The sequence below is a fragment of the Shewanella sp. DNRA4 genome (genome assembly GCF_012843185.1).
GTDB classification, from domain to species: Bacteria; Pseudomonadota; Gammaproteobacteria; order Enterobacterales; family Shewanellaceae; genus Shewanella; species Shewanella xiamenensis.
Genome location: NZ_JABAIP010000015.1, coordinates 57672 through 115342 on the forward strand (window position 1 = coordinate 57672; position 57671 = coordinate 115342).

The 57671-nt window shown below is 47.7% G+C and carries 51 protein-coding genes, 1 tRNA gene and 1 riboswitch (2 of these 53 cut by a window edge); of the genes, 25 read left to right on the forward strand and 27 right to left on the reverse strand.

The window, feature by feature from the left end:
• Positions 1–2035: the 5' portion of a S9 family peptidase gene (locus HG547_RS16510; protein WP_169548435.1), read on the reverse strand. Its footprint begins 101 nt before the window's first position; only the first 2035 of its 2136 coding nucleotides appear in the window; its start codon is at positions 2033–2035; its stop codon lies off the left edge, out of view.
• Positions 2036–2275: 240 nt separating this feature from the next.
• Positions 2276–2507: riboswitch (FMN riboswitch) on the forward strand.
• Between the two features lie 194 nt (positions 2508–2701).
• Between HG547_RS16510 and ribB the strand changes: the two genes are divergently transcribed.
• Together ribB and HG547_RS16520 are read left to right on the forward strand one after the other, a co-directional pair.
• Entirely contained in the window at positions 2702–3355 is a 654-nt protein-coding gene (gene ribB, locus HG547_RS16515) for a 3,4-dihydroxy-2-butanone-4-phosphate synthase (RefSeq protein ID WP_055647604.1), read from the forward strand.
• 355 nt (positions 3356–3710) lie between these two features.
• Entirely contained in the window at positions 3711–6944 is a 3234-nt protein-coding gene (locus tag HG547_RS16520) for an EAL domain-containing protein (RefSeq protein ID WP_169548436.1), read from the forward strand.
• Positions 6945–7020: 76 nt separating this feature from the next.
• Here HG547_RS16520 and ftnA read toward each other — a convergent pair whose 3' ends face one another.
• Positions 7021–7557, reverse strand: a complete 537-nt coding sequence (gene ftnA / locus HG547_RS16525) for a non-heme ferritin (protein WP_037416358.1) — start codon at positions 7555–7557, stop codon at positions 7021–7023.
• 328 nt (positions 7558–7885) lie between these two features.
• On the opposite strand from ftnA, the gene moeA reads away from it, so the two are divergent.
• From moeA to HG547_RS16545, 4 genes are read left to right on the forward strand one after another with little or no spacing between them, the layout of a single operon-like run.
• Complete coding sequence (moeA, locus tag HG547_RS16530) at positions 7886–9139, forward strand: molybdopterin molybdotransferase MoeA (protein WP_169548437.1); 1254 nt, start codon at positions 7886–7888, stop codon at positions 9137–9139.
• A gap of 9 nt (positions 9140–9148) precedes the next feature.
• Complete coding sequence (gene moeB / locus HG547_RS16535; RefSeq protein ID WP_169548438.1) at positions 9149–9910, forward strand: molybdopterin-synthase adenylyltransferase MoeB; 762 nt, start codon at positions 9149–9151, stop codon at positions 9908–9910.
• A 55-nt stretch (positions 9911–9965) separates the two neighbouring features.
• Positions 9966–10628 carry a Bax inhibitor-1 family protein gene (locus HG547_RS16540; RefSeq protein ID WP_037416350.1) on the forward strand — a complete coding sequence of 221 codons (663 nt, stop codon included), beginning with the start codon at positions 9966–9968 and terminating at the stop codon, positions 10626–10628.
• Between the two features lie 25 nt (positions 10629–10653).
• A complete protein-coding gene (locus HG547_RS16545; RefSeq protein WP_169548439.1) occupies positions 10654–10941 on the forward strand; it encodes a DUF333 domain-containing protein in 288 nt (95 codons plus the stop codon).
• A 39-nt stretch (positions 10942–10980) separates the two neighbouring features.
• Here HG547_RS16545 and rlmF read toward each other — a convergent pair whose 3' ends face one another.
• Both rlmF and HG547_RS16555 read right to left on the reverse strand, forming a co-directional pair.
• Positions 10981–12102: a 23S rRNA (adenine(1618)-N(6))-methyltransferase RlmF gene (gene rlmF, locus HG547_RS16550; protein ID WP_169548440.1), complete on the reverse strand. Its 1122-nt coding sequence runs from the start codon at positions 12100–12102 to the stop codon at positions 10981–10983.
• 59 nt (positions 12103–12161) lie between these two features.
• Positions 12162–12572, reverse strand: a complete 411-nt coding sequence (locus HG547_RS16555) for a flagellar basal body-associated protein FliL (RefSeq protein WP_037416344.1) — start codon at positions 12570–12572, stop codon at positions 12162–12164.
• Positions 12573–12673: 101 nt separating this feature from the next.
• On the opposite strand from HG547_RS16555, the gene HG547_RS16560 reads away from it, so the two are divergent.
• Positions 12674–13243 (forward strand): chorismate lyase, encoded by a 570-nt coding sequence (locus HG547_RS16560; RefSeq protein ID WP_169548441.1) that lies wholly within the window; start codon positions 12674–12676, stop codon positions 13241–13243.
• 64 nt (positions 13244–13307) lie between these two features.
• Here the strand turns inward: HG547_RS16560 and HG547_RS16565 are convergent, their stop codons facing one another.
• Together HG547_RS16565 and HG547_RS16570 are read right to left on the reverse strand one after the other, a co-directional pair.
• Positions 13308–16118 carry an immune inhibitor A domain-containing protein gene (locus HG547_RS16565; RefSeq protein ID WP_169548442.1) on the reverse strand — a complete coding sequence of 937 codons (2811 nt, stop codon included), beginning with the start codon at positions 16116–16118 and terminating at the stop codon, positions 13308–13310.
• 302 nt (positions 16119–16420) lie between these two features.
• Positions 16421–17014, reverse strand: coding sequence for a YhgN family NAAT transporter (locus tag HG547_RS16570; RefSeq protein ID WP_037416335.1), 594 nt, complete (start codon positions 17012–17014; stop codon positions 16421–16423).
• Between the two features lie 286 nt (positions 17015–17300).
• On the opposite strand from HG547_RS16570, the gene HG547_RS16575 reads away from it, so the two are divergent.
• The gene (locus HG547_RS16575) at positions 17301–18941 is read left to right on the forward strand and encodes a metal transporter (RefSeq protein WP_169548443.1); all 1641 of its coding nucleotides are present in this window, start codon (positions 17301–17303) and stop codon (positions 18939–18941) included.
• Positions 18942–19003: 62 nt separating this feature from the next.
• Positions 19004–19804, forward strand: a complete 801-nt coding sequence (locus HG547_RS16580; RefSeq protein WP_055647610.1) for an NRDE family protein — start codon at positions 19004–19006, stop codon at positions 19802–19804.
• A 4-nt stretch (positions 19805–19808) separates the two neighbouring features.
• Here the strand turns inward: HG547_RS16580 and HG547_RS16585 are convergent, their stop codons facing one another.
• Positions 19809–20258: a nuclear transport factor 2 family protein gene (locus HG547_RS16585; RefSeq protein WP_169548444.1), complete on the reverse strand. Its 450-nt coding sequence runs from the start codon at positions 20256–20258 to the stop codon at positions 19809–19811.
• Positions 20259–20387: 129 nt separating this feature from the next.
• Between HG547_RS16585 and HG547_RS16590 the strand changes: the two genes are divergently transcribed.
• Both HG547_RS16590 and HG547_RS16595 read left to right on the forward strand, forming a co-directional pair.
• The gene (locus HG547_RS16590; protein WP_144376179.1) at positions 20388–20948 is read left to right on the forward strand and encodes a lysophospholipid acyltransferase family protein; all 561 of its coding nucleotides are present in this window, start codon (positions 20388–20390) and stop codon (positions 20946–20948) included.
• A 26-nt stretch (positions 20949–20974) separates the two neighbouring features.
• Positions 20975–21598, forward strand: a complete 624-nt coding sequence (locus tag HG547_RS16595) for a LysE family translocator (RefSeq protein WP_169548445.1) — start codon at positions 20975–20977, stop codon at positions 21596–21598.
• Here the strand turns inward: HG547_RS16595 and HG547_RS16600 are convergent.
• Positions 21595–22863 carry a mechanosensitive ion channel domain-containing protein gene (locus HG547_RS16600; protein WP_037416320.1) on the reverse strand — a complete coding sequence of 423 codons (1269 nt, stop codon included), beginning with the start codon at positions 22861–22863 and terminating at the stop codon, positions 21595–21597. The two genes, HG547_RS16595 and HG547_RS16600, sit on opposite strands and share 4 nt — an antisense overlap.
• Positions 22864–23070: 207 nt before the next feature.
• Between HG547_RS16600 and HG547_RS16605 the strand changes: the two genes are divergently transcribed.
• A complete protein-coding gene (locus HG547_RS16605) occupies positions 23071–23649 on the forward strand; it encodes an outer membrane beta-barrel protein (RefSeq protein WP_047536485.1) in 579 nt (192 codons plus the stop codon).
• A gap of 17 nt (positions 23650–23666) precedes the next feature.
• Here HG547_RS16605 and HG547_RS16610 read toward each other — a convergent pair whose 3' ends face one another.
• A complete protein-coding gene (locus tag HG547_RS16610; RefSeq protein WP_169548446.1) occupies positions 23667–24059 on the reverse strand; it encodes a DUF1090 domain-containing protein in 393 nt (130 codons plus the stop codon).
• Between the two features lie 218 nt (positions 24060–24277).
• Between HG547_RS16610 and HG547_RS16615 the strand changes: the two genes are divergently transcribed.
• Positions 24278–24913: a DUF3157 family protein gene (locus HG547_RS16615; protein ID WP_169548447.1), complete on the forward strand. Its 636-nt coding sequence runs from the start codon at positions 24278–24280 to the stop codon at positions 24911–24913.
• A 137-nt stretch (positions 24914–25050) separates the two neighbouring features.
• A complete protein-coding gene (locus HG547_RS16620; protein ID WP_037416307.1) occupies positions 25051–26040 on the forward strand; it encodes a DUF481 domain-containing protein in 990 nt (329 codons plus the stop codon).
• On the opposite strand, the gene HG547_RS16625 is transcribed toward HG547_RS16620, so the two are convergent.
• The gene (locus tag HG547_RS16625) at positions 26041–26658 is read right to left on the reverse strand and encodes an MliC family protein (protein WP_169548448.1); all 618 of its coding nucleotides are present in this window, start codon (positions 26656–26658) and stop codon (positions 26041–26043) included.
• Between the two features lie 377 nt (positions 26659–27035).
• Between HG547_RS16625 and HG547_RS16630 the strand changes: the two genes are divergently transcribed.
• A complete protein-coding gene (locus HG547_RS16630; RefSeq protein ID WP_169548449.1) occupies positions 27036–27650 on the forward strand; it encodes a hypothetical protein in 615 nt (204 codons plus the stop codon).
• Positions 27651–27766: 116 nt separating this feature from the next.
• A complete protein-coding gene (locus tag HG547_RS16635) occupies positions 27767–29092 on the forward strand; it encodes a M48 family metallopeptidase (protein ID WP_169548450.1) in 1326 nt (441 codons plus the stop codon).
• Between the two features lie 65 nt (positions 29093–29157).
• On the opposite strand, the gene yedF is transcribed toward HG547_RS16635, so the two are convergent.
• From yedF to fdhD, 3 genes are all read right to left on the reverse strand, one after another.
• Positions 29158–29391 carry a sulfurtransferase-like selenium metabolism protein YedF gene (gene yedF, locus HG547_RS16640; protein WP_011070517.1) on the reverse strand — a complete coding sequence of 78 codons (234 nt, stop codon included), beginning with the start codon at positions 29389–29391 and terminating at the stop codon, positions 29158–29160.
• Positions 29391–30605 (reverse strand): selenium metabolism membrane protein YedE/FdhT, encoded by a 1215-nt coding sequence (gene yedE, locus HG547_RS16645; protein ID WP_047536473.1) that lies wholly within the window; start codon positions 30603–30605, stop codon positions 29391–29393. The genes yedF and yedE overlap by 1 nt, the downstream gene beginning before the upstream one ends.
• A 110-nt stretch (positions 30606–30715) precedes the next feature.
• Positions 30716–31552 (reverse strand): formate dehydrogenase accessory sulfurtransferase FdhD, encoded by an 837-nt coding sequence (gene fdhD, locus HG547_RS16650; protein WP_144376185.1) that lies wholly within the window; start codon positions 31550–31552, stop codon positions 30716–30718.
• 141 nt (positions 31553–31693) lie between these two features.
• On the opposite strand from fdhD, the gene HG547_RS16655 reads away from it, so the two are divergent.
• Both HG547_RS16655 and HG547_RS20860 read left to right on the forward strand, forming a co-directional pair.
• Positions 31694–31788, forward strand: a tRNA-Sec gene (locus HG547_RS16655).
• Between the two features lie 6 nt (positions 31789–31794).
• Positions 31795–32067 carry a hypothetical protein gene (locus tag HG547_RS20860; protein ID WP_248278758.1) on the forward strand — a complete coding sequence of 91 codons (273 nt, stop codon included), beginning with the start codon at positions 31795–31797 and terminating at the stop codon, positions 32065–32067.
• A gap of 1610 nt (positions 32068–33677) precedes the next feature.
• On the opposite strand, the gene selA is transcribed toward HG547_RS20860, so the two are convergent.
• The 8 genes from selA to hutC form a co-directional block, all read right to left on the reverse strand.
• Positions 33678–35099, reverse strand: coding sequence for an L-seryl-tRNA(Sec) selenium transferase (selA, locus tag HG547_RS16665; protein ID WP_169548451.1), 1422 nt, complete (start codon positions 35097–35099; stop codon positions 33678–33680).
• 57 nt (positions 35100–35156) lie between these two features.
• On the reverse strand, positions 35157–36065 hold the full coding sequence (gene fdhE / locus HG547_RS16670) for a formate dehydrogenase accessory protein FdhE (protein WP_169548452.1): 909 nt from the start codon (positions 36063–36065) through the stop codon (positions 35157–35159).
• Complete coding sequence (locus HG547_RS16675) at positions 36065–36706, reverse strand: formate dehydrogenase subunit gamma (protein ID WP_169548453.1); 642 nt, start codon at positions 36704–36706, stop codon at positions 36065–36067. The genes fdhE and HG547_RS16675 overlap by 1 nt, the downstream gene beginning before the upstream one ends.
• On the reverse strand, positions 36703–37617 hold the full coding sequence (gene fdxH, locus HG547_RS16680) for a formate dehydrogenase subunit beta (RefSeq protein WP_169548454.1): 915 nt from the start codon (positions 37615–37617) through the stop codon (positions 36703–36705). The genes HG547_RS16675 and fdxH overlap by 4 nt, the downstream gene beginning before the upstream one ends.
• A 2-nt stretch (positions 37618–37619) precedes the next feature.
• The gene (fdnG, locus tag HG547_RS16685) at positions 37620–40634 is read right to left on the reverse strand and encodes a formate dehydrogenase-N subunit alpha (protein ID WP_169548455.1); all 3015 of its coding nucleotides are present in this window, start codon (positions 40632–40634) and stop codon (positions 37620–37622) included.
• Positions 40635–41242: 608 nt separating this feature from the next.
• Positions 41243–42784, reverse strand: coding sequence for a histidine ammonia-lyase (gene hutH, locus HG547_RS16690; protein ID WP_169548456.1), 1542 nt, complete (start codon positions 42782–42784; stop codon positions 41243–41245).
• A 49-nt stretch (positions 42785–42833) separates the two neighbouring features.
• The gene (hutU, locus tag HG547_RS16695; RefSeq protein ID WP_169548457.1) at positions 42834–44504 is read right to left on the reverse strand and encodes a urocanate hydratase; all 1671 of its coding nucleotides are present in this window, start codon (positions 44502–44504) and stop codon (positions 42834–42836) included.
• Positions 44505–44626: 122 nt separating this feature from the next.
• Positions 44627–45334 (reverse strand): histidine utilization repressor, encoded by a 708-nt coding sequence (gene hutC / locus HG547_RS16700; protein WP_169548458.1) that lies wholly within the window; start codon positions 45332–45334, stop codon positions 44627–44629.
• Between the two features lie 178 nt (positions 45335–45512).
• Here hutC and hutI point away from each other — a divergent pair, with 178 nt between their 5' ends.
• From hutI to HG547_RS16720, 4 genes are all read left to right on the forward strand, one after another.
• Positions 45513–46739, forward strand: a complete 1227-nt coding sequence (gene hutI, locus HG547_RS16705) for an imidazolonepropionase (RefSeq protein ID WP_169548459.1) — start codon at positions 45513–45515, stop codon at positions 46737–46739.
• 324 nt (positions 46740–47063) lie between these two features.
• Positions 47064–48284 (forward strand): NupC/NupG family nucleoside CNT transporter, encoded by a 1221-nt coding sequence (locus tag HG547_RS16710; RefSeq protein ID WP_047540364.1) that lies wholly within the window; start codon positions 47064–47066, stop codon positions 48282–48284.
• A gap of 14 nt (positions 48285–48298) precedes the next feature.
• Positions 48299–49009 (forward strand): purine-nucleoside phosphorylase, encoded by a 711-nt coding sequence (gene deoD / locus HG547_RS16715; protein WP_047536455.1) that lies wholly within the window; start codon positions 48299–48301, stop codon positions 49007–49009.
• Between the two features lie 158 nt (positions 49010–49167).
• Positions 49168–49764 (forward strand): Crp/Fnr family transcriptional regulator, encoded by a 597-nt coding sequence (locus HG547_RS16720; protein ID WP_047536454.1) that lies wholly within the window; start codon positions 49168–49170, stop codon positions 49762–49764.
• 160 nt (positions 49765–49924) lie between these two features.
• Here the strand turns inward: HG547_RS16720 and HG547_RS16725 are convergent, their stop codons facing one another.
• Entirely contained in the window at positions 49925–50476 is a 552-nt protein-coding gene (locus HG547_RS16725; protein ID WP_169548460.1) for a protein tyrosine phosphatase family protein, read from the reverse strand.
• A gap of 571 nt (positions 50477–51047) precedes the next feature.
• Here HG547_RS16725 and HG547_RS16730 point away from each other — a divergent pair.
• Entirely contained in the window at positions 51048–52940 is a 1893-nt protein-coding gene (locus HG547_RS16730; RefSeq protein WP_248278759.1) for a DUF885 domain-containing protein, read from the forward strand.
• A gap of 90 nt (positions 52941–53030) precedes the next feature.
• Here HG547_RS16730 and HG547_RS16735 read toward each other — a convergent pair whose 3' ends face one another.
• The 4 genes from HG547_RS16735 to HG547_RS16750 form a co-directional block, all read right to left on the reverse strand.
• Entirely contained in the window at positions 53031–53762 is a 732-nt protein-coding gene (locus tag HG547_RS16735) for a hypothetical protein (RefSeq protein ID WP_169548462.1), read from the reverse strand.
• 126 nt (positions 53763–53888) lie between these two features.
• The gene (locus HG547_RS16740) at positions 53889–54098 is read right to left on the reverse strand and encodes a hypothetical protein (protein ID WP_037416240.1); all 210 of its coding nucleotides are present in this window, start codon (positions 54096–54098) and stop codon (positions 53889–53891) included.
• A gap of 26 nt (positions 54099–54124) precedes the next feature.
• A complete protein-coding gene (locus HG547_RS16745; RefSeq protein WP_169548463.1) occupies positions 54125–55138 on the reverse strand; it encodes a DUF3137 domain-containing protein in 1014 nt (337 codons plus the stop codon).
• An 82-nt stretch (positions 55139–55220) separates the two neighbouring features.
• A complete protein-coding gene (locus HG547_RS16750) occupies positions 55221–55643 on the reverse strand; it encodes a hypothetical protein (RefSeq protein WP_037416234.1) in 423 nt (140 codons plus the stop codon).
• A 372-nt stretch (positions 55644–56015) separates the two neighbouring features.
• Here HG547_RS16750 and mtnC point away from each other — a divergent pair, with 372 nt between their 5' ends.
• Positions 56016–56696 (forward strand): acireductone synthase, encoded by a 681-nt coding sequence (gene mtnC / locus HG547_RS16755; protein ID WP_169548464.1) that lies wholly within the window; start codon positions 56016–56018, stop codon positions 56694–56696.
• Between the two features lie 61 nt (positions 56697–56757).
• Here the strand turns inward: mtnC and HG547_RS16760 are convergent, their stop codons facing one another.
• The gene (locus HG547_RS16760; RefSeq protein ID WP_169548465.1) at positions 56758–57153 is read right to left on the reverse strand and encodes a GFA family protein; all 396 of its coding nucleotides are present in this window, start codon (positions 57151–57153) and stop codon (positions 56758–56760) included.
• 149 nt (positions 57154–57302) lie between these two features.
• Here HG547_RS16760 and HG547_RS16765 point away from each other — a divergent pair, with 149 nt between their 5' ends.
• Positions 57303–57671, forward strand: the 5' portion of a protein-coding gene (locus tag HG547_RS16765) for a thioesterase family protein (protein WP_169548491.1). Its footprint extends 60 nt past the window's final position; 369 of the gene's 429 nt are visible here — the first part of the coding sequence; its start codon is at positions 57303–57305; its stop codon lies beyond the right edge, outside the window.

Genomic DNA, 57671 nt, shown 5'->3' on the forward strand with positions numbered 1-57671 from the left:
TATCGACTTGGAATAACAATACCTTATCGTCGAGTTTGTACCATTTATTTTGCACTTCGCGCAGTTTTGCTACCCATTTAGCAGGCTCGAAATACTGCACCTGTGAATCATGCAAACCCGTGGTGACCAACAGGTGTGGGTACTCATGGTCGGCAACATTGTCATAGGGCGAGTAGCTGAGCATATAGTCGAAATAGGTCTTGTCGTTTGGATTACCCCATTCATCGTACTCGTTGGTAGTGAGCGGAATCGACTCATCGAGCATGGTCGTGACCACATCCACAAAGGGCACGTGTGCTGCAATGGCAAAGTACTTTTCAGGCGCCATATTGGCAATCGCGCCCATTAGCAGCCCACCAGCACTGCCGCCCGAGGCCACCACTTTATTTTTATCACCATAACCTTGCTCGGTTAAGGCCGTAGTGACATCAATAAAGTCATTAAAGGTATTCTTTTTATTCAGTAATTTGCCCGCATCGTACCAAGGGCGGCCTAACATTTCGCTGCCGCGCACATGGGCGATGGCATATACAAAGCCACGGTCGAGCAGACTAATAACCGACGACGAAAAGTCGGGCTCAACAGTGTAACCATAGGAACCATAACCATATTGGTACAGAGGGTTGGTGCCGTCTTTCTTGAACTTATCCTTACGATACACCAAGGACACTGGCACCTTAGCGCCATCGCGGGCGGTGACAAATAAACGTTCGGCGCGATATTGGCTGGCATCGAAGCCACCGAGTACTTGTTCCTGCTTAAGCAGATCGCGTCTATCGGGATTGCTTAAGTGGTACTCATAAATCGCCTCGGGCGTGGTCAGGCTCGAGTAGAAAACCCGTAACTTATCGCTATCTTGCTGGGCGTTAACATCTAAACCCAGCACATAAGCGGGTTCATCGAAACTCAGCTCAAAAGGCTTTTGGCCATTGAATGGCATCACTTTAATCCGTGTCAGGCCATTTTCACGGGTTTGAATAATCAGGTAATCCTTCAGCACCAGCTCATCTTCAAGCCGCGCATTGGGATTGTGAGCAACTACTTCCTGCCATTTGGATTTATCGGCGGCATCCTTAATCGCCACTTTCATTAAGCGAAAGTTTATCGCCTGCCAGTTGGTGAGGATGTAATAACTATCACCCAGCTTAGAGACACTGTATTCATGGCCTTCTTCCCGCGCAAGCACAGGTTTGAACAGGCTTAAAGGATCGTTTGCATCCAGCACTGACACTTCGCTAGTGGTGGTGCTCTCATGGAACAGCACGATTTGCGACTCATCTAAACTCTTGCCGAGGGAGATGTAATAAGCATCATCTTGCTCCTCATACACCAACACATCTCTCGATTGTGGTGTGCCGAGTTCGTGGCGATACACGCGGTAACCCAGCAGGGTTTGCAGATCTTTGGCGATATAAAACACATGGCGATTATCATTGCCCCAAACGATGCGTCCCTCTGTGTTTTCAAGCACATCGGTGATCATAGCGCCGGATTCGATATCTTTAAAATAGATGTTATATACGCGGCGGCTTAACACATCTTCACCGAAGGCCAACATGGTTTCATCTGGGCTGACGCTAACGCCGCCCAAACCATAAAACTCATGGCCCTTGGCGCGTTCATTCACGTCCAGCATCATTTGCTCAACCCCGTCACTGCCTTTGCGGGCGATCAGCGGATATTCGCTGCCCTCTTGGTAGCGGCGGTAATAACTATGCTGGTGCCATTGGTACGGCACACTCGACTCATCGGCCACTAAGCGCCCAGTCAGCTCGTTAAACAACCCGTCTTGCAATGACTTAAGCGGCTTAAAGTAAGCTTGGGTATAACGATTCTCAGCCTTAAGGTGCGCCAATACTTTGGGATCTTGGCGTTTATCGTCGCGCATCCAGTAGTAATCGTCGGTGCGTGTGACCCCGTGCAAGGTCATCACATGGGGAATTTTTTCCGCAACGGGCGCAGAGACTTGCCCTTTTGGAGTGGAGCAACCGGGTAATAACATAGCAAGACCTAAAGTAAGCAGCAGAGAGCGCATGTATACGTCCTTGTGACGTTCAAACACCATCGTGGGGCACGACGGCAAGCCAATAAGTAAATGTGCCGGATATGATATACCCAAGCTAGCTCAAGTTGCGAGTTTCCTAAAGATTGCGCTTGCTTAAGGATCCCAAAGCATTGTGCGCTTGCGCAAACATTGCCCAATTTCAGGCGCGATGTTGTTGCCATCACCAATAATTAGGCGCAACATAACCGCGTTTTTAGGCTAAAGCCTAACAACAATTCTCAGGGCGGGGTGAAACTCCCCACCGGCGGTAAATAGTGAGGTGAATAAAATTTCCCCACACTAAAGCCCGCGAGCGCCCGAACGCAATTCGGGGTCAGCAGATCTGGTGCCCTAGCTTGTCTCGCCATGGTTAATGCCTATCGAGCGCTACTATTCCAGAGCCGACGGTAATGGACTGTTTGCCGCAAGCAACAGTACTGAGTCCGGATGGAAGAGAATGTAAGACAACACTTGGATAATTGGCATTAACTTGAGCTAAGTATCCCTGCTGTTAGCCTCATATTTTGCAATCACGTTTTTAAGCCTGCGCTTAAAGCGGGTCGATTGCTACAGCTCAATCCCTTTGGGTAACGGCTGTATTTCTGCACGCCCTGATTCTGGATTATTCCCATGTCGTATTTTTGAAGGATATTAACCATGAATCAGTCTTTACTTGCTCCTTTTGGTACTGCTATCGAACGCGTTGAAGCGGGTCTTAATGCCCTGCGCCAAGGCCAAGGTGTGTTGGTGGTCGATGACGAAGATAGGGAAAACGAAGGCGACTTAATTTTTGCCGCCGAGTCACTAACCAATGCGCAAATGGCCATGCTCATTCGCGAATGCAGCGGTATCGTGTGTTTGTGTTTACCGGACGAAAAGGTCAAAGCCCTTGAACTGCCACCTATGGTCGAAAACAACTCGAGCCAATATGGCACCGCGTTTACCGTGAGTATCGAGGCCAAAGTGGGCGTCACTACAGGGGTTTCGGCCGCTGACCGTGTCACCACCATTAAAACCGCCATCGCCGACAATGCTAAGCCAAGCGATTTGGCTCGCCCAGGCCATGTGTATCCGCTGCGCGCTCAACCCGGCGGCGTGTTAACTCGTCGTGGCCACACCGAAGGCACGATTGATTTAATGCAACTGGCCGGACTCAAGCCCGCAGGCGTGTTATGTGAAGTCACTAACCCCGACGGTACTATGGCGCGTCTGCCTGAGATTATTGCCTTTGGTGCAGCGCATAAAATGCCTGTACTGACGATTGAAGATATCGTGGTTTACCGTAAGTCGTTATTAGCCAATGTAGGCTAAATTTGGCCCCATAAACAGGATGCAATTTAAAGGACGCGTGCGAAGGCCCGCGTCCTTTTTTATTTAACTTCGATAAAACACTTTGGTTAAGTATCAAATCACGCTAAATATCACAGACAGCAAAACAATTTATCTGCTAGGAGAAAATTTCATCAATAAAAATATAATCTTAGGTGTATATAATAAATAGCTGAATTTCGTGAGCTAGATTAGATATCCATAAACCAAGGGTCGCGAGCTACAGGCTTCTATGTTAAATATTCGCACCCAGTGCCTGACCTTCCGCTTTCACCCCATCAAGGAAATTCCTTGATTTTTTATGTCTCAAATCAGGCCAATTGAGGAGTAAGTTTGTATGCCATCCACGCTACAGCATCTCAGCTTGAAACAGAAACTGATTCTGTTTTCGCTGCTACCTTTGCTGATGATGAGTATTTTTGTGCTGTCGCGAATGTATGTACTTGTGAAAGAGTATCGCTTTGCCACTCAAAACCATTTGGCAATACAAACTACTTCAAAAATCAATGAATTACTCTATCAACTTCATAACGAATATGGATTAAGTACCCAATTACTCCCAGCCACTACGCCTCAAGATGAAACTCGTCTATTACAACAGCAACAACTGACCTCTGATGCACTAGAAGCACTGCTTAAAAGTCCGGCTTTGCTTGCGTTGAATACTGCGTTAAGTGGCCAACTGGCATCGACCCAGTTACAGGAAAAACTGACGAGTTTAACGCTGCTAAGTCATAAATTGGCATCGAGCCGCCAAGAAGCTCTCGATCAACACCCATCTGCATTTATCGATTTATATCAACAATTTAATTCTGAATTAATGCAGTTAATCCAACAACTGCAATTACTCACCAATGATATTAATCAATCAAGAGCCTACGCGGATTTACTGAATCTACTGATGGTGCAAGAGTTGGCGGTGAAAGAACGCAGCGCCATCAATCGTATGTTGTTGTCAGAAAGCCTCAGCATTAATGACTACAAAGCCATCAATACCATTATGTATGAATATGGCCAAGCCATCTCCCATGCCAGCAATGCCTCAATATCTGACAGACATTCCCTCATCCGCCAGATACAAGCCTCACCGGAAAGCTTGCGAATACTTAAAATCAGTCAACAAATAGAGCAACAGATCCATATCAGCACGTTAGTACAAAGCATCAACGCCAATCTGGGTTACGATGGGTTAATCGATAGTTTTCAAGATTACTTATTAACGGGTAGCCTGATATCGCTTGAGAAGTTCAATCAATCCTTAGCCACGATTCAGCAAAAACTCGCAGAACTCAACCGCGAAACAATCAACCTGCCTTCACTTGCACCTGCAGTACAGATTATCGAAGAGAGTATCAACCAGTATCAATTCTGCATGTCCAAGATCTTACAATTAAAAGATCAAAAACTATCGCTCGCTGAAATCACCGCCCTTGCTCACATCAACAATACCGATCTCACTAGCGCCATTGATAAATTATTAATGCCTCCCCATCCAGTGAGCAGCAAACACTGGTGGACATTAACCACAGATAGAATCAATAAGCTGAACGCGCTCAGTAATGAAATCACGCGTACCATGGCTCGCCAGAGTAATGAACAACAACAGCATGCGCTAACCTTATTAGGTATTTATCTGCTCTCCGCCTTATTTACCGCCACCATCACCCTGTGGCTAGGGCGGAAAATCATTCGTAGCTTTATGGATAAAATCACCCAAATTGCTAATGATATGCAGCGAATGGCCGCCGACCCTGAGTTGAATATTCATATTGATGTGTCAGGCTCAGATGAACTTGCGCGGATGTCTCGGGCGATGAACCGTATGCTGAGCGAGCGCCAGAAAGCGAATCAAGCGCTTAATCGGGCCGCGGCGGTCTTTAACTATTCGGCCGAAGGCATTATGGTGACGGATGCCGATAACCATATCGAATTAGTTAACCCCGCCTTTAGCCAGATCACAGGCTATAGCTTAGAAGAGGTGAAAGGTCGAAGCCCTTCACTTTTAAGCTCAAAACGCCATACCAGCCATTTCTATACCGCGATGTGGGAAGCATTAGAAAAAAACAGCAAATGGGAAGGCGAAATCTGGAATAAGCGCAAAGATGGCCAAGTGTATCCAGAGTATCTTGCGATTACAGTGGTGCGTAATGAACGGGGTGAAATCATCCAACATATTGGTTTGTTTATGGATATCAGTAAACGTAAGCAATATGAACAGGATCTGTGGTATCAGGCACATTTCGATACGCTCACCGGATTACCGAATCGCAAACTCTTTAATGAGCGGCTGCAGCATGAAATCCAGCTCGCCCAACATGACTCCCGTAAACTGGCGATTCTGCTGATTGATTTAGACCAATTTAAATATATTAATGACGTACAAGGCCACGCCACAGGCGACTTATTATTACAAGATGTGGCCAAGCGACTGGAAAATATTGCTGGTAAAACCGACTTTGTCGCCCGCATCGGCGGGGACGAATTTGTGCTTATCCTTCCCCGTGTCACCAATGAATTTGCGATCGAGCATATGGCAAGCCATATCATCGAAACCCTGTCGACGCCTTTTAGCTTGAATGAACGGGAAATTCAAATTTCCGCCAGCTTTGGGATTGGAGTTTACCCAGAAGATGGGCTAGATGTCAGCTCGCTGACCCGCAACACCGAAATGGCCATGTATCAGGCAAAAGACGCCGGCCGCAATAACTTCAAATACTTCACCTCGGGAATGAACCAAGCCATGTTTGCCCGTATGGAGCTTGAACAGCGGCTACGCCGTGCCGTGGCACAGAATGAGTTTACGTTGCACTATCAACCGATTGTGGAGATGAAAACAGGTAAAGTCTGCAGTGTTGAAGCGCTGATCCGCTGGCAAGACCCCGATTTAGGCTTAATCCCTCCTGACCAGTTTATTCGCATCGCTGAAGAAACAGGACTTATCGAACCTATGGGGGAATGGGTACTCAACCAAGCGATGCACGACCTCAGACAATGGCAGCAACTTGGCTTACACCTCAACGTGGCTATCAATGTTTCAAGCCGCCAATGTGTGAATGCTCGAGGTTTAGGATTTGATCAAGTGCTGCAAGAATGCTTTAACCGCCACCATATCAACCCAAGAAACGTGCATATTGAGATCACCGAAAGCATGCTGATGGGCGATGCTAGCCACTGCTTAACCACCCTAGAATCCATCCGTCATTTAGGCTCGCAGATTTATATCGACGATTTTGGTACTGGCTATTCATCCTTGAGTTATTTGAAGAAATTCCCTATCTCTGTGATAAAAATCGATCGCAGCTTTGTGGAAAATGCCCTGAGCAATAGCTCAAATACTAATTTAGTGAAAGCCATCGTGATGATGGGACAAAGCCTTGAAATGGAACTCGTGGCCGAAGGGATTGAAACCGAAGCCCAATGGAATCTACTGCGCGATTTAGGTTGCCACTACGCCCAAGGCTATTTGATCTCTAAGCCCCTGCCATTTGCAGCCATTACGCCGCTGCTAAGCCAAACACTACCGGCATTATTACAGCAGCAAGAACCGCGCGAAAAGTGCGTAAATGCTTAATAGATTGACCCAAACCCTGATTTTTGCCCATAAAAAAACAGCCTAGGCTGCTTTTTTATGGGCAAAAATGTTGCGCTTAAGCCTGCGGTTGGCTTTGGGCATTCATAATACTTTCGCCGCCCTTTGAGGCTAATTTGGCAAGATCTTTATCAATAAAGAACAGCGCTTTGCCATCTTCACCCACTAAACGGATCTTATCGACAATCGACTTAAACAGCTTTTCTTCTTCATGCTGTTCAGCCACATACCATTGCAGAAAATTGAAGGTTGAATAATCTTGATTCGAAAATGCAGTGTGGGCTAACGCGTTAATCTGACGAGTAATTAACTGTTCATGCTCATAGGTCAGCTCGAATAACGCTAGCAGAGAATCGAACTGTGACTGAGGTGCTGCAATGGCGCCCAATAGAGGTAAACCACCGGTTTCACTCACATAGGTGAACAAACGGCGCATATGGCCCATTTCTTCATCTGCATGTTCGCGCATAAATTTTGCTGCGCCTTCAAAGCCTTGATCTTCACACCATGCACTCATTTGCAGGTATAAATTAGAGGAGAAAAACTCCATATTAATTTGTTCATTCAACTTTTCGATCATGGTTGCAGACAGCATAGTTAATCCTCTTGGGCATTCGCACTTAAATCATCGGCTCACATTGTCATGAAGGGCGGCAGCAAAAGCAACAAAATTTACCTTTATTGACTTCGCTAAGTTAATGATTCATTGATAAAAATGATTTTCATTTGTTCATAGAATCGCGTTTAGTACCGCACGAACGGTACTGCAAACTCAAGTATAAAAAGAGTAAACCTTAGGCAACACTTAAGGAAAACTACCTAACAAATCACATAAACTCCTATGCAGATCATAGCCAAGCAAGCGCAGCGTGGCATAATAGCCCCCATATTTGCTCCAACCCTTTGCCCATAAGGAAGACCCGATGTCCGTGAAAGCCGATCCTTGTTCGCAACCTAGCTTAATGCATCCAGATCAAGCCATTCCCCTTCTGCTTGAGCAGGTTAGCCCAGTGTCAGACACCGAAGTCGTTACACTTCCCCACGCGCTTGGCCGTGTGTTAGCAGAGGATTTGGCCTCGTGTATCGATTTACCCCCCTTTGATAACTCATCAATGGATGGCTACGCTTTTCGCTTTGCCGATTTAAATAGTCAAACCGAGCACACCACATTAACCCTGATTGGCAGTTCCTTCGCAGGCCATGGCTTTGAGGGTGAAATTACCCCTAACTCCTGTGTGCGCATTATGACGGGCGCGCCAGTGCCTGCGGGTTATGACACAGTGCAAATGCAAGAAGAGACCCAAGCACAGGGCAATCAAATCCAAATCAATCACCCTAAGGCTAAGGGCGCCAATGTGCGTTGCCGCGGTGAAGAGCTGTTGCAAGGCACCAAAGTGCTGAAAGCGGGCATCGAAATTAAAGCCGCCGAGCTCGGCGTATTAGCCACCATTGGCGTGAGTCAGGTGCGGGTTTACCGCCAACTCAAGGTCGCGTTTTTCTCCACAGGGGATGAGCTGCGCCCCGTGGGCAGCGACTTAGCGCCAGGGCAAATTTACGACTCCAACCGTTATTCAATCCAAGGGTTACTCAGCCGTGCCAATGTGGAATGGCTGGATTTAGGGGTTGTCGCTGACGATCCAGAGGCGATTCGCCATGCATTTCGCCATGCTGCGAGCCAAGCGGATATGGTATTAACCTCGGGCGGCGTATCCGTCGGTGAGGCAGATTTTACTAAGCAGATCCTTGATGAAGAAGGCAAAATCACCTTCTGGAAACTCGCCATCAAACCAGGTAAACCCTTCGCCATGGGACGCATAGGCAAAGCAGTATTCTGTGGTTTACCGGGTAATCCTGTGTCCTCTATGGTGACATTCTATAAGCTGGTGTGGCCAATTCTAAACAAGATGCAGGGCTTAACCCCAAAAGCGCCACTGATGTTATCGGCTACCCTGACGACACCAGTGCGTAAACAGCCCGGCCGCGTTGAGTATCAGCGCGGTATTTTATCCCGCAATGCACAGGGCGAGCTGGAAGTCGCCATTACAGGCAGTCAAGGGTCGGGTATGTTGACCTCTATGAGTCTGGCTAACTGCTTTGTGTTGTTAGAACAGTTCCAAGGTGACTCGCCAGCGGGCACAAAAGTCACGGTTGAACCCTTTAACAGCGTGCTTTGCTAAGGTCTTTTTATGAATCAACAAGTAGACATCCTTAGCGATAGCGAACTCACCCGCTACAGCCGCCAAATCTCGATCAAGGCGATGGATATCGATGGCCAAGAACGCTTAAAACTCGCCAAAGTGTTGATGATTGGCGCCGGCGGTTTAGGCTGCGCGGCGGGGCAATATTTGACCGTTGCGGGTATTGGCGAGATGACCTTAGTCGATTTCGATACGGTTGAGCTCTCTAACCTACAGCGCCAAGTGCTGCATCAGGATGCCACTATTGGCCAACCTAAAGTCGAGTCGGCCAAGCAGCGCCTTAATCAGCTCAATCCTCATGTTAAAATCAATACTATCAATGCGGTATTGGATGACCATGAGATCGATGCCTTAGTCGCCAACCACAGTATCGTGGTCGATTGCACTGATAATGTCAGCGTGCGTGAGCAATTAAATCAGAGCTGTTTTAAGCACAAGATCCCACTGATTTCTGCCGCCGCTATCCGCATGGAAGGCATGGTCACCGTATTTGACTATCAAGCGCAAACGCCTTGTTATCATTGCTTTAGTTCACTTTTTGGCGAGCAGCAACTCAGCTGTGTCGAATCCGGTATTCTTGCGCCCGTCGTCGGTATGGTCGGCTGCTTGCAGGCGGTTGAAGCAATCAAAGTCATCACGGGTATGGGCAAAACACTGGCAGGACGAATGCTGATGATCGATGCTATGACCATGGAATTTCGCGAGATGAAATTACCCAAGCACCCTCACTGCAAGATATGTGGTGAGTAGCACATTAACCTTTAATATTCAGCACGCTTTTTACAATTAAGGAATGACAAATCAAATGGATACTGAAAATAGCGTATTTGACCGCCGCACAACCGATGACCCCATTATAGGCGCGGGTGTCTATAACTTAGTGATTGGCTTAACCCTCGTCTGGGGTTTTGCCGTGAACTATATGATGGTCAGTTATATCGACCCCGAGGCGATTGCCAGCGTGAATCCGTGGGTGTTCTTTATCGGTTACTTTGCCTCCTGCTTCTTGGGGATTTATCTGTTCCAATCTTCAACTAATCCCCTCGTCAGCTTTATTGGCTATAACTTTGTAGTCGTGCCCTTTGGCCTGATTATTAATATGGTTGTCAGTCAGTACGATCCCGCATTAGTTACCGAAGCGATTAGAATAACTGGCCTAGTCACGATTGCCATGATGTGTTTGGGCACGCTGTTTCCAGCGTTTTTCCAAAAAATATCTGGGGTACTCACCATCGCATTACTATTGGTGATAGTGGTCGAACTAATTGAAATATTTATCTTTAATACCCATCATGGCATTTTAGATTGGATAGTTGTGCTGATCTTTTGTGGCTATATTGGCTACGATTGGGGCCGCGCGAACCAAATCCCGAAAACCGTCGATAACGCCGTCGACAGCGCCGCCGCTTTGTATATGGATATCATCAATCTATTTCTGCGTATTTTGCGGATTTTAGGACGAAAATAAGTCACTCAATGACAAGGAAAACAGCATGAAACTAACCTCACCACTGTTAATCGGCCTCATCATCGGCACCAGCTTAATCGGCTGCGGCGAGAAAACCGAGCCAGCAACAAACGTTCAGGCTGAAACAAAAACGGAAGCGAAAGCACAAATCGCCAACCCGGCATCAGAGTATTGCGCCTCCCTCGGTGGCATATCGGAAATCCAAAGAACCGCAGAGGGGGAACACGGTATGTGTACCTTGCCAAACGGTGAACAGATTGAAGAGTGGGCGCTATTTCGCCGCGACCATCCACAGGAAAAGCCCAGTAATTGAGGCTGAGTAAAAAAGCAGGCGCACTCGGCGCCTGTTGTTTTATGTCCCGCTGACGATCTGATTTCGCCACTGCAAACGTTTAGCCTGCGAATGGAAACTCCAGGCTAACACGCGGGTGATCTTATTGCCCTGCTGCATTTCAATGGTTTTAACGGTATCCACACCCAACTTTGCCAATGCTTGATAGCAAGGTTTAAGATTTTCCTGCTTTGACACTAAACTGGTAAACCACAGACACTGCTCGGCAAACGCTTGGCTCTCGCGGATCATTGTGGCTAAAAATTGCCTCTCTCCGCCTTGGCACCATAACTCCGCCGCTTGACCACCAAAGTTTAAGGTCGCGCTGGCCGCTTTAGGCTGTTCACCGCGATTAAGTTGCAGATTACGCACCTTGCGCAGCGAGCCTTCGCTAGCTTCTTTTAACGAGCCATGAAAGGGAGGATTGCACAGAGTTAACTCGAAGCGGTCAGATGCCTGAATGATCCCCTTAAAGACCGCCTTTTCATCCTGCTGTTGCCTTAAAGATAAGTGACCCTGCAAACTCGGGTTATTGTCGATAATCCGCTGCACATTAGTGAGCGACTGAGGATTGATATCCGAGGCGACAAACTGCCAGCCATACACTTGATGCCCTAGGATGGCATAAACGCCATTCGCCCCAGTGCCGATATCTAAAGCGCTAACTTGTCCAGCACGCTGGACGGGGGCGCCTTCGAACAACAGATCAGCCAAGTAGTGCAGATAATCAACTCGTCCGGGGATCGGTGGGCACAGCGCACCCTTAGGAATATCCCAAAAAGCCAGCCCATAATGATGTTTCAAGAGGGCCGCATTGAGGGTTTTCACCGCCAAGGGATCGGCAAAATCGATAGATAAGGCGCCGTATGGCGTTGGCCGAACAAAGGTTTTTAGCTTAGGGTAACTCGTCATCAACGCCGAAAAGTCATAGCCGTGAGCATGCAAATTACGCGGGTGTAAGGTCTTTCTCTCAACGCCCTGTTTTGGCTTGCTCGTCGCTTTAGCGGGGGCAATATTTGGTTTGGCTGGTTTTGCAGGTTTTGCTGATTTTGCCACAAGTGGCTTAGGCGAGCTTGGTTTGCTGCGTTTTCCTGTGGGTGACATCGCAGGCTTAGCGGCAATTTTAACGACGGGTTTAGACATAATGATGGTTCAACAAGAGCGGGCCAATCCAAAGATCGGCCCTTAGCCTATTGGCTGGATTAATCGTAAAGATAAGAGGTAAACAGTAGATTGACTACTATAGGTTTACCCGCTTCCTTGGTCAGCAGATTATTGACCATATCAAAGCATTCACGGCGGATTTCTTCACGGCCAGTAAGAGACTTAATTTTTTCTTCGGCTTGGTTACCCAGCACCTCAATAATGGCGGCACGCAACAGTGGATCATGGCGCTCAACGATCACTAAATCATCGGGACTCTTTACCATCAGCTCAACACTGATCTTTACAAACCCGAGCTTTTTGCGGTTTGAAATATAGTTAGTCACAATTTCGGGCTCAAACCCGTAATAGGCGAAATCCCCAGTAGGGGGTGGAGCTTTCTCGTCGGCTGCATATGCGCTAAACACAGCACTGAGCAAGATCAGGCAGGCTGATAATAATTTTTTCATCGCGGTTTACAGCTCCCTAAAAACAATAATGGTCAATGGAAGAAACTTCCCAATCTATCTGGTAGACTGCCGACGTTTGCTTATATTGTAACGAGTATTTAATGAATGTGACCAGCTTAAGCTTTCCCTATGGCGAATCTATTCAATGGTTTTGTGCCGATAATGCCAAAAATCTTCCCGCTTCTCCCCTTAAGGAATGGTTACTGGCGCCAGGAAGCCTGACGCAAAAACTCAAAACCTGCTGCGATAAGTTTGAAGTAAAAATCCTCGGTGAAGGCCAATGTGCCCCGCTCGAAGGGGAATATCCTAAGCAAAACACCGTTTGGGTGCGCGAAGTGTTACTCTGCCTCGATTCTGTACCTTGGGTATTTGCCAGAACCTTGATCCCTCAGTCTTTGTTATCGACACGCCAAGCCGATTTTTTAGGCCTAGGTACACGCCCGCTCGGCGAATTATTATTTAGCCAAGATAGCTTCATTCCTGGTCGCATTGAAATCGCCCGCTTTGACACCGATAGCCGCCTTGCCCAACTGGCACAGAGTTTAGCGCAAAACGTCGAGCATGAACTTTGGGGCCGACGCCGATATTTTCACCATGACGAAGAGGAAATGTTTGTCAGTGAAATGTTCCTTCCGGCCGCTGTACAAGCGATGGCGAGGCTACAACCCTAGCTCTCTTAAGCTAAAACAAAAATGCCTCTATATCAGAGGCATTTTTCGTTAGAACAATCCCTTCTTATTGGCGCTGGCGGCGCCATGCAAAACCACCGAGCAACATCAGGCTTAGCCAACCTAGACTGCCACCACCGCCACTACTTGGGGTTTCGCCTGGCGTCGTTGGCTCAGATACGGTAACACTTGAACTGCTGCTGGCAGTGGCATTTTGTGTATCTTTCACCGTCAGTGTCACTGTGTAAGTACCCGTCTGAGCATAAGTGTGGGAAGGCGATGCCGAAGTGCTTGAGGTGCCATCGCCAAAGTTCCATGTATAACTTAGGCTACCAACGCCCCCTGCCGAGGTATTGCTAAACTTCACCGTTAGCTGGTTGGCAATGACGCTAAAGCCAGCAGTTAAGGGCAAGCTCATCACCACCGTTTTCGTCGCGGTGGCAATTGCGCCTTTTGCATCGGTTACCGTTAAGGTCAGCGTATAAGTTCCAGCGCTCGCGTAGGTATAACTCGCCGACGATGAATTACTCGTCGCTCCGGCAACGCCAAAATCCCAAGCATAGGTGTAAGCACCCTCGCCACCATCAACCACTGCGGCCACGGTGGCGGTTAAGGCATTTTGGCTCAGATTTATTGCCGCAGTTAACGGAGCTAACGCTGGATCGGCATTCGCATTGGCTAAACGAATTACCGCGGTGCGGTTATCGCTGGCCTGAGAGACCACTTGCATCGTCAACCCAAGTTGTTGCAGTTGCATGCCAGACTGAGGTTGTAGTGGTGCGCTGTAATCCAAACTATCATCAAAAAGACTGACCGCATCGAGGTTATTGTCCCCAGAGTAAGCTGTTTGTTTTACCATGCTAAAAGCCGCATCACGGATTTGTTCATCGGTAGAAAGAGTGCCAATCATATTCTGGTCAGCATCAATCACACCTATCAAGCTACGGCCGGGATGATCCGATACATTGTTATCGCTGTAACTGGCATTCTCTAGCCATAGCAGTACACCAGGATCAAACCCTTTACTCTTTAAGCCCGCATCGACACCATTATGGCTACGTAATTGAATAAGGTAACGGGATGCGGCGCCAGGGCGAGTACTGGTAATGCGGCTGTAACCCACAAGAGCCGCTTTACCAGCCACCTCAGCATTATCGGCATACCGCTCAGTTACGCCCTGTTTAATGCTGATATTGTCGATAGTAATCCCCGACTCAATTGCCGCCTCATCGGTCACATAGGTAAATTCAATGGTGACACTCTTACCTGCATAGGCTGACAAATCATATTCCAAGGCAACCCAAGCATCGCTGCCCACTGCGGTAGAGATGTCTGATGACTTACCAGTGATAATATGTCGGGCATTGTTAATTGCGTTGATCGACTTAGTGTAATTACCCGCAATCGCCGTACCATTAACCTTAACTTGCATATAGTCATAGTCAGTCTCAATTGCCCAACTCGCCTGCAAAGAGAGTGTGAGTTTTTCGCTGGTGCTAGGCAAGGTTGTGGTAAAGCTCATACTGTTTGTCAGCATGTTACCTTGACCAGAGTAGTACTGGTAACTCCCTTGATAAGGTGCTTTAAAGGCAATTTGTGCCGCTGGAAGCGGTATCGATATTTGATTCACGGCATCTTGGTTTATCGCCTGATTAAGCGTGATTTCCATACCCGATTTAGGAATACTGTCTAAACTAATCTCGCGCTCGTTAAGCCACTTTCCTTTATATTTTGTCTGTAAATACGAACGTGCGTAGGGGCTAAAACCACTCGGCTGCGCACCAGGAATAGCCCCTGTCCAACTGCCTCCCGACATTAAAGACCAATAACCAACAGGTGAACCATCTTTGTTAGCGTTGTCTGTAGTGTCGTACTCATCGGGCAGCCCAAGATCATGACCAAATTCATGGGTACAGACCCCAGTCGCGGCATCGATCGGTTGGATAGTGTAACCAAAGAGTTTTTTGCTCGAGCCCGGTAAAGTGTAACCTTGAGTACCTTGATCCACGTAATAACGGTGCGACCAAATAGCATTTGCTCCTAACTTACCACCACCAGTTTCTTCCCCAATGCTGGAGTGGAAAATCATCACATGATCAATAATGCCATCGGCTTCATTTAAGTTACCGTTATCATTTAAATCATATGGGTCTTCAATATCATAGGTTGCAAGCTCTGCAGCTGACATATTCGCTACGGCTAGCGATACCGCTTCTTTAACCAGTTCAGTCACATTAACATCGTTGCCAGTGTCAGCATCATTAGCGCCATAGTAATCAGCATTTTGGCTAGCGGTATACCAACCTTTAACGTCACCACTAAAGAAGAAGGTTTTGCCCGAAACAGCTTGGTAATACTGATAGGCCGAATCTAAAGTTTGCCCCTGCGGGCCACTAAAACCAGCCGTAGAGAAGAGTAAATTCTTGTAATGGGAAGCAGGATAACTCGAGTAATACATGTCGGTATCACTCGCTGTTAAGCCGTTGTTATTATATTTTAAATCTGGAAAATCAATCAGTACGGTTAATACCTTAACCGTTTTAGTCACATCTGCATCCGCTAAAACACGCTGTGCGGGTGCACGCATCACCGCTGATGTTTTGGCTTTTTGCAGTCGTTCATGCTCAGCCTCTATCACCATTCTAGGCTCTTTAGGCTGTGCGAAACTTGCGCGAGCAATAAAGGCTTCAACGGCCGCTTGCTTAACGCTATCGCTGGCATCCTCTGAAACTTCACCCCGCTTAATCAACCAATAGAGGATCCGCTCTTTATTAATGACTCCTGCATCCGCTGGCGTGTGATTGGGCGCAGCAATACTCGCGCCACTCAGCAAGGCCAACATCAATCCAAACGCTGTGATACTCTTTGTACTTCGCATTACCGTCTTCCTTCCGTCACAATCTGCGCTGTTATAGCCAAGCTATTTTTTAAGGCTAGTGCCTATTTGCTCTATGGCAAGTTTGTTTATTGGTTGTCTTCCCTCATCGGAAAGCCAACTTCAATGGGATGTGAAAACATATCAGGACACCAAGAGTGTAACAACTTGATACAGATTGGAAGGTGATGGTTTTTATACTTTTGTCAGCGTTGGTTCAGCAAGCATCCTCAACAGCGATTTTTTGCCATAAAAAAACCGCATTAACGATGTAATGCGGTTTTTGATAACTTGGTGCAATACGCTTACCCAGCAGTTTTCATATAGTTTGATACTCCATCGAGGAACATTTGTACCGATATCATTACCAGCACCATCCCCATCAAACGTTCAACAGCCGTTAACCCCTTTTCACCCAACATACGGGTAAAGAGCTTATAAAACATTAAAATAACCGCACTCGCGCCCCAAGCTGATACGAGAGCAATAGTCCAATCCCCCATACGTGAGCTATCGGTATGCGCTAGTAAAATGAGCGCGGCAAGAATAGATGGTCCCGCCATTAATGGTATCGCCATCGGCACGATAAATGGCTCCTCCCCTGCTGCAAGGCCAACCACACCACCCGGCTGGGGGAAAATCATCCGAATCGCGATCAGAAACAAAATAATCCCACCGGCAATACTGACCGATTCAGATCGCAGATTTAAGAAACTTAAGATAGCTTCGCCGGCATACAAGAAGGCCAACATGATCACTAATGCAAAAATGAGTTCACGAATCAAAACCCTACGACGTTTTTTAGGATCAATATGCCGTAAAATCGACGCGAATATCGGTAAATTACCGAGGGGGTCCATGATGAGAAACAACATTACCGCAGCAGAAAATATATCCATTTAACTTTATCAACGTCTAAGCCAACATGAGCACATATTGTATAACTTTTTCGCGTTACAGATGTGAAAAATTATCTAGAAAATTCCTTAAGATGGATTATGAGTGCCGTTTCATGATCCTCTAGCGGTTTTTTACCTATCATCCATAAGCCATTGAGTCGTTGATTCATTTTTACTACAAGCCGCAGCACAACATCTCGCTTGAGTAAATTGCCTGTAAGTCGCTGCTCATTTAAATTACAACTGGTATACTACAGCGTTTTTTCAGCCAATTTTCGTGGAATCCATGCTCTATCTTCTTGCTAGTTGTCTCGCACTCTTAATCGGGCCACTGTTTTACCGCTACTTTGCATCAGGCAGCGGATTGCAGAAGGGACTTGATGGCTTTATTTTCGTCTCCTTAGGCGGATTAGTGCTGATCCATATTCTACCTGAACTTCTCGAGCATGGCGGCCTGCTGGCCATCGTCTTTGTAGTACTCGGCCTGTGGGGGCCCACAGCCAGTGAACGCTTGTTCCACCGCTACTCTGAAATTACGCATAATTTTGCCCTTTTTCTTGGCATTAGTGGCTTATTGCTGCACACCATCACAGATGGGAGCGCTATGGTATTAGCCCAAAATGAGGGCAACTCCATTTTGTTAGCCTTGGGCGTTATACTCCATCGTCTCCCTGTTGGTTTTGCTATTTGGTGGATACTAAAACCTCATCTTGGTGCCCGTTGGACGCTGGTTATTTTTGGCGCCATTATGCTATTCACGAGTATTGGCTATTTTGCTAGCGAACAGCTTTTATCACACATGAGCATAGATAAAACCGTTTATTTACAAGCTTTTGTGACAGGTTCGATTCTGCATGTAGTGTTACATCAGCCACATGGTCAACAGGAAACAGATAAACAAGGCCAATATGAATATCAGGCGGGTATCGGCAGTTTGCTCGGTATTGGTTTATTAATGATGCTGTTATTGATGGATTCTGGCGGCCACGAACATGCCCATCACGACCACAGTACAGAGCAGCTAACAACATGGCTAATAACCATAGCGCCAGTGCTATTACTCAGTTACGCCGTAGCAGCACTAAGGTTCCAGCTTGGTTTAACACCACAGGACAATAGCCTCGCCCGTCGTTGGTTCCAACGTTTAGCAGGCCCAGAAGCCCTCGTACTGACGGCACTATTGCTTGGCCCTTGGTTAGCGCTGTTTCAACTCGTAGTCGTCTTGATCATGAGTGCCTATTTAGCCTATGCGCGGGTCGATATTACCGATCCCCATACTAAATTACCAAGCCAAGCCCTGCGTTTTGGTTTCGCCCATTTGGTTGATCGCAGCGCACCTTGGGTGCTCCTCAGCTTAGTATTAGTTAACTTGATTGGTCACCCTTCGGTACCGTTAAGTAACCCTATATTACAGATTACCGTGCTATTGCTGGTATTTTTACCGATGCGCTTCTGCAATTTAGGTGCGGCCGTATTGTCAATCGCCTTAGCCTATAGCGGCTGGAGTCCGTTGGCCATCGTATTGCCTTTGATTGCCGCTCCGGTGTTGAATATCGCTCAACTTAAGCTTATGGGTTGGTCACAACGGGGGATTTTGCTGGCAATTATTGCCATAGCCCTCGTTGCTGCCCTTAAGTTGCCCATGTGGTTCTCGTTGTTCACTCTACCAGAGGCCATTAACCTCACGGCACTGCTGATCTTATCAGCCTTATTTGCAGCCAGCTTACTGCGCCTCGGGCCTCGTAAATTCTTGCGCCGCTTAATGATGTTAAAACCTGTGGCCCTCGGCCATAAACACCGCCATGATCATGCGCACGCGCATGCTAAAACAGCCGAAACATCACATGTGCACGGGCATGGCCACTCTCATTCACACGGTCAGAGTAGCGGCCACGGCCATCCCCATAGCGATAAGCACCAGCACTAACACTGTTCATTTGCCGACAGACAGGCTAAGTTAACCCCATCTTTGGATAAACTTAGCCTGTTATGTGCATACTTTTCGTCGCCCTTAATACTCATCCCCAGTATCCACTGATTATTTGTGCGAATCGGGATGAGTTTCACCACAGGCCTACTGCACCTGCACAGTTTTGGCCGCCTGAGCAGAATATGCTCGCGGGCAAAGATTTACAGGCGGGCGGCACTTGGTTTGGGGTGAATAAGCAGGGACAAATTGCCGGAGTCACTAACCTCAGGGTGGCTCAAAAATCCCAAGAGCCGATGCGTAGCCGTGGCGAACTTGTCATTCAGGCATTAAGTTCGGGCTCGCTGATCTGCCCTAACTGGCTTGTGGAACACGCTGAAAATTATCAACCCTTCAATCTCGTGTTTGGCCAAGGGACTCATCTCTACTGCTTTAACAGTCTTAAACGGGAAACAGTAAAATTAACCACAGGATTCCACGCGATTAGCAACGGCGCGCTCGATGATATTTGGCCGAAAATGGCTAAAGGCCAGCGCTCGCTCGAGGCTCTGATTCAACAATCGGGACCGCTTGAGCTAGAGTCACTTATACGGTTGATGCAGGATGATTCTCGGCCACAGGATAACGAGCTACCCGACACTGGCGTCGGGCTAGAGTGGGAACGCCGACTCGCGGCGATTTATATTTGCCACCCCGACTATGGCACTCGTTCCACCAGCATTTTGCTACAAAATGCCCAAGGGGAAGTTCAGTTCACTGAGGTGAGATACGATGGCAAGGGACGACGTTTGGGACAACAGGATTTTCACTTCACCCTACCGTCCCAATTACCGCAACAGCCCGACTGCTTAGCCGATTTTTAGTATTTCAGTCAGAGCTGTGATCCATAGTGATCACCCAACGGTCATCAATTTTTTCCACCAGCAAGGTAAATACGCCTGTCGGGCTATCCTTTTGCCGCTTTAAATCCCAGCGACCCACCACCATTGCGGCGTAGTTACTGAGCATTTTGATTTCTTTGATGGTGAACTTCAGCTCTCCTAGTGCCTCTTTATCGGGATAATTTTTCTTATAGGCTGCAAGCGTTTCTTCCCAGCCGTAACGAAACTTACCGTTTGAGACAAATCTAAGCTGCTCACTCTGCCAATAACCCTGCATGTAAACATCAAGATCACCGCGATTCCAAGCATCTTCCTGACCTTTTAACATTTGGGTAATCTCATCAGTTGGCACCGCACTTACCTGCCCAACAAATAGCAGCAAAAGCGCCGCGAGAGACTGCAAAATGGGTTTTCTTATCAATCCTTGTCGCAACATAGTACCGCTCCCTCACAATCAGGTTAGACTGTATTATCAGTATTTCGGCCCAGACTATCTTGTCTAAGTCGATTTATAATTAAAAAAAGCTAATGATATTATTCATTTTTCGACTCTGGGCACCACACTATGTTTACACATTTATGCCGCTGGCTACTCAAGATTGCAGGCTGGCAAATCCAAGGGGAACTCCCCAATCAAGCCAAATACATTGTCATTGTCGCACCACACACCAGTAACTGGGACTTTATTATTGGGGTACTCGCCCGCGGTGCATTGGCTACGCGCATCCACTTCCTTGGTAAACATCAATTATTTATTCCACCTTGGGGTTGGTTCTTCCGAGCGATTGGTGGTAGCCCAGTTGATAGGCGTAAAAACAATAACTTAGTCGATTCTGCGGTGCAACTGTTTGCCACCCAGTCCGAATACAAACTGGCACTCGCCCCCGAAGGAACGCGTAGCCCTGTTACCCGTTGGAAATGCGGCTTCTACCATATCGCGACCAAAGCGCAGGTCGCTATTGTCCCTGTAGGCTTAGATTTTGCGCGTAAAGCCGTGGTGATCCGTGCACCACTGCAACCCACGGTTATAGAGCAAGATATGGCTGAGATTTTATGCTTTTACCGCAGCATTAAGGGACGTCATCCCAAGGTCATCCCTGATTATTCACCCGATAACAAACGCTAATTCTCTCATCTAACACGGAGCAAAACATGCAGACCGAAACTTGGTTACTCTACCTTTTTGCGATTGTTTTGATTGGTATTTCTCCTGGGTCTATTGCAATGTTGTCTATGTCCCACGGTATTCATTTCGGTAAAAAACGCAGCATAGCCACAGGGCTTGGCAGTGTCAGCGCCGCACTGGTATTAATGGTGGCCTCGGCGGCAGGTTTAGGGGCACTGATCAGCGCCTCGGAATACGGCTTTACCATACTCAAGTGGTGTGGTGGCGCCTATCTGGTGTTTTTGGGTATCAAATTATTGCTCACAAAACAGCACGTTCAGCCATTGGAAGTGGCAAAAAAAGAAGGAAATGGTCAGCCTAAACAACTCTTTAAACAGGCATTTTTAGTAGGGATCAGCAATCCTAAAGACCTACTGTTTTTTGCGGCGTTATTTCCACAATTTATCGATTTAACCGCACCACAATTACCGCAATTGGCGATTCTTGCCCTCACTTGGGCGCTGGTCGACTTTAGCTTTGTAATGATCTACGCCTCGATGGCCAATGTGCTGGCACCTAGCCTTAAGGCCAGCAACAAATTGCATTGGTTTGACCGAACCAGCGGCGGCGTATTTCTTACCCTCGCCGCGATTCTCGTCAGTCGAGACTAACCCTCGACCTTCACCGATTTCAGACTGCGGATATCGTTACCCGTCGGCGCTTGGAAGGCCTGCAAACCAAACTCAGGCAACACGGCAAAGATATGGTCGAAGATATCCGCTTGTATCGCTTCATAAAAAGCCCAGCGGGTATCATTGGTAAAAATATAAACCTCAATCGGTAAGCCTTCGGTGGTCGGTGCCAATTGGCGCACCATAAGGGTCATATCCTTATGCACTTTATCGTGGCGTTGCAGGTATTCCTGCAAATAAGCGCGGAAAGTACCCACGTTGGTCAAATGGCGACCATTGACCATCATATCCAGATCCGACACTTTAGCATTCGACGCTTGGATCTCGCTGATCTTGGCGGGGAAATACTCTTTCAAACAATTGATTTTACTCAGGCGATTTCGATCTTCCTCAGTTAAAAACTTAATACTGTTGATATCGATATTAACCGCACGTTTGATACGTCGCCCGCCCGATTCGGACATACCACGCCAGTTACGGAACGCATCCGAGACTAACGCATAGGCGGGGATCATGGTGATGGTCTTATCCCAGTTACGTACTTTAACTGTGGTTAAGGACACTTCCTCCACCGCGCCATCAGCGCCGTACTTATCCATTTGGATCCAGTCGCCCTTGCTTACCATGCGGTTGGCTGCGAGCTGAATCCCAGCGACAAAGCCTAAAATCGTGTCGCGGAACACTAACATTACAAAACCCGTCGCTACACCTAAGCCGCTGAGGAAGTACACAGGAGACTGATCGGCGAGTACAGAAAGGGACACGATAAGGCCGACAAAGAATAGGAACAACTTAAACAACTGCACAAAGCTTTTAACCGGTAGACGGCGGCTGACCAGATTGATGTCAGAGATTTCATTAACCGCATCCAGCCCCGCGTAGATAGCGCGGATCATCAATACCACCAGCCAGATACTCAGTAGGCGATCAACTAAGCCGCTAAGTACCGGATGCTCTGTTAAGGTTATAGGCACCAGCAGATTGAGCACGATAGCGGGCACTAACATCGCCAGCTTTTCGAGCACTTTATAGCGCATAAACACATCGTCCCACGTCACTCTAGATCGCAGGATCACCATGTTGACCGCGCGGATCACCCCACGGCGCATAATAAAATAGGCAATGGCCGCGACTAACACGCAAGCAAGCAGCATAATGCTGGTTGATATTCCGTCGGATGGTTGACTGTCAATTCCCAAACCCGTTAACCATGCCGAAATTTCGAGCCTTATTTCCTGATCCACAATTCACTCCAATTTAGGCGCTAGCGCAACAAAGTCATACAAAGGAAACAACTTGGTTACCCTCAGTTAAATATCCCTTTAAAAACACTCACTATAAGATACAAAAATTTTACAACCAATTATTTTAAAAGAGATTTTAGCATTTTGAATTGACCACACACAAAAGGAAATGAACAATAATCCACCTGCTACCAAGGAAGCCATCCCATGTATCGTCATTTAGCTAAATTCGCCTATCTTAGCATTGGGCTACTGAGCCTATGCCAACCGCTACAGGCAACGGAATATAACACTTCAAATCATCTGATGATGCCAGATAAATCAGTTGAGAGAACCACCACTCCCTATGTAGCGCTCATGCTCGATTACGTTCCCGCAGAAGATAATCTCTATGGAATCACCCTTGCGCCCTATCATTTCGATGATGATTATCAGCGATGGGGTTATTACCTTGGTTATGCCCGCAGTCGTGAAACCGATATTGAGGTGCCAGAACCCGCACTATCACATCGACAAGAAAGCCTCTGGCGCTTAGGTTTAAGCTACAGTTTAACCAATGACTTTAGCATTTATGCGGGCGGCAGCCTCTATATCAGCACCACAGCTTATACCAACAATATTTCACCCCGCATTGTCGATGGCAAACCCTCGTGGGAAGAAGATAAATCCAAACATTGGGGTGCCGAAGCAGGACTAAGATATCGCCTAACAGAGCATGTCATGCTGAGTGCAGGTTATAACTCCAGCACTGAATCGACCATTTTGAGCATAGGGTATGCGGGTTAAACCGAAAGAGTCCGAAGTTATTGTGCGAGCTCTGCTCTCGCCTTAGCAAGCTCAGATTCAACTTCTGCAATCTTTTGGCGTTTTTTATTGATTTTATCCATAGGCTTACCATCGGCAATCGCTTCGGTAAGCTCATGCTGGCGCTCGGCTAATTTAGCCTCTAAGACCTCAATTTTAGCTAAACGCTCGGCAGTTAAGCTGTCATCGTCACAATGGTTTGCGACCTCACTATAGGCCTTTTCTAGCCCTGCCACTTTGTGCTGATGACCAGCAGCCTTAGCCTCAGTGAGTTCAGCACTTATAGCCGCTAATTTTGCAGCACAGCCCGTTTTAGGAGGCTCATCTGCCCAGGTTACAGCACTGAAAATCAAGCCGATAACGAGTCCATAAGTACAATGTTTACCTTGCATTTTACTCTCCTCTACAGACATTTATAGACAATCCGACTCTATGACAACGCCCTGATACTTTTTATCCCTAAGCGCATACCTTAAACTCAGCCTGCCCTCTCTTACGGCTAAATCCGCTTTATTCATCAAAACGCGACTTAGACAGTGACGAATATGCTGCAAATTGTTTATGTTAGGGCAGAATGTTGACTCAGATGGATACCGGAGCCAGAAAATCAATGCAAACCTTATTTCGCCTTAGCGCACTTAGTTCACTCTTATTGCTCTCATCCTCAGTGATGGCAGCCGATGTGGCCACCATTACCCTTGAGAATGGCGCTCAGGTCAGACTAAAAGACGACTTTACCTGGGAATATATCATCACAGAGACCAAAGCCGCTAAAGCGCCAGCTGTTGCTACAGTTGCGGCCCCAAGTTCTACTGTAACAACAGCCGCAGCGGCAGTAGCCAGCAGCACATCCGCCGTTGAAGCAACCAAACCTGTCACAACCCTGACCGCCAATGCCATCGCCAGACCCGAGATCTTAGGCTCTACTGCCAAAGACGGCATTAAAGTCACCTTCAGCGAGAGCCAATGGAAGCAGGATAAACTCGGCTTGAACTTTGAGCTTGCCAGCACCAGCGGCGAACACGTGACTTTAGTTGAGGTCGAAGCCAGCTTCTTTGCCGACGATGGCACCTTGCTCAAAACCGAAAAACTGGAAGTCTGGGAAGCGATTTTCCGCATGCCAGAAACCTACCTACGTAAGGGCGAGCAACGTAAGAGCCCTGTGATTTGGGTTGAAGGCGTTGACAAAAACCGTTGGCAGAAACAATTGCTCAATCTCAAAATCACCGAAATCAATTCTCGTTGATCCTTAAGCAAGATAGGGAATTGGGTGCTAACATCCAATTCCTGAAATCTTCGCCTATTGTTATTGCCTTACTCTGCGCCATATAGGCTAGAATGCCCAAATCTTCGACACTGTTTATTTTTTAGAGCCAGCCACTAATGCCAAATCACTTTTCTAGGTTATCTGTAGCCATATTACTGGCAGGCTTAAGTGGGCAAAGTCTGGCAGATACTGTGTTACTGAGAAATGGCGATAAAATCACTGGCGAAATTAAAAGCTTTGACGAAGCACACTTAGTTATCAAACCCAGTTATTCCCCCAAAATATCCATAGAGCGTAGCGCGATTAAAAGCTTTGAAACCACCCAAAATCAGCATTGGAGCATCAACCGTACGCTACAAGATGTGAGCATAAAATCCTCCGAACTCGATGGGTTTGTTCAGGTTAACAATAAACAAATTCCCATTAGTGAGCTGGTGTATTCAGACCGAAAAAGTGACTCAGAATGGCGCTATAGTGGCAGTGTTGAGGCCGCACTAGATGTCACCAGCCACAGCAAAAATACCCAAAAACTCCATGCAAAAAGCGATATCACAGCCGAAACCTTGCAATGGCGCCATAACCTGAAAAGTGAAGTGCGCTATGAAACCGAAGGTAACGCCACCAAACGTAATACGATTGAAGGCCACTACAGCCTTGACTACCTCATCAGTGAACATTGGTTATTGCGGCAAGAAGATTATTTTCAAGAAGATAGACTAGACTTCCCAATCAGCAACTATTACGCCGCGATTGGTCCGGGTTATCGGTTTTGGGGAATAGGACGAGATAAACTGGACTTTGTTGTTACATACAACCATTTTTGGTTGGATACCCAAATATTTACCTATCAACTCAACGCTTGGGCATCCACGCTCAACTATAAACAATATTGGTTTGATGGCGTATTGGAGACCTATGCCGATCTCCAAATCGCCTTTCCTGACACACCAACCATTGATTATATTTCGGACTCAACATTTGGGCTTAAGTATCTACTTACTCAGCAAATTTACCTCTCATTCAAATATGATATCAATGAGACTAAAACCTCGATACGCCATGTTCGTGATGTCAGTTATAACCTAGGGCTTGGTGTTAATTTTTAATCATTTAGCTGTTTTGACCGTACAGGTCATTTCTGGCGCTTCATATCCCCAGACAATTTTGGCTTCGCCATGGTGTTCCCACAAGCTCTCGTTTCTCCCCTGATACTTAGCGCCGCTGCCACTAGGCTGAATAAACATCAAGGAAGTTTGATCGCCATACTCTGCAATTAAGGTGGCGGGTTCAGTATTAAAGTAACTGACCACGACTTCATTGGCGGGGTTGCCATCGCAGGCATAAAATACTGGGCCAGTTATCTCAACGAGGCGATATTGCGCCTGTAACTCTGCAATCCGTGTTTGGTAACTCGATTCAATACACGCATGTTTATCATCGCTTTTCCAACATTCGTTGCGACCTTTTACCCAACCCCGTTGCAGCGCTTTTAACGTCGGAGGCTGTTCATTTTTAGCTTTTGCGGTGGCCTTAGCATAGACCTCGGCCAATTGTTTATCTAACTTAGTTAAGCCCGCATCCTTACACACCATATCTTCGATACTGTCCGGCTGTACTTTACTACAGTCAAAGGACGGCTTTTCAGCCGCAATAGCAGGCATACTCAAGGCGATGGCTAAAAACCCCGCTATTCCTGCGATTTGCATATTGATTATCTTACTCATACTCTTGAGCCCCTTATATCAACGACCAATACTATTAATTGCCATAGCTAACGCCATCTCAGCTTAACCTAAGCTGACTTAAGCAAAATACGCTTATCAAACTGGCAAAAATCAGCACTACTCCACAAATAACCACTCAATGCCAGTTCCGCAATCAAGCAGCGTTTAACAAACTCGACTAAGTGTAGTGCAGCCTGATGGGTTATCCCAAAAGTGTCCACTGAACGGACACATTGAGACTGAACGCGCGGACACATTTAGGCTCGCCAGGCGGACACTTTATACATGTAAATGATAAATAAAGAATATTTTATTGGCATGGACTCTGCTTATACAGATGAGTTAATCACAAACACTTATTCATACAAGGAAGCATTATGAACACACGCACTAAAGTATTTGGCGGCTTATTGATCCTCGCACTTATCCCCTGTGGAATTTGGGCTACACAGCAGACAAGCACTCAGTCATCGACCGAAACCAATATTTCAATCAATAGCAGTAATTATCCTGACTTTTCGTGGATTTATGTACGCCAAGGTGGTGAGCTCACGATAGGCGCGGGTGAAAGCCAAGATTGGAACACACTCAAACAACAAGGCAATGCTTACCAAACGGATTACCTGTGGGTTAAGACTGGCGGAAACCGCTATGTGATTACCGATCCAGCCCTTGTAAATCAAGTGAAAGAGGCCGTGCGCCCAATGCAGATCCAAGGCGAAAAAATGCAGCGTCTAGGCGAGCAAATGCAAGTAAAGGGTGATGCTATCAGTGCCGAAACCAACAACCTCTTAGTCAATCTCGACTCAGGTGAAAAAGATGCTGAGAGTAACGCGCAAATTGAAAGCCTAGGCGCATCGATGGAGGTGATGGGCAAAGAGATGGAGCAACTCGGCGATGAACACCAAAAGCTAGTTAATATAGCCGAAAAGCAGGTTTACGAACTGGCGCAAAACGCGATAAAAAATGGCACCGCCGTATTGGCACCTTAAGCCATTTTTAGCACTTAAAGGTAAATTATCGGTTATTCCAGTTATAGAGATTGAATTTCCTAGTGAAATTGACTATTTTCACGCCGCTTTGTTATTTCACTAGGAAAAGGATCAACATGGAACAAGTGGTTAGTGCAGGGAACGACAACCCTATTCAAATGACCGATACCGTCTATTCGAAGGAAAAGTCACTCTTTACAATTTTAGCGATTATTTCAGGACTTATTTGGCTTGTACTTATTTTAGCAACCAAAGGTATCGCCCTGATTTGTGTGCTGATGTTTTTTATTATCTACCTCTTCACCCACTCGGCGTTTATCAGCTACCTCAAAGGTACCGCGGTTGAGATAAGCCCTGAGCAGTTCCCAGACTTACATCAGCAATACCTTGCTTGCTGTGAGCGTTTAGAGATTAAAGAACCACCGCGCGCCTACCTGTTAGCCGCCGATGGTATGTTAAATGCCCTCGCGACCCGCTTTTTGCGCCGCAACTACATAGTGCTGTTTTCATCAATTGTGGATGCACTTGAGTCGGATAAAGACGCGATTAACTTTTATATCGGTCATGAGCTTGGCCATATTCGCCGTAACCATATTGGCAAAGAACCGCTGTTAGTGTTTGCCACTTGGCTGCCATTGATCGGCGCCGCCTATGCCCGTGCCTGTGAATATACCTGTGATTTACACGGCTTGCGCTGCTGCAATAGCTTACGTTCAGCCACCAATGCGGTCGCCGTACTCGCCGCCGGAGTTGAGCAGTGGAAACGGATGAATGTCGATCAATATATTCGTCAAACCCAAGAATCGAGCGGCTTTTGGATGTCTTTCCATGAGATCAATAGCAGCTATCCTTGGCTGACTAAACGCATGGCAAGAGTACAAGCAACCGCACAAGGCAAAGTGTATACGGCGCCTTCACGCAGTGTATTTGCCTATCTCTTTAGTTTGTTTATGCCACGTATGGGCACAGCAGGCGGCGGGATTATCATCCTTGCGGCGATTATCGGTGTGGCAGCAGCGGTCGCGATTCCCGCCTATAAGGAATACCAAGAAAAAATGGGCGCAGAGATAAGTTATGAGGCGCCAACTGATCAAACTCCGGCTTTAACTTTGACAGTTCCCGATACCGATGCTGCGGTTAAACATATAGATCAATTACATCAGTCATTAACGCCCATTACAGATACTTTAACGGCCTACTACCAAGCCCACAAAGCTTGGCCGACAGAATTGGAAGTCCTTGGACTCACGGATGCACAACTGGCCACCTTTAATCTCTACACCGATGGCATAGTCGGGTTTGTGGGCGGCGAACCCCTAGGGGATTATCAAGACTATGAGGTGTACCTATCGCCACAAGTCGACGAGCAGGATAATGTGACTTGGGTATGTAGCAGTAATGGTATTCCCGACGAGTATTTACCCGTTGATTGCCAAGGCTAAAAACCAAAAGCGCTGCTAATGCAGCGCTTTTCATTTGCCGTGATGGCCTTATTCTAATGGCTCAATTAACGCTGGATCAGATAACGAATCGTTGGTCCGTTCTGCTCAATTTCCAGCACTTTATAGCCATGATTCTTGGCATCGAGTGGAATATTATTGATTGACTGCGGGCAGTCACTAATCACTTCTAATATCTCCCCCGGTTTCAGTGTCGGCATGGCCTCAAGGGTGGCCACAGCAGGATAAGGGCAAGGCTCGCCCACCATATCGAGTTGATAATCTGGAATATATTGACTCATTACGCCGCCTCCGCGATCAATTGTTCATCCCGCTTCGCTTTGCGGGCAAAGAAACGTTTTTCCCACAGCAACATGGCCGCAAACGACAATGCCAGCAGCAGATAGGTCACTAATAAGCCCCCTTTATCGCCAAAGCTGGTGAGCAAGTTAACCTTGTCCCAATTAGTCGCTAATGGCTGGGCTAAGTCATCCCAGTAATAGGCCAGCAGTGTTGAGCCAAGTACGTTACCTAAACCTACCCACCAGAAATGTACTTGGCCTTCAACGGCGCGGTACATCCAACCCGTCTCACAACCACCCGCCAGCACAATGCCAAATCCAAACAACAGGCCGCCGATCACCGCATTCGGGCCAGCCCACATAATTTTGGGCGGCACGCCTAATTGCACATAGCTATAAATCCCGATGGCACTTACCGCCATACCGAGAATAATCGCCTTAGCCATATGGGTGCGTCCGGTGATCCACATATCGCGAAATGCCGAGGTGAAGCAGATTTGCGCCCGTTCAATCAACAAGCCAAAACCCACACCGCAGAGCATGGCGATACCCAGCTTAGGCGCATTGAACATAGTCAATAATCCCCAGCCGATAATGGCTGCGAACACTAACATACCGATGCGAAAACGCCGTCTGGCTTGGTTTTCATCCTGTTTGACCGAAGACGCCTTATCGACTTTCTTCAATTTCACTGGAATACGGAACATGGGTAGCAGCGTAAAGCGCGCACCAAAGTAAGAGCCCGCCGCCGTCGCGAGGGCAAAAAACCACGCGTGTAAGGAAAACTGCGGAATACCAGTAAAGAAAGCCGCTAAGTTACAGCCCATCGCCAAGCGCGCACCAAAGCCCGCAATAATACCGCCAATTAATGCCTGAGCGATGCGGATACGGCTCTGTGGCATACGCAGTTTAACGTTATTGGCCCACAGTGCCGCCGCAATGCAGCCACCAAACATACCGATGATCATCATGCCGTCGATGCGGTCTAAGGGAGACCCCTGTAAACCTATCACCTTGAAATAACCCCAGGTTTCAGGATTGGCACCCACCAATTGCAGCAAATGCCCACCCCAGCGAGTAAATTCCCCCGTCACCGCCCAGAAGGTGCCCGTTAAACCAAAATAGTAAGTAGAAAGGATACCGGCGGCAATTACCGCAGGCATTGGCGCCCAAAATCGGATCAGATATTGTTGTTTAAATTGTTGCCATGTCATGTCATTACCCTAATGAACGAGACTATAAAAAATAAGCGCAATACGCTTATAACCTGTGTGCCAGAGTGATTGAAGTCGTTCGACAACTTCAATCTCAAGTGGCCTCACGCTTAAATGGCTTTAGCTAAGCTGACACACTGCTGCCCCAACAGGCGATAACCGTGGGTGTAAAGCGTTGCCCTGCCATTACGGCAAAAACCGATAAGCGTGATATTGCTTTTCTCTGCTAATTCCAACGCCAGTGAAGTCACGGCGGACATAGCAAACAGAATTTGGATATTGGCACTAGCGGCCTTTTGCACCATTTCGAAACTGGCACGGCTGGTGAGCAATACGGCGACGGGACGCTGTGCCTTACGCATTGAGAATCCGCCGATTAATTTATCCAGTGCAATGTGCCGACCAATGTCCTCAAAGGCGGCGATGATTTGTCCGTCTTGATCTAAGCCCATGGCAGCATGGGTCGCCCCAGTGAGCTTAAAGTGATGCTGATTTTCCTTCAGTTGCCCAAGAGCGATTTGAAGATGATCGATATTAAATCTGGCATCCGAGTCCACACGGATAACGGGTTTAACCGCCTCTTCTAACTGAGCCACACCGCAAAGACCACAGCCAGTACGCCCCGCCATATTGCGCCGCTGCTGCTTGAGTTCCATAAAGCATCTTTGGGTGATCTCCACTTGAATAAGCACGCCTTCGGGGGTGAATTCCAGGTCCACCCCTTTGATTTCGTTCACATGGGAAACAATCCGCTCCGACAAGGTAAAGCCAATGGCAAACTCTTCGAGGTTTTCGGGGCTGGCTAACATCACAGTGTGGGAAATGCCGTTGTAGACCAGCGCCACACGCACCTCGTTGGCGACATAATCAGTTAACTCCGATGCCTGTCCCTGTTCTAAAAGGGTCACTTTTATTTCAGTAACCACAGCGTGTGAATGATATTCCATAGCGACCCTCAAAACCCATAAATTCAAATAAAAACAATTAGTTTGCTTGTAAAATACGATTCAAGTCACAAACCACTTAATGAAATGCAAATACGCTTGATTCAGGTTTACGCATTTTCTACTATCGAGTTGTCTTCTATTGGAAGAACGTCGTCTCCGGTGAGGCGTCCGGATTTCAAATCCGGGTAGGGCTGCCAGCAGTCCTGGGTAGGTTCGACTCCTATGTTCTTCCGCCAATTCTCATGGGAATAAAACAGTTCCCCATCCCGAATTTCCCGGCTGTTACTGCGAAACTTCCTGCGGGTAAAACCGCTGCGGTCAAAAAACTCCAGCAATTGAATGCTGACCTTGCGGCCAAGACCAATCAGATCCTTAAACTCTGCGGTTTCAAGCTTGCCGTGGGTGTCCACGTGCTCACGCACCAGATTGGCGTAGTGGCACAACTGCTCACTCAGCAAATATCTGTCCTTCACCACCGCGGTAATAAAGCCCTGTTGCACCAGTTGAAAACATAGCAATCTAAGTTTGGCGGGCTCGAGTTCCAGATATTCCCCCATCTCAGTCACCCACACGGGGGATGTTTGCAGCGCCAACCAAGGGGCCAAGCGTTGCCAACACTGCTGCGCCTCGCTATCGAGGACAATTCTGTGATCCGCCAGCTGTAACAAGGCGCCGCGCAGCACCATCAGCCCTTCTTGGCAGAGGCTATCGAGCACCTTATTGGCAAGCTCGTTGGGTAATATGCTGTGGCTCATACGTTGCAGACGATTACGCCCCAGCCCCAATTGGTCGGGGTGCTGTTGGTGATATTCACGTAACAGCTCGATAAACTGCTGTTTTTCCTGCTCAAGTAACTGGGCCGATAGCCCATAGGCACCGAGGCGAGTCAGCCCCGCCTGTGCCAGCATGGCTGCCAGCCCTTCATCGGTTAGCTGCCAGCGCCAACGGATTTCATCGATGCTGAGCGCCTCACTCTGGCCGAGTAGCGCCAGCACATTCACTGGGTTGGAGCGCTGAGCCAGCTGTTGTAACTTACTGACACGCTCCGGCGTACGCTTCTTACGATTGGGGACTTTTAATGCCAGCACCCGCCCTGCGCCCAGCGTTTGCTTGCCGCCAATATGCCTGAGCACTATCGGGTCGTCCTGACATAGCAACAGCGGCTTATCGAGTACAATTTCGGCCAGATAACGCCCCTGCTCATTGGCCTCATCGAGTAGTGACACTCGACCAAGGGTATGGTCGGCGCCGTGGTGACAATGAACATTTTGCCAATGGGTTAAGGGTTCAAAACTGCGAATATCTACTACGGGTCTGGCGCACAACTCGGCTTGTGGCAGGCTGCTTAACCAGTCGCCGCGGGCGGGTGCCCTGTGGTTATCGACACCGGTAAGATTTAAGGCGACCCGAGTGCCACTGAGTGCTCTATGAACTTCCATTCCTTGGCAGTGAATGCCGCGCACCCTTAGTTTGGCCTTTTGGCCTGAACTGTAGAGACTATCGCCGATACACACACTGCCGCTAATCACAGTGCCAGTGACCACACAGCCCGCACCTTTAACGCTAAAGGCGCGATCGAGCGTCATCCTAAAGCTGCTGGCATCTTCCGCTTGGGTCGATTGCTGTTCGGCAATATCCAAAATATGTTGTTTAAGAGTGTCTACTCCCGCATCACCTGCATCATTAGCGCAAACCTCAAACACGCCACTGGCCTCGATACCGTATTCGGCAAGCAGCGCCATCCCCTCTAGGGTCAACTTGGCGGCGGTTTGGTCATCGACCAAATCCCGTTTAGTCAGCACTAAGGTCAAACTATTTAGCGGTAAAAGCGCCAGGATTTGCAGATGCTCGCGGGTTTGAGGCATCACGCCATCGTCACAAGCCAACACCAGCAGCGCGTGGCGTACATGGCTCACACCCACCAGCATGTTATTGATGAATTTTTCATGGCCGGGAACATCGATAAAAGCCAGTCGAGTGCCATCTCGCAGTGGCATAAAGGCGTAGCCGAGATCGATAGTCATGCCACGGCGTTTTTCTTCGGGGAGCCTGTCGGTGTTCATACCCGTCAAGGCACGGATCAGCGTGCTCTTGCCGTGGTCGACATGGCCCGCGGTGACCATAATCATAGCTGCACACCTAAGGTGCTGAGTTCGGCCAATAATTCGGCCTCATCATCGATACCACGCAGGTCGAGGCGAAGTTGATCTTGGGTCATACGGCCAATCACAGGGCGCTGCGCCTGCTTAAAATGCTGCTCGAGCAACGTTAAACTGCCGCCCTCTTGCGCGTTAAAGCACAGGGCGATTGAGGGTAAAAAGGTATCGGGCTGCGAGCCGCTACCGACTTGGGTTTGGCATGCCACTAACTCGATGCCATAGCTCGGGGCAAACAGCGGCACTAAGGCACGTTGCAGGCGCTCACCGATTTGGCGCAACTCAGCTTGGCTGCGGGCAAACTTAGCCATAATCGGCAGTTCTTTGTCTAAGGTTTCGGGGTTGAGATAGTGGATCAGCGTTGCCTCGAGCGCCGCTAGAATCAGCTTGTCGCAGCGTAATGCACGCTTTAACGGATGACTTTGAAGCTTATTAATTAGCGCCTGTTTGCCAACAATCAAACCCGATTGCGGGCCGCCGAGGAGTTTATCGCCGGAGAAGCTAACCAGGTCGACCCCATCCGCCAACATGGCTTGGGGAGTCGGCTCTTGTTTTAAGCCAAAACGGCGTAAGTCGGTGAGTGAACCGCTGCCAAGATCCGAAATGAGTGATATGCCACGCTCACGGCATAACTGACCCAGCCTTGCCTCCTCCACTGCGGCGGTAAAACCACTGATATGATAGTTGCTGGTGTGCACCTTCATAATGGCGGCGGTATTCTCGGTTATCGCCTGCTCATAATCCTTAAGGTGAGTACGATTAGTGCTGCCGACCTCCACTAAGGTGCAGCCCGCTTGGCGCATAATGTCTGGAATGCGAAAGGCGCCACCGATTTCCACCAGCTCACCGCGGGAGACAATCACTTCTTTGCCCGCCGCGACCGCCGATAACATCAGCAGCACAGCGGCGGCGTTGTTATTCACCACACAGCAGGCTTCAGCGCCTGTTAGGCGCTGGATTAACCCACTAATGGCATTATCTCGATGGCCGCGCTCACCGGCGGCTAATTCAAACTCTAGTGGCGTGGGATAACGCATCACAGAGGTCACCGCCCGAATAGCCGCCTCAGACTGTTGGGCGCGACCAAGATTGGTATGCAGGATAGTTCCCGTGAGGTTCCACACGGGCTTAAGACTATGGCTATAGTCCTTAGACAATTGATCAACCAAATATCCGTTCAATAATGACGGGTTAGCACACCAAGCGGGTAAACGTCGCTCCTGGGCAATCAGCTCACGCGCCGTGCGTAACTGGCTATCCAGCGCCGCCTTTACCGCCGCTTTACCATAGCGTTGCAGCAGAGGCGCCAATATCGCATCGGCGAGCAGACTGTCCATCGACGGCAGCGCACGGTACAGGGCTTGGGGTGTATCGGGTACTTGGGTCATCATTTGTATCATCTTGATAAATATAAGGGGAAGAGCTCAGTGAGCCCTTCCCGACTTTGGTTATTGCTCAGTTTCGTGGGCCAGTAGCAATGGATTGACCGTGGTCGCTCCAAAGCCCTTGGCATTTAGCTCACTGTCGAGCATCAGGGTCGCTAAGTCGTCGGCCGCCACATCCATCAGCGGTGACTTTTCAACGAACAGCATCTTGGTGTAACCATGACATTCGTCGCAGCTCTCGATGCGCACCTGCGCCTTGGCATCATCAAATGACCAGAGCGTCGTCCCTTTATCCTGACCACAGCTAGTGCAATGGGCGCGAATGTAGTGCCATTCGCTCTCGCACAAACTGCAATGCAGATAACGCAGACCCGCTCTCGGCTGGTCGACGATTACGCTCGCCACAGGATGACACCCACAAATCGGGCATAGGTTCTGCTGCACGACTTTGCGTTGATCGATCCGTTTAATCACCATAGGTGCCCAATGGGACCAGTAGACCCCCATCGCCGCCCAGATAAACAAACTAAAGCGTGCAGGCACTGCGCTCATATGTCCCTGACGCAATGCACTGCCCCAGGAGGTGAGTTGTTCTGGAGATTGCTGCATCAACAAACGCAGCACTCGCGCCATATCCTCATCCACCTGCGGCAGCAGATCGCTTAACAGTTGTTGTAGCAGTCCTTGCCAATAGCTATCTGCCTCTGAACCCAAGTGGGAAAGCGGAATCGCTTCATCTTTCCCCCAAGCGAGAAGCTGACCGAAGTCAGCCTCCGCCGCCAATCTGGCCTGAATCGCAACCACACGGCGGCATAGCTCAAAGTAGTCGGCCAGCGGCGAGTCCTTGGCCAACGACAACAAACGCTGCGCCCGTCTGTGATACACAGTTTTAGGGTCCACCGCCTTTAAGGGTTTAAGCTCCAGCGGCGATTCGCTGCCGGGGACCATAGGTATCTCGGCTGTATGACTCATTAATGTTTCTCCACGTCCGAATGTTCATCCAACATCAGCGGATGATGTTTACGGCACCACGCCTTAGAGACCTTGCCGTAAAGCATGCCGGTGATAGAACCTTCCACCCAGCTCGCCATCCAAAAGTGCACCATCACAAATATCAACATAATCAAGGCACTAATGGCATGCAACACAATCGCCCAGCCCACCACAGTGGCGGAAAAGTACGGTGCAAAGTAGGGTTGCCACATGATGAATCCCGTCACGGTTAAGGTGATAGACGTCAGCACAAAGGCGCGGAACAGCACTTTTTGACCAGGGTTGTAATGACCGATAGGCGGGATTTTTTCCTCGTTTTCGAACATCACATCCTTGATGGCGAGCATCCAAGCCAGATCGTGTTTTTCCCATTTGTTGTGGTGGTAATAACGCACCAGCATCAACATCAAAGGTAAACACATCATCAAGCCGGCAATTGGGTGAATAAACTTCGCCAATTGCGGCGTACCCGCTATCGCGCCCAACCATTGGAAGGAGGGATAGAAGAAGGAAAAGCCCGTCAGAAAGGTGACTAGACCCACAGCCACAATGAACCAATGACAGATGCGGTCGAACAGCTTGTGACGCACTACCATTTCTTGCTTGTTATGCTTGCTCATTTCTTGGCCTCCTCTTCCTGCTTAACCTCTTCCTCTGGCGGTTGATAGCCGGGTTGGTCCTCTTCCACTATGTTGCGACCGACGGTGATCTTATGCAGGCAGGCCACAGCCGCAGTTGCAAGCAGTCCGACAGTACCTAGTGGTTTCACCCAGTCCTGCCACAGGGTGACAGACAATGGGATTTGCGGATCCTTTGGCATTTCGTAGGTTTCAGGCTGAGTGACATTGTGCAATATCATCAGCATGCCTGTGCCACCTACGCCCTCAGGGTTGTAGAGTCCCGCCTTAGCAAAACCACGTTCTTTCAGCTCGTTAACACGCTTTTCGGCGGAGAACAGCATGTCTTCGCGCGTGCCAAAACGCAGTGCACCCGTGGTACAGGACTTAACGCAGGAAGGCTCCAGCCCAACAGCCAAGCGGTCAGAGCACATAGTGCACTTGTAGGCTTTGTTGTCGACGGCGCTGATCTTCGGGATATCGAATGGACAGGCACTGGCACAATAACCACAGCCAATACATTTGTCCGAATCGAAATCCACAGTGCCATTGGCATGCTGAACAATCGCGCCAGAGGTAGAACAGGCCTTCAAGCAGGCGGGATCCGCACAGTGCATACAGGCACTGTGGGTAAACTGCCAACGTAATTTGCCTTGGTCTTCGATCTCGTTGAACTTCATCAGGGTCCAGCACTCTGGCGACAGAGATGCTGGGTTTTGATAAGTCCCTTGGAACGAACCCACCTCTTCACGCAGGTCATTCCATTCTGAGCAAGCGACCTGACAGGCTTTACAACCATTACACTTAGTCGCGTCAAACAGCTTCGCAATTTGCTTCACGCCACCGACTCTCGCCTGTGCAGGTGGAGTCGCTTGCGAAGTGCCGGAACGTTGAATGATATCTTGAGTCGCCATTATCAGACCTCCGCCTTTTCAACATTCACGAGGAACGCTTTGTACTCAGGCACACCCGTGTTGGCATCACCCATCTCAGTGGTAAGGACGTTACAGCTATAGGCCTTACGTGTAAGCGCGTTATGGCTACCGTGACGTGGAATACCTAGCGTGTGTACCGTTTGACCATTAACCTGCAATGGGCGCATACGCTTGGTCACTAAGGCTTTGGTGAGAATGTGGCCACGTTTCGAGCTCACTTTCACCCAATCGCCATTCTTGATGCCTTTTTCTGCCGCCAATTGCTCATTCATTTCCACAAAGGTCTCTGGCATGGCAATCGCCGCTAAACGGCAGTGTGTCGTCCAGAAGTTAAAGTGTTCTGTGAGTGAGTAAGTGGTACAGGCGTAGGGATATTCCTCTTTAGTACCTATGGTCTCTTTCACCCCTTCGAACCAACGCAGCACAGGGCTGTGCACCACATTAGGATGCAGTGGGTTGGTGCCGATAGGCGATTCGACAGGCTCGTAATGCTCTGGGAACGGTCCTTCTTTAAGCAGTTTGAGCGCGAAGAAACGACCCACGCCGTCAGCCTGCATAATGAAAGGATGCGCACTTTCCTGTGGATTCAACTTGGCATTGAAGTCGGGCACGTCTATCCCTTCCCACTTGCCGTCTTTCCACTCAACAATCTTACGGTGCTCATCCCAAGGTTTACCGTTCACATCGCAAGAGGCACGGTTGTAGAGGACGCGGCGGTTAAGCGGCCATGCGAAGGCCCAGCCCGGCGTAATACCTTTACCCGATGGGTCATGGTTATCGCGGCGAGCCATTTGGTTACCGGCTTCGGTCCAAGAACCCGCGTAAATCCAACAGGCACTCGCGGTACTGCCATCGGCCTTCAGTTCAGCAAAGCTGCTGATCTGACGCTTGGTCGCGACGTCGTAACCATTCAACTCTTTCGTCAGCTCGATAGCGCTAGGGTTGTGCGGATCGGTATAGTTCCAGTTAATCGCTTGAATCGGCTCAGGCAGTTTGCCACCCTCTTCTCGATATAACTTTCTCAACTCCAGCAGCAGACCAGACACAATCTCTGAGTCCGACATCGCTTCACCTGGAGGATTAGCGCCTTTATAGTGCCATTGCATCCAACGACCAGAGTTAACGATCGAACCTTCTTCCTCCGCAAACACTGTCGCAGGTAGGCGGAATACTTCGGTTTGAATACTGGCAGTATCGACCTCGTTATAACCGGGTTCGTTTTGCCAGAAGGTGGCGGTTTCCGATGACAAGTTATCAAGCACCACTAAGTACTTAAGGTTACTCAGCGCTTTGATATTCTTGTTACGGTTAGGCATGGAGTTAATGGCGTTAACCCCTTGCACGATACAACCGTTCACTTTGCCACGGTACATCATGTCCAGATGCTTACCGAAGTCATACATCTGATCCCACTTAGGCAACCACTGATAACCGAACTCGTTTTCAGGTGTCGCGTTCTCGCCCCAGAAGGCTTTGAGCAGGGACACATAAAACTTCGGATAGTTTTGCCAGTAGTTGGTTTGACCTGGGCGCAATGGCTTAGGTGTGTTCGCCGCCAAGTGAGCAGCTAAGGTAGGTTCTTTATCGTTTGGCAGTTTAAGGTAACCGGGTAAACTTTGAGCCAGTAGACCCATATCGGTTGAACCTTGAACGTTGGCGTGACCGCGCAATGCGTTAACACCACCGCCTAACTGACCAATGTTGCCCAGTAATAACTGGATCATCGCCATAGAACGGATGTTCTGCGCACCTTTACTATGATGGGTCCAGCCCAGCGCATACATAAATGTCGCCACACGATCTTTAGTATGAGTGCTCGCAATGGCGTCACATACCACTTGGTAATCTTCGGTTGGTGTACCAGTGATATTACTTACCGTTGCAAAATCATAACGTTCTACGTGTTGTTTGAGTAAGTTCCACACACAACGCGGGTGCTCAAGTGTTTCATCCACTTTGGCATAGCCGTCTTCGTCGAGTTGGTAGAACCAGGATTCTTTGTTGTACTCGCCTTTTGCTTCATCAAAGCCTGAGAATAGGCCGTCATGGAAGTCAAAATCATCCCGCACCAGATAACTGGCGTTGGTATAGGCTTTCACATAATCGAAGTTAACTTGATTGGTCGAAATCAAATAACGGATCACACCCAGAAGGAATGCAATGTCAGTTCCTGAGCGGATTGGGGCATAGTGATCTGCCAATGACGCACTGCGGTTGAAACGTGGATCAACCACAATCAACTTAGCATTGTTATGCTGCATAGCTTCAGTAACCCAGCCGAATCCGACAGGGTGAGCTTCTGCGGCATTACCGCCCATAATAATCACTACGTTTGAATTTTTAATATCGATCCAGTGGTTGGTCATGGCACCACGTCCAAATGTCGGAGCAAGACTTGCTACCGTTGGAGAGTGTCAGTTACGTGCAATAGTATCGATAGCTACAAGGCCTAAAGCGCGAGCAAATTTTTGTGTCGCTAAGCCACTTTCATTGGCCATGCCGGATGAAGTCATCATCCCTGTGGTTAACCAACGGTTAACCGTTACACCATCGGCGTTCTTTTCAATCAGGTTCGCATCACGGTCATCTTTCATTAAACGAGCAATACGTTTAAAGGCATCATGCCAGCTGATCCGTTCCCACTTGTTGCTGCCGGGGGCGCGATATTCTGGATACTGTAAACGGTGTGGACTGTTAACATAATCCACAAGGCCTGCACCCTTTGAGCACAATGCACCTCGGTTTACTGGATGATCGGCATCACCCTCGATATGGAAAATAGCATGTTCAGAGTTTTTACCCCCGCTGCCTTGGCTGTACATCAGCAGGCCACAACCTACCGAGCAATACGGACAGTTGTTACGGGTTTCTTTGGCTCCGATCAGCTTAAACTCTCGCACTGCTGCATAGGCCTTTTCGGACATAAATCCCAGCGCTGAAATCGCTGAGGTTGCCGCTCCGGCCGCACACAGTTTAAAAAACTGGCGTCTGTTCATAGCGTTATCTCACACTTTTGTCGTTATGAGTTTGGTAATTGCAGTGGTAACGCTGCAATCGTTTGAGTGAGTCAATAAAGACCTCACTTAATTTAAGATTATCCTTAAAGTGAAAATAGATAACAAATAATGACATGAGATCAAGATCTCAATTTGCCAGCTACAGAGCAAATAACCATTAAATAGATTTTAAATATGATTTTTTAGAATTTAATTTCACAATAGAGAAATAAATTAATATATAAACCCAAAAAGCACCAAAAGACATTTTGTCCACATATCAAGACCCATTTTGTCTCACAATGGCATATTAAGGTTATATAAGGTGTAGATTTAAAGCCGAAACGAAATAAGAGATGGTTAAAAACACCTCATATTTACCGGTTTTGGATGGATAGACAGCTCTCAAAGCTGACAATGTAAAGATTGGATAAAAAAGCACTCATCCTGCGGTGTTAAACACACCTAAAGTACAAAGTGCAAAAACAGCGAAATCGCCGCATAAGATAGACAAAAGGCATAGCAAATCGCTATGCCTTTCACTTTATTGGTCGCTTGCTTCAGCACTTTTCACCCGCAGGTGGGTTATCGGCGCCAAAAACTGTGCATTACAGACTCGGCAATACGCCTTGGGGCAAGTAAGCATTGAAGCTGGCGGTGTACAACAGATCCGTTGCCGCTTCGATATCCGGCGCGAAATATCTGTCTTTATCGTAGTAGGCAACCACTTCGCGTAGCTCGGCTTTGGCTTTGGCAACCGCCGCGCTTGGCGTTAATGGCGCGCGGAAATCCAACCCTTGGGCGGCAGCTAACAATTCAATCGCTAATACGCCGCGGGTGTTTTCACTCATATCCCGCAAACGGCGCGCCGCAAAGGTCGCCATAGAAACGTGATCTTCTTGGTTTGCCGAGGTTGGTAAACTGTCTACTGAGGCTGGATGGGCGTAAGTTTTGTTTTCAGAGGCTAATGCCGCCGCGGTTACTTGGGCGATCATAAAGCCCGAGTTCACCCCGCCATTTTTCACTAGGAAAGGTGGCAATTTAGACAGGCTAGAGTCGATGAGCAGCGCGATACGACGCTCTGCAATCGCGCCTAATTCGGCAATCGCAATCGCCAAATTATCCGCAGCCATAGCGACTGGTTCGGCGTGGAAGTTACCGCCAGAGATAATATCGCCAGTATCTTGGAATACCAGCGGGTTATCGGTCACGCCATTGGCCTCAGTGCCTAACACCTCGGCCGCTTGACGGATTTGAGTTAAGCAAGCACCTAATACCTGTGGTTGGCAGCGGAGTGAGTAAGGGTCTTGCACCTTCTCGCAGTTGAGGTGGCTTAAGCTGATTTCAGACTCTTCGCCCAGCAGATGGCGGAACACCATGGCCGCATCGATTTGTCCTTTCTGACCACGGGCCGCATGAATGCGTGGGTCGAACGGGCTGCGACTACCCATGGCCGCCTCGACGCTCATGGCACCAATCACGGAGCTGGCAGCAAATAAGTCTTCAGCGTGGAACAGACCTTCCAGCGCCAGTGCCGTAGAAGCCTGAGTACCGTTGAGCAGGGCTAAGCCTTCCTTCGCGGCTAAATCGATTGGCTTGAGGCCCGCGATTTCTAAGCCTTCGGCGGCCGAAATAATCTGACCTTGATAGCTCATCTCGCCTTCACCCAACAGCGGCAGACACATATGGGCTAACGGCGCTAAGTCACCGGAGGCACCCACAGAGCCTTTTTCAGGCACGCAGGGGTAAACCTCGGCGTTCACTAAGCTGATAAGGAAGTTGATGACTTCTAAACGGATACCCGAGAAGCCACGGCTTAGGGAGTTGATCTTTAACACCATCATCAAGCGTACTGTGGCATCTTGCATATATTGACCCGTGCCCGCCGCGTGGGATAACACGATAGAGCGTTGCAGCAATTGCAGATCTTCAGGCGCTATCTTGGTATTGGCCAACAAGCCAAAACCCGTGTTGATGCCGTAAACGGTACGGCCTTCATCCAGCACTTTTTGCACGATTTGCGCACTAGTGTTGATGTCGGTAATGGCCTCTGGCGCCAATTCGAGTGTCAGTTTATGGCGACTGATTTCACGCAGTTGCGCCAGACTTAAGCTGCCGGGCGTTAATACTAAATGGTTGACTGATTTCATTTTTATATCCGTATTCTTGTCGTTGTTTTTCACGGTTTGTGTTGCGTTGTTAGTCTTTAAGCATGGGCAGATCTAAGCCCTGCTCTTTTGCACAGTTTTTGGCGATCTCATAACCCGCATCGGCATGGCGCATCACGCCTGTCGCTGGGTCGTTCCACAGCACGCGGCCAACACGTTTAGCGGCGGCCTCAGTACCGTCACAGACGATTACTACGCCCGAGTGTTGGCTAAAGCCCATACCGACACCACCACCGTGGTGCAAAGACACCCAAGTCGCACCGCTGGCAGTGTTTAGCAGTGCGTTTAGCAATGGCCAATCGGATACCGCATCTGAACCGTCCAGCATAGATTCGGTTTCACGGTTAGGGCTGGCGACTGAGCCTGAGTCTAAGTGGTCGCGGCCAATCACTATGGGCGCCGACAGCTCGCCGTTTTTCACCATCTCATTAAAGGCTTGAGCTAAACGCGCACGGTCCTTTAAACCCACCCAGCAGATACGCGCTGGCAGACCTTGGAAGGCGATACGCTCACGAGCCATATCTAACCAGTTGTGCAGATGAGGATTATCTGGGATCAGTTCTTTGACTTTAGCGTCGGTCTTGTAGATATCCTCAGGATCGCCAGACAGGGCAACCCAACGGAACGGGCCGATACCTTCACAGAAGAGTGGGCGAATATAGGCAGGCACAAAACCGGGGAAATCGAACGCGTTTTTAACGCCAGTTTCGAAGGCCATTTGGCGAATGTTGTTGCCATAGTCTAAGGTCGCAGCGCCCGCCATTTGCAGATCCAGCATGGCTTGTACCTGCACCGCCATCGAGGCTTTAGCCGCTTTGACGACGGCCGCTTCATCGGTTTTACGCATGTCGGCCGCTTGCGCCATAGTCCAGCCCTGAGGCAAATAGCCGTTCAGCGGATCGTGGGCAGAGGTTTGGTCGGTGACAACATCAGGAGTAATGCCACGCTTCACTAATTCGGCAAATACATCGGCGGCGTTAGCTAACAGGCCGACGGAAATGGGTTTGCCCGAGGCATTGGCATCGTTGATCATAGCCAAGGCTTCGTCTAATGAAGTGGCTTTTTTATCCACATAACGGGTACGTAGACGAAAATCGATACGGGTTTCATCGACTTCACAGGCAAGCACAGAGAAACCGGCCATAGTCCCGGCGAGCGTTTGCGCGCCGCCCATACCACCTAAGCCGCCAGTGAGGATCCACTTACCGGCAGCAACGCCGCTAAAGTGTTGTTTTGCGACCGACACAAAAGTTTCGTAGGTACCTTGGACAATACCCTGTGTCCCGATATAAATCCACGAACCTGCGGTCATCTGGCCATACATGGCCAAACCTTGCTTATCTAGCTCGTTGAAGTGTTCCCAGTTTGCCCAATGTGGCACTAGGTTAGAGTTAGCAATCAGCACGCGCGGTGCATCTGCGTGGGTGCGGAATACACCTACAGGTTTCCCCGATTGCACCAATAAGGTTTCATCATCTTCGAGACGTTGTAGCACTTCGATAATCTTGTCGTAGCAGTCCCAGTCGCGGGCCGCGCGGCCGATACCACCGTAAACCACTAAATCCTCTGGACGCTCGGCGACATCGGGATGTAAGTTGTTCATTAACATGCGCATTGGCGCTTCGGTTAACCAACTTTTACAGCTTAATTGGCTACCATGGGGCGCAATAATGCGGCGGCTTGGGTCGTGTCGCTTGTCCATTGAGATGTCCTCTTTCAACCTGTTGAACTCACTCGCCATTTGGCTAAGTGCTATTGTTTTTATTGTGTTTTTGTCGCTAAACATCGGATGAATGCCATAAGCATCATCTCTGTTTGCGTACGTTATTTATTAAATGTCAGGTGTCCGCCGAGCTTAAAGCGGCTACCCGGGTGTACTAATTTGGCAAAACTCACCACCCCTTGGCGGGACCAAGTGCGGCGTGAAATCTGTAAACAGGGCTCAGTCGCCGGAATGGCTAACCTCTGCTGCAATTCGACACTGGCAATAATGGCTTCGATGGTATGGTGCGCCTCGGTCAGCGGAGCCACCTGCGACAGGTACTCATGGGGCGTCTGCTCGCTAAAGTCCTGTTCTAAGTAATCAGGCGCAAAGGCGGGATTCACATAACGCTCCTCGACTTGGAGCGGCACGCCCTGCTCGCAATGCACTAACACCGAATGAAACACCGGACTCCCGAGCTCCAGCGCCAGTGCGATGGCGATAGGCGCGGTGGCATTCACTTGTCTAAGCGCTAATTGCTGCACACTGTAACCATGACCACGGTCTTTGATTTCGTCAGCAATGTTGCGGATCGCCAACATGGAGGATTGCGACTTTCGCCCGGCCACAAAGGTGCCAAGTCCCTGTGAACGCTCAAGCACGCCGTTATCTGTCAGCTCAGTCAAGGCGCGACGCGCCGTCATACGGCTACAGACAAACAGTTCGGCCAGCTGATTTTCCGAGGGCACGCGGGCATTTTCTTCCCACTCACCAGACTCGATACAGCCAATGATATATTGCTTAATTTCTGCAAACTTAGGCGTAGCCAAAACACTTCCTCGGTATAAAAATCTAGAATCTAGGTGCTAGATGCGGGCACACTTTCAAACGTTCAAAATTGCGGCTACAATCCTAGCTTGTATATACAAGTAAATACAAGCTAGCTCACATAACTTTCGATAATAAAGAGTTTGCAGGGCCCAAAAGCCAACGCAGCGAGGGATAACAATGTCTTGGGATCAGGTTTGGATAGACGTTAACGTAGCAACAATGGACCCTTCCATATCAGCACCTTACGGCGCAATTACCAATGCGGCTATCGCAGTAAAAGACGGTAAAATTGCCTGGTTAGGCCCACGCAGCGAGCTGCCCGCCTTCGATGTGTTGTCCATTCCTGTTTACAGGGGCAAAGGCGGTTGGATCACTCCAGGGCTGATTGATGCCCACACCCACCTAGTATTTGCTGGTAATCGTGCCAACGAATTCGAGCTACGCCTAAAGGGCGCTACCTACGAGGAAATCGCCCGTGCTGGCGGCGGAATTATTTCTACGGTTAACGCCTGCCGTGAGGCCGACGAAGCCGAGCTATTTGACCTCGGTCGCCAGCGTTTAAATGCCTTGGCAAAGGAAGGCGTTACTACGGTTGAGATTAAATCTGGCTATGGTCTAGATACCGAAACTGAACTCAAAATCCTGCGCGTGGCCCGCGAACTCGGCCAACATCACCATGTGGATGTCAAAACCACCTTCCTCGGTGCCCATGCGGTGCCACCCGAGTTTAAAGACAATAGCGACGGCTATGTCGACTTAATAATCAATAAGATGCTGCCTGCGGTGATTGCCGAGAATCTTGCCGATGCGGTGGATGTGTTCTGTGAGAATATCGCCTTTAACCTAGAGCAAACCGAGCGCGTGCTGAGCGCCGCCAAGGCGGCTGGCCTGCAAGTTAAACTGCACGCCGAGCAGTTATCCAATATGGGCGGCTCTGAATTAGCCGCACGTTTAGGGGCTAAGTCGGTTGATCATATTGAATATTTAGATGAGGCTGGTGTTAAAGCCCTAAGTGAAAGTGGCACCTGCGCCGTGCTGTTACCGGGCGCGTTTTACTTTTTGCGGGAAACTCAAAAACCACCTATCGACTTATTGCGTCAATACGGTGTGCCTATGGTGCTCGCCAGCGACTTTAATCCCGGCTCATCGCCCATCTGTTCGACCCTGCTGATGCTGAACATGGGTTGCACCCTATTTCGCCTAACCCCAGAGGAAGCGCTTGCGGGTTTAACATTGAATGCCGCCAAGGCACTAGGGATTGAAGAAAATGTCGGCAGCTTAGTGGTCGGCAAACAGGCGGATTTCTGTCTGTGGGATATCGCCACCCCAGCACAGTTGGCCTACAGCTACGGCGTCAATCCCTGCAAGGATGTAGTAAAAAACGGTAAGCTAATCCATCAATAATTTCAAAGCTTTGGTCTATTTAACTGCACTCACTCAGTTAAATAGACCTTCTGACAATAGTGACAAGATCTCCTGCACTAGATACATCGCCTAAATACCTAAATTCCAACAGCATAATCTTGATTTAGATGCATTAGGTTACACTGCCAGCACATATCATCTAACACATTGAAATAAATTAAAAATTAAACATTTCATGTGATTTTCTGCAAATAACCACATTTTTATCCTCAAATAGGAAAAATGTCCGTTTTTTTAACGAAAAAATCTTGAATGATTCATCTCTATAAAATGATCTATTACCAGATGATGATGGATGAACCTATGTCAACAATCATGAGTTGTATCGGTATTGCTGTTCTAGTCTTTATTGGGTATCTATTCTCCGAAAATAAACGCCAAATAAAATTTAAAACCATTGCAGGAGCATTAACACTTCAAATTTTACTCGGTGCATTTGTTATGTTTGTACCAGCAGGCGTCACCATCATTGAAGCCATGAGCAGTGGCGTCAACAGTGTAATTGCCTTTTCAAATTCTGGTTTAACCTTTGTTTTTGGCGATCTAGCTAACTATAAATTAGGCTTTGTTTTCGTTATCAACGTACTTTGCGTAGTGATATTTATCTCTGCCTTAATCTCAGTACTCTACTACCTAAAAGTCATGCAATTTATTATTAATATTATTGGTGGCGGACTCTCTAAGATATTAGGTACCAGTAAAGCTGAATCTCTTTCTGCCACAGCAAATATTTTTGTCGGACCAATTGAAGCCCCATCGATGGTTCGACCCTTAGTCAAAAATATGACTCGCTCCGAATTATTTGCTGTTATGACAGGCGGATTAGCCAGTGTCGCTGGTGGCACTATGGTGGGATATATCAACCTAGGCATTGATCCTAAATACATTCTTACAGCTTGTTTTATGACCGCACCAGCAGGTCTATTATTTGCAAAGCTACTCTGTCCACAAACTGAACAGAATATAGTTAATAATGACAATAAAATCGAAGATGCTGATCAGCCCAAAGGATTATTAGCAGCCATTACTGATGGCTCTTTAATGGGCATGAACCAAGTTATTACTGTAACGGCATTATTAGTATCATTTGTAGCCATTATTGCATTATTAAATGGCATCATTGGTAGTATCGGTAATTTATTTAGTATCGATAAGCTTACATTAGAAATGATTATTGGCTATTTGCTATCTCCATTAGCATTCCTCATGGGAGTCCCTTGGTCTGAAGCAATACCAGCAGCTTCAATTATTGGCCAAAAAATTGCCATTAATGAATTTGTTGCTTATATCAGTTTCTTAGAAGTATCTAATACTCTTTCAGATAAAACACAGGCCATTGTTGTCTTTAGCCTATGTGGATTTGCCAATATTGGCTCACTTGCTATGGTCGTTGGTGGTATCGCCGCCATGTGCCCAGATAAACGAGAACTCATCACTCAAATTGGCCCAAGAGTACTTTTAGCCGCAATCTTAGCCAATTTAATGTCCGGTACTATTGCTGGCGCCTTAGTGTCATTAATGTAATTTAGAGGTGAAACATGTCAACTCCACATATCAATGCGAATCCTGGTGACTTTGCAAAAACAATTATTATGTCTGGTGACCCACTCAGAGCAAAACTTATTGCAGAAACCTATTTAGAGGATGTAAAGGAAGTCACTAATGTCCGTGGGATATTAGGTTTTACTGGGAAATATAAATCTAAAGATATTTCAATTATGGGTCATGGCATGGGTGCACCTTCAGCCTCGATTTATTTTCATGAACTGATGACAACCTACGGTGTTAAAAACTTTATTAGAGTAGGTAGTTGTGGAGCTATATCGGATAATATTCAGCTGAAAGATTTAATTGTTGCCATGGGAGCCTCTACAGACTCCAAAATAAATCGTATTCGCTTTTTAGACCACGATCTGGCAGCCATCGCAAACTTTGACCTGTTACAGGCGTGTGTTGAAGTGTTAAAAACGACAACTGTTAACTATAAGGTAGGCAACGTATTTTCATCTGATCTATTTTATAGACCAAATGAAAATGACTATACCCTGATGGCAAAATATGGCGTATTAGGTGTCGAAATGGAAGTAAACGCTCTTTATGCACTTGCGGCTGAACACCAATGCCGCGCACTCGCTCTTTGTACCGTTACAGACCATATTACCCAGCATGAACATTTAACGGCTGACGAACGTAGAACTGATCTCCATGAAATGGTCAAAGTCGCATTAGAAACAGCCATTAAAATTTAATCCATTTAATGTGGTTAAAACGTATTGAATAAATCTTAACTTAATGTGTTTTAACCACTTTCACACTAAATTCATACTCCAGAGTAGGGATTGCTATTCAATACTGCGATAGTATACTTGTATACAAATCACATGTTTTGAATATGTAACAAATACTTATGGATGATATCGCGACTATTGTTAAAGCTATTGGTATTGCAGAGATTAAATACCATAAGAACTCCTACTTGCTGAGACAATCTAAGCACGTTTCTGAGCTCATATTCTGTGAAAATGCTAACCTAACCGTTTCTTATATAAACTCGAGTGGTAATGAATTCATTCTTAAAGTTGAAGATAATTACTGCGGATTTCTAGGTGAAATGGAGTTTTTCCAAGAAAACAACAGTGCTTTATTTAGCATAAAAGCAAATAAATCCGGCGTAATGTATCGAATATCTAAAGCTAATTTTATAAAAATTGTAGAAAAAGATTCAAATATGTTCATGTATATTACGTCATTAATTACAAAAAGATATAATCGAAATATGCACGAACTTATCAGCAATCTGACACAATCAACAAAAGTGAGCATTATCAACCAAATATTAGAAGCTAAAAATTTAGCAAGCGAAGAACAATTTAAGCTTTCGTCAACTCTTGGCGCCAAACGACTCGGAATAACAACACGCTCATACCGTAGAATAATTAACGAACTCATCCAAGAAGGGAAAATCGTAAAATTAAAGCCATTTTATAAAATAATTAACTTGTAGCGCTTACTTTTACTCTACAAAAACGTATATTGTAAAAAAACAATGCCTTTAAACACTTGGTATATAAGTGGTAATAATGGCGATTTAACGCAAAATACCATCCGCGCATCAAGCGTATAACTAAGCAATCGCGCGGGCGGATTCATACTCACGTAAAACATTAGAAACCGTATTTTTGACTAACATCCACTAACAATGCCTGCCATTTAGGATAGTTTAATAACTCTCCATTCCATGGCGCCATAGTCTTTTCTATTTCTGGTTTTTGGCCTTGCTTTAACTGATACAAATAGGCAAACGCTGAGGCACGATAATTAGCAAGGCAATGAACTAACACATTTTTCCCCTTATGCTGATCCATTACTGTAAAGAAGGCTTCAACATCTTCTACTTTAGGGTTTTGCCAATCCACGGGAATATACACATAGTCCATTCCGGCCTGAGTCACGAGTTTTCTTTCATCTGGATGGGCATCTTTGCTATTGTCCGGCATAAGGTTGATCACTACATCCACACCCGCCTGTTTTAGCTGCGCAAACTGTTGCTCACTCGGCAAGCCTGAACTTAATAACTGTGGCGCTTGCTGCTGTAATGCCCTCACATCTTTAATATTTTCAACCGATTTAAATTCAGCCGTGATATTAGTGGCATTCGCCAGTGGAGACCCTAAAAGCAGTGCAAAAACAAGGCTCGAAAGTGCGGTTTTTCTCATCAACAACTCCTTAGTCAATATAAACATCAACGACTTACTTAATCCTCTGATAATCCCTTATCCGCTAAGTTCAGTAAAATCACTCTGGATGTAAAAACCTTTGAGCAAGCGCTCATTTTTAATATTACCTAGGACAACTTTTCCCAAATACAACGTAAAGACAGCAGTTACTCGCTCAATCACAAAAATTAACCACTGAATGGCAGCAATCTCAGCGAGATATGCCCTAATGGTATTGCCTATCAGCCCCAGATTCGTTGATGAATAATGCTTTCTCAGTTAGACATGAATTAGGTGCTTTGCTGTTTTATGTGGATGGGAATCCACTTGAACGCCACCTATTTGAGAATGGCTGCGCATTATAAAGTTCGATAAGGATTTCCTTAGTCCCCCACTTCCCTTTTCACTCCAGATTATCAATAAAACTAGTAACAAAATTTATGCAGTTTGAGTGCAATAAACTGTTAGGATAACCGTTCAAATTTGAGCTTGATCACACTAATCACGGTTTAACGCTTGCGGCACAAGTCCAACAACGGATTTGCCACAATGTTTTTGTATGAGTAACCTGATGAAAAGAATAGTAAATGCTTTAATTCTGGCCATGTTAGCAACGGGTTGTAGCGATCCAAACCCAACACAGACCAATCAAACCACTGAGCAGGCCAAGGCCGAAAAGGCCGTCCAAGTATTGAGCCTTAAGCAGCAACTTGCGCCAATCACCCAGCGTTATTTTGCCCTTAGACCCGAAATCGCCACCTATTATGGCGTGGCCGAGGATGAGGCGGGCAAGGATGTACTCTCTAAGCTGACCGATTACAGCCCGTCGGGGGAAAATCATCGCCGTAAAGCGCTTAAGACCATATTAACCGAACTCAATGCTATCGATGCCAGCCAGCTTAGCGTCTCGGAGCAAGTGAGTTTAGGCTCGATAAAATCTGAAATCGCCGGCGCCCTGTTGCCTGCCGAAACCGTGGCCTATGGCACTATGCTCGGTGAATACGGTGTTTGGTTTTTACCTTATGTCGTCAACCACTTATCTGGATTGCATGTTGAATTTCCGAGCTATATGGAAGATAAGTTTGCAGTCACCACCTCCGAGCAAGCAAAGGCTTATCTTAACCGCTTAACCATGTACCCTGCCGCCATGGGTACGGTTATCGATAAGCTGGATCAAGATGTACAAATGGGGGTAATCCCACCCGATTTTATTATCGATAAGACCATCGCAGGATTACAGCAACAGTTAGTCCACCATGCCAACAAGCATCCCTTGGTCAGCAGTTTTAAAGCCAAATTAACCGCCGCCCAAGTACCAGAAAGTGAGGTGTTAGCGAACTCTGCCGCCGAACTGGTGGAGACTAAATATTACCCCGCTACGCGCCAGTTGATTTCCGCACTACAAGCTGTGCGTCTCAAGGCCACCCATGTGGCTGGACTTGGGCACCAACCTCAGGGCGCGAAACTCTATAAGGCGATGATTAAACACCTCGCCAATTCAGATAAGACCCCAGATGAGATCCACCAAATGGGATTAGATGAAGTCGCCCGCATTACCGCCGAGATGGATGTATTACTCAAACAAGTGGGTTACCGCAAAGGCACAGTTGGCGAGCGCATGCAGCGATTACTCAAGGAGCCTAAATATATCTACCCCAATACCGCCGAAGGCAAACAACAATTAATGACGGACATTCACGGCTATCTGGCGAAAGTGAATGCCAAATTACCGCTGTGGTTTGGGCAGTTACCAAATCAAGAGGTTGCGGTTGAAGCCGTGCCCGATAGTCGCGCCGCCGCAACCAGCGGTGCATTTTACGATGCGCCGTCACAGGATGGTTCGCGTAAGGGTACTTTTTGGATAAGCCTGTACGATATGGCGGCGCTGCCCTCCTATTCGCTGCAAACCTTAACCTATCACGAGACCAATCCCGGCCATCATCTACAGACCCTTATCGGTCTGTCGGATACCTTGCCGCTGCTGAGTACTATTTTTTACTCCAATGCCGCAGGTGAAGGTTGGGCGCTCTATGCCGAGCGGTTAGCCGCCGAGATGGGCATGTATCAGGATAATCCGATTAACGATCTTGGCCGCTTGCAGTCCGAGTTACACCGCGCGGTGCGCTTAGTGGTCGACACAGGTATGCATGCCAAGGGATGGAGTCGTGAGCAAGCCATTGATTATGCAGTTGCGACTGAGGGAATACACCGCTCAGAGGCCACGTCCGAAATCGAGCGCTATGTGGTTTGGCCGGGACAAGCCTTAGGTTACAAGTTGGGCGAGCTGAAAATTATCGAACTGCGAGCTAAGGCCAAACAAGCCTTGGGCAATAAGATGGGGATCAAAGTCTTCCACGACAAACTGCTCGAAAATGGCGCCTTGCCCTTAGATTTATTAGAGCAAAAGATGGATCAGTGGCTCGAGTCTGCTAAGACGGCCAATGCTACCGAGACCAAGGTTTAACTCTGGTAAAACCGCTCACATCATCTCAAATCGGGGCAGCTTAGGCGGCCCCTGTTCTTTTTACGGCTCCCTATGCTTTTACGTTTCAGGTTAATCCGCAAAACGACGCTGATACTTGCCGCTTAAATAGCGGATCACCACAAAACCCACAACACCTGGCAGTGTCCACAACAACAGACGCAAATTGCCATGGTCGATAAACAAACGGCTGCCACCAAAGGCGAAAAAGGCGGTGTAGCAGGCGATACCCGAGCCAATCATCGCGCCTAAATGCTCTATCCACCATTCTAATTTGGTCAGAGTCGCCTTAAAACTATAACGCAGGAATCCCGCCCCAACCGTAGTGCCTAATAGGCCGAAAATCACCGCGAGGATCAGCTTTTCTTGGTATCCCCATAGCGCCATCACGGGGCCAAGTAGCGTTAAGCTCAGCATTAACGACAAATGCAGCGGCGATTTTAATTGCTGACGCTGCGCCTTATAACGCAGAACCAACACGCCATGCCTAACGGTTATGAGAGTTAACAAGCTGATATAGATAAGAAATATCCAAGCATTTTTACGTTCCGCTATCTGCGCTGCTAAAGCATCGGCGTTAGCCGCAGGCTGTTTAATCACCGCGAGCGGATCAATGAGGCCCGTCGCTGCCATCGCCACGCCCGTCGCCGCCACTGTGTACATGGCATAGACATAATAACGGCCAAAACGACTATGGTTCGCGCTGCCCTTTTTCAGCATGGCAGGCATCCAAAATAACACTAATGCCAGTGCGCCCGCGGTGATATGTAAAAATTGCGACAGGGTGAAAATCGTGTTCATCATCTTGCTCCATCAAAGTTGAAGCTTGATAGTAACGAGCACGAGGAGTCATCCATAAGTGCCAAAAGTCATGTTTTATGGGACTGCATATTGCCTAGCATGACATCCTATAACAGGTATTTGACTCTTTTATGGATTTTGATTAATCCGAAGCTTTGTTTTAATGACCAGAAATAACGTCGGGATCTGTAACACTACAAATGCACCCGCTAAGCCTTTTACTGAAAAAGTAGCAGACCCTGATAAAATAAGTACCGCTGATAAAACAAGCCAAATCATAAAGAAAAATGAACCATAGCCAATCAGCGATTTAAACACTATTTGATTATCTGGCGACATAAATTCCTCTAAATTTACGAGCCTGACTACAGCCCGGTATGTTTATCAAGTTTCAAAGTATCGATGATCGAGAAGGTATAACCTAGCTCGGTAAACATCCGCTCAATATTGAGCTTAAAATCGATGGGGCGATCTAAATCGAGTTGATTGATAAAGAAATGGTGTTTGGTCGGGATCTTTATCAGTAATTGTTTTTGATAGAAACAGGCTTCAACTTCGGCATTTAATTCGCGACCTAAGGCCAAGAGATTTTCCATCATCAAAGGATTGAGCAAGTAGCGCGCCTCGACTTGGTCGCTGCTATACACCTCAAAACAACGCTCAAAACGCACATCCTCAAGCTTGACCCGCGACAGCTTTGTCTTAAACCCCTCAATTCGATTTTTTAAACTGCCCTTATCCGTGACTAACAAAGTAGTACCGTTGAATCGCTTAGGAATATTGCACACCAGCAGTACACCATTGAAGATGGTTTCCCGCTCAACCGAGCCATTATTGTTCGATTTAGTGTTGTAAGCATCGACTTCGTAAAACTGGAACGGCACCTTGTTATAGGTTCCCTTAAGGCAATTTTGCGAATACTGCTTATCGGTTTTAGGCAGCAGCCCCAGCTCAAGGAAGAGAAAGAAATCGACCTTAGGCGCCCTCGTTAGCGCAAAGTCATCGCCAAAATACTTAAGGCTAATGGGATAGAGCTTTTCAAAGGCAGCATTATAGAGTTCATCGCTTTCCTTACCCGAGGCAATGACCACTAACGCTATCACGGGAACGGGCAAAAACGCGACAATCATCAAAGGCACAAAATAATCCATAGGCACCAGCATAAACTGGACCCCGAGCAGCCCAGCGAAGGCCCCTAAAATCACCGTGATGCATATGTAGTAGATTGGTGTGGTGAACTTGGCATTTTCACGCCGCCGTTGGTTTACGCCTTCACGTTTTGCTTCAAACGGTGCACATTTAGGGGCAATTTTTTGTTTGTAATACTTCAGAAAGGGAATGCGGTGCTCTTCGGGAATATCAAATTCAATCGAACTCATTGGCTCCTACTCTTTACGACTCAAATCCATTTAGGCCAATGATTTTACGGATTTTATTCCTGCAAGGCCAGTTTATGACCCATTAAGCCTGAGCAAGCCTGCGGCCACGGCGTTGCAGTAAGCCAAAAATAATCAGCACACCAAAGGCGGCGCTAAAGAGAGTTAAAGCTCTAGCTACACCGTAAAAATCCGTGAGATTAAAGGAAACCCCATCCGCCCACAGCACCAATAAACCCAGTGGCATTTGCATCGCCACCGCAGTGTACCAATCGAATGGTAATCGAGGGAAAAGCCGCTGATAGCTAAATAGCATCAGCCCAGAGAGCAGCAATAATAAGCCCGCATCATGGGCAGCTAACCCCAGATAAACCGGACTAGTGGGGCTAAGATTATCGACGCTCCCGAGCAAGGCATGCATATAGCCAGCACTGGCAACCAGTGCAAAACTCGTAAAGCTCAATACCGCCAACAGAATACCTAAGCCTAATGCGGGTAAATATTTCATAAACAGCCTCATCATTGCTACGCGCTCAATCCAATCTTTAAATCGTAAAGGCGCACAAATTCAGTCGAAAGAGAGTCAAGCAACAATAACAGCCAAAATTTCCCTTAGCTATTAAGACCATAGTCTTATGTCGACAACAAACTGCTGGATTATAAACAGCATAATTCCCCACACTAGATCCAGTATTTCACCTATATCCACTAGATAAGCCTCTAAAATTACTCATTTAATTGATTTTCAGCCAAATGAGTTAGTGATATGGCGCACATTCTCCCTTGGCTTAAAGGTGAAATCCACTAGCCAATTACCCCAATAACGCTTAGGATCAGGGTTGCATTTTTTAGCCAACATATTGTGGAGTATCAAAACATTATGGGTATCAGAGCCATAGTCGTAGACACAGCAGGCACCACGACAGACCTAACCTTTATCCAAGATGTGCTATTCCCCTATTCTGTCAAAGCCTTGCCAGACTTTTTAGCGCAGAACCAACACAATGTTTTGGTGGAAAACTGTATCTGCGACACCCGAGATATCGCCCTAGAGCCAGAGGCTGACTTAGCGCGCGTGACTGAAATTTTACAGCAGTGGGTTCGTGAAGACCGCAAAGCTACCCCGCTCAAAACCCTACAGGGGTTAATTTGGAAGCAAGGTTATGCCCATGATGAGTTTAAGGGCCATATCTTCCCTGACTTTATTGAAGCTGTTAAACGTTTTAGCGCACAAAATCTGCGTATTTACAGTTTCTCATCGGGCTCTGTCGATGCCCAAAAACTGTTATTCAGCCACAGCGATGGCGGTGATTTAACCGAGATGTTTAACGGTCATTTTGATACCCGTACAGGTAACAAATTAGATAAACAAGCTTACTGCAATATTCTCAACACCATCAGCTTAAGCCCTAAGCAAGTGCTGTTTGTGTCTGATGTGATTGAAGAATTAAAAGCAGCTGACGCAGCCGGCATGATGACCTGCCAAATGGTTCGCGACAGCAAGCAGCGCACGGGCGATTTTCGCACTATCAGCAGTTTCGATGAGCTAGTGATCGAGTAACATCGGCACTGCACATCAAAAGCGACCCTAGAGTCGCTTTTTGTTTTTCTGGCAATCACATCTACCTATCCGCAGGGTGATTAACTCCATCGCAAACCGGCACATCACCTAATTCGTAGGGATTTATGCCCTCGAGGCAACCAAGGTTATAGCCATATTCATTGGGATTAGAGCGCCTTTGATGATGGGTATAAATGCCGCACACAGAGCAGAAGTAATGTTTGGCCGTTTTGGTATTAAATTCGTAGCACTTTAATACGGCCTCGCCTTTGATAATCTTCAATCCCGTCAGCGGCACTGAACCGACGATAGCGCCCTTGCGCCGACAGATTGAGCAATCACAACGCCTTGGCTTTTCAATGCCATTGGGCAGCGATAACTCCAACACCACGGCGCCACAATGGCAAGACGCAAGATGTGTTGCCTGAATAACCGTATCCCCAATCTGTTCTATCATCGCCAACTCCTTGCTTCACTTAATGTTGTCACTATTGTCTAAGGCTTGTCGCTCGCACTTTATACTGCTAGTCTGGCAGCCTTAAACGAGCGTTTTAACTAGAGCTTTTGACTATGAGTAATGCAATGGAAAGTCCAACCCTAAGTCCAATGGAAAAGTTTCTCGCACAGCACCCTATCGTGACCGAAATCCCCGTGGCTTGGGGCGAAATGGATGCGCTACAACACGTCAACAACGTGGTCTATTTCCGCTATTTTGAAACTGCGCGTATCGATTTTTTCAACCGCCTCTTTCCGCTCAATGCCCTGTATAAATCCGGGGTAGGCCCAGTGATTAGCGAAAATCAGGCCCGCTATAAACGCCCAGTGACCTTCCCCGATACCTTATTGGTCAGTGTTAGTATCAGCGATATTCAAAGTGATAGATTCACCATGCATTATCAGGCGTTTAGTAAACAGCAGCAGGCGGTAACGACCCTAGGCACTTCGGTGGCTGTGATGTTTAACTTTAAAACCGGC

Excerpts from the sequence above, each read along its gene's own strand:
- yedE (WP_047536473.1), bottom strand. The coding sequence starts at position 30,605 with ATGACATGGCAACAATTTAAACAACAATATCTGATCCGATTTTGGGCG.
- HG547_RS16570 (WP_037416335.1), bottom strand. The coding sequence starts at position 17,014 with ATGGATATATTTTCTGCTGCGGTAATGTTGTTTCTCATCATGGACCCC.
- HG547_RS16710 (WP_047540364.1), top strand. The coding sequence starts at position 47,064 with ATGTCAACAATCATGAGTTGTATCGGTATTGCTGTTCTAGTCTTTATT.
- HG547_RS16575 (WP_169548443.1), top strand. The coding sequence starts at position 17,301 with ATGCTCTATCTTCTTGCTAGTTGTCTCGCACTCTTAATCGGGCCACTG.
- HG547_RS16740 (WP_037416240.1), bottom strand. The coding sequence starts at position 54,098 with ATGTCGCCAGATAATCAAATAGTGTTTAAATCGCTGATTGGCTATGGT.
- hutH (WP_169548456.1), bottom strand. The coding sequence starts at position 42,784 with ATGAAATCAGTCAACCATTTAGTATTAACGCCCGGCAGCTTAAGTCTG.
- moeA (WP_169548437.1), top strand. The coding sequence starts at position 7,886 with ATGTCCGTGAAAGCCGATCCTTGTTCGCAACCTAGCTTAATGCATCCA.
- HG547_RS16620 (WP_037416307.1), top strand. The coding sequence starts at position 25,051 with ATGCCAAATCACTTTTCTAGGTTATCTGTAGCCATATTACTGGCAGGC.
- selA (WP_169548451.1), bottom strand. The coding sequence starts at position 35,099 with ATGATGACCCAAGTACCCGATACACCCCAAGCCCTGTACCGTGCGCTG.
- HG547_RS16585 (WP_169548444.1), bottom strand. The coding sequence starts at position 20,258 with ATGTTGCGACAAGGATTGATAAGAAAACCCATTTTGCAGTCTCTCGCG.
- ribB (WP_055647604.1), top strand. The coding sequence starts at position 2,702 with ATGAATCAGTCTTTACTTGCTCCTTTTGGTACTGCTATCGAACGCGTT.
- HG547_RS20860 (WP_248278758.1), top strand. The coding sequence starts at position 31,795 with ATGGGAATAAAACAGTTCCCCATCCCGAATTTCCCGGCTGTTACTGCG.
- HG547_RS16610 (WP_169548446.1), bottom strand. The coding sequence starts at position 24,059 with ATGCAAGGTAAACATTGTACTTATGGACTCGTTATCGGCTTGATTTTC.
- HG547_RS16760 (WP_169548465.1), bottom strand. The coding sequence starts at position 57,153 with ATGATAGAACAGATTGGGGATACGGTTATTCAGGCAACACATCTTGCG.
- hutI (WP_169548459.1), top strand. The coding sequence starts at position 45,513 with ATGTCTTGGGATCAGGTTTGGATAGACGTTAACGTAGCAACAATGGAC.
- mtnC (WP_169548464.1), top strand. The coding sequence starts at position 56,016 with ATGGGTATCAGAGCCATAGTCGTAGACACAGCAGGCACCACGACAGAC.
- hutU (WP_169548457.1), bottom strand. The coding sequence starts at position 44,504 with ATGGACAAGCGACACGACCCAAGCCGCCGCATTATTGCGCCCCATGGT.
- HG547_RS16735 (WP_169548462.1), bottom strand. The coding sequence starts at position 53,762 with ATGATGAACACGATTTTCACCCTGTCGCAATTTTTACATATCACCGCG.
- HG547_RS16565 (WP_169548442.1), bottom strand. The coding sequence starts at position 16,118 with ATGCGAAGTACAAAGAGTATCACAGCGTTTGGATTGATGTTGGCCTTG.
- HG547_RS16675 (WP_169548453.1), bottom strand. The coding sequence starts at position 36,706 with ATGAGCAAGCATAACAAGCAAGAAATGGTAGTGCGTCACAAGCTGTTC.
- HG547_RS16615 (WP_169548447.1), top strand. The coding sequence starts at position 24,278 with ATGCAAACCTTATTTCGCCTTAGCGCACTTAGTTCACTCTTATTGCTC.
- HG547_RS16580 (WP_055647610.1), top strand. The coding sequence starts at position 19,004 with ATGTGCATACTTTTCGTCGCCCTTAATACTCATCCCCAGTATCCACTG.
- HG547_RS16725 (WP_169548460.1), bottom strand. The coding sequence starts at position 50,476 with ATGAGAAAAACCGCACTTTCGAGCCTTGTTTTTGCACTGCTTTTAGGG.
- HG547_RS16595 (WP_169548445.1), top strand. The coding sequence starts at position 20,975 with ATGCAGACCGAAACTTGGTTACTCTACCTTTTTGCGATTGTTTTGATT.
- HG547_RS16635 (WP_169548450.1), top strand. The coding sequence starts at position 27,767 with ATGGAACAAGTGGTTAGTGCAGGGAACGACAACCCTATTCAAATGACC.
- HG547_RS16605 (WP_047536485.1), top strand. The coding sequence starts at position 23,071 with ATGTATCGTCATTTAGCTAAATTCGCCTATCTTAGCATTGGGCTACTG.
- HG547_RS16625 (WP_169548448.1), bottom strand. The coding sequence starts at position 26,658 with ATGAGTAAGATAATCAATATGCAAATCGCAGGAATAGCGGGGTTTTTA.
- HG547_RS16560 (WP_169548441.1), top strand. The coding sequence starts at position 12,674 with ATGAATGTGACCAGCTTAAGCTTTCCCTATGGCGAATCTATTCAATGG.
- HG547_RS16720 (WP_047536454.1), top strand. The coding sequence starts at position 49,168 with ATGGATGATATCGCGACTATTGTTAAAGCTATTGGTATTGCAGAGATT.
- HG547_RS16750 (WP_037416234.1), bottom strand. The coding sequence starts at position 55,643 with ATGAAATATTTACCCGCATTAGGCTTAGGTATTCTGTTGGCGGTATTG.
- yedF (WP_011070517.1), bottom strand. The coding sequence starts at position 29,391 with ATGAGTCAATATATTCCAGATTATCAACTCGATATGGTGGGCGAGCCT.
- moeB (WP_169548438.1), top strand. The coding sequence starts at position 9,149 with ATGAATCAACAAGTAGACATCCTTAGCGATAGCGAACTCACCCGCTAC.
- HG547_RS16730 (WP_248278759.1), top strand. The coding sequence starts at position 51,048 with ATGAAAAGAATAGTAAATGCTTTAATTCTGGCCATGTTAGCAACGGGT.
- rlmF (WP_169548440.1), bottom strand. The coding sequence starts at position 12,102 with ATGTCTAAACCCGTCGTTAAAATTGCCGCTAAGCCTGCGATGTCACCC.
- HG547_RS16545 (WP_169548439.1), top strand. The coding sequence starts at position 10,654 with ATGAAACTAACCTCACCACTGTTAATCGGCCTCATCATCGGCACCAGC.
- HG547_RS16745 (WP_169548463.1), bottom strand. The coding sequence starts at position 55,138 with ATGAGTTCGATTGAATTTGATATTCCCGAAGAGCACCGCATTCCCTTT.
- HG547_RS16520 (WP_169548436.1), top strand. The coding sequence starts at position 3,711 with ATGCCATCCACGCTACAGCATCTCAGCTTGAAACAGAAACTGATTCTG.
- fdxH (WP_169548454.1), bottom strand. The coding sequence starts at position 37,617 with ATGGCGACTCAAGATATCATTCAACGTTCCGGCACTTCGCAAGCGACT.
- ftnA (WP_037416358.1), bottom strand. The coding sequence starts at position 7,557 with ATGCTGTCTGCAACCATGATCGAAAAGTTGAATGAACAAATTAATATG.
- HG547_RS16540 (WP_037416350.1), top strand. The coding sequence starts at position 9,966 with ATGGATACTGAAAATAGCGTATTTGACCGCCGCACAACCGATGACCCC.
- fdhD (WP_144376185.1), bottom strand. The coding sequence starts at position 31,552 with ATGGAATATCATTCACACGCTGTGGTTACTGAAATAAAAGTGACCCTT.
- HG547_RS16630 (WP_169548449.1), top strand. The coding sequence starts at position 27,036 with ATGAACACACGCACTAAAGTATTTGGCGGCTTATTGATCCTCGCACTT.
- deoD (WP_047536455.1), top strand. The coding sequence starts at position 48,299 with ATGTCAACTCCACATATCAATGCGAATCCTGGTGACTTTGCAAAAACA.
- HG547_RS16555 (WP_037416344.1), bottom strand. The coding sequence starts at position 12,572 with ATGAAAAAATTATTATCAGCCTGCCTGATCTTGCTCAGTGCTGTGTTT.
- fdhE (WP_169548452.1), bottom strand. The coding sequence starts at position 36,065 with ATGAGTCATACAGCCGAGATACCTATGGTCCCCGGCAGCGAATCGCCG.
- HG547_RS16590 (WP_144376179.1), top strand. The coding sequence starts at position 20,388 with ATGTTTACACATTTATGCCGCTGGCTACTCAAGATTGCAGGCTGGCAA.